The sequence below is a fragment of the Noviherbaspirillum sp. genome, from assembly GCF_035654295.1.
Classification (GTDB): domain Bacteria; phylum Pseudomonadota; class Gammaproteobacteria; order Burkholderiales; family Burkholderiaceae_D; genus Noviherbaspirillum.
Map to the genome: position 1 here is coordinate 1 of NZ_DASRXF010000042.1, position 42,805 is coordinate 42,805.

Consider the following 42,805-nt stretch of genomic DNA (forward strand, 5'->3'; position numbering starts at 1 on the left):
ACCGTGAAATTCGTCCCGTACGAGGTCCCGTTACGGGTCGTCATCATGGGCAGGTTCAGCTGGTTGCAGCGTGCCTCGGTCAGGGTCAGGCAGATCAGCCCCCGCCCGTACTTGGCCATGAAGTTGATTGCTTCCGGAGTGACGAACTCGGCGGCCAGGACGAGGTCGCCCTCGTTTTCGCGGTCTTCCTCGTCGACGAGGATGACCATGCGGCCCGCGCGCAGTTCAGCGATGATTTCTTGAGTTGTCGAAATAGCCATGACTTGAATCCTGTGTAGCTCGCTATTTTAAAGGATTTGAGGGCCTTCGAACTTTCAGGTTTGAAACTTGCGCAGGCGCCCTCGCGTAGTTTCAGGCGCGCGCACCGAGCATGCGTTCGACGTAGCGGGCAATCAGGTCGATCTCGAGGTTGACCTTGACGCCCGGCTTGAGGTGCTTGAGCGTCGTCACCTCGACGGTGTGCGGGATGAGATTGATCGAAAATTCGCATGCGTCCGCGCTGTCTTCCACGCGGTTCACCGTCAACGAGACGCCGTTGACGACAACCGAGCCCTTGTAGGCCAGGTATTTCGCGAGTTCCTTCGGCGCGGCGATCACCAGTTCCATCGACTCACCCACCGGATCGAACTTGCGTACGGTCCCGAGGCCGTCGACATGTCCGGAGACGAGGTGGCCGCCAAGGCGGTCTGCCAGCGTCAGCGCCTTTTCGAGGTTGACTTCGCCCGGCCGGTCGAGCCCGGCGGTACGGCTCAGGCTTTCGCGCGAGACGTCGACCGTGAAGCTGCTTTCGGTCTTGCTGACGACCGTCATGCAGGCGCCGTTCAGCGCAATCGAATCGCCGAGGGCGACATCGGCCATGGGCAGCCCTCCGGCATCGACCGTGAGGCGCACGCCTGCATCCGCCTCGTTGCCGAGCGGAGTGATGGAAGTGATGGTGCCGATTGCGGCGACGATTCCGGTAAACATGGGTCGGGTCCGATCAGATGAAACGCGCAAGGATACGCAAATCCGGGCCGATTTGCTTGATTTCGTGGAAGGACAACTGCTTCCGTCCGTCGAGCGACTCCAGCGCCGGCAGGTCAAACATGCCGCGTGCCTCGCCCAGCAGGCTGGGGGCGAGATACAGCAGCAATTCATCCACGCAGCCTTCGCGGACCAGGGAGCCGTTCAGCTTGAAGCCGGCTTCGACATGCAGCTCGTTGATCTGGCGCGCGCCCAGTTCCTGGAGCAGCGCGGGCAGGTCGACCTTGCCGGTCGCATTGGGCAGCCGGATGATTTCTGCGCCAGCCTCGCGCAGGGGCGCCTCCTTCTCCGGATCGGCAACCGCGGTAACGATCCAGGTGCCGCCCCCTTCGAGGATACGGGCGCCGGGACTGATCTGGAGGCGGCTGTCGACAACGATGCGCTGCGGCTGCCTGGGTGTCTCGACGGCGCGCACATTGAGTTGCGGATCATCTTCCTGCACCGTCCCGATGCCGGTCAGCACCGCGCACGCGCGGGCACGCCACCAATGGCCGTCGTCGCGTGCAGCGGCCGAGGTAATCCACTGGCTGGCACCGTTGTGGAGCGCCGTCCCGCCGTCCAGGCTGGCGGCCGCCTTCATGCGCACCCAGGGTTTGCCGTGCTGCATGCGCTTCATGAAACCGATGTTCATTTCACGCGCCTGTTCTTCGAGCACGCCGGACACGACTTCGATGCCCGCGGCTTCAAGCATCGCGCGTCCCCGGCCGCCAACCAGCGGGTTCGGGTCGCCGACGGCCATCACGACTTTCGCCACGCCGGCGCGGATCAAGGCGTCGGCGCAGGGCGGCGTACGGCCGAAATGGCTGCAGGGTTCGAGCGTCACATAGACCGTCGCACCGCGCACGTCATGTCCGCGTTCGGCCGCATCCTTCATTGCCTGCACTTCGGCATGTGCCTGCCCTGGCGGCTGCGTGTTGCCGGCGCCGATCACGATGCCATTCTTGATGATGACGCAGCCCACGCGTGGATTGGGCGTGGTGATGAACATGGACCTAGCGGCCCACTGCAGGGCCAGTTCCATTGCCTGGATGTCGTTTTCGATTCGCACGGAATGCCTGGTTGTTCGTCCGAGCCGCGCGAGGACGCGCAGGCTAGCAGTTTTGCGGATCGGCTTCGGGATTGCACACGCGCGGACGCCCGACAAAGTTCAGCTTGATTTTCCTGGCCTTGTTTCCCAGCGCAAGCGTGAAGGTGCCGAACTGTGTCCGGTAGGCGTTTGCATGCGTGCGGGTACGCCCCGAGCCGCTGTATGCGAGGTATTGTACTGTCGAATCGGTCAGGTTGGCCGTGATCTTCATGCCGTCCGGCGAGGGGCCGTGCCGGAAGATTACAAGGTCGCCGTGGTCCGGCCGGCGGTTCCGGTTTTCGTCGACGAAGACTGTCCATCCTTTCGCCCAATCGCCGTCGTCGCCGGTCGGCACCATGTCGACGCGCACTCCGCGCTGCACGGCTTCTGCCCGGGCAAGATTGATCGAAGCGAAGAAGTCATTAGTCGCGGTGGAGAGTTGCGCCTCTCGCAGGAGGCCGGCAAAACTCGGGATGCCGATGGCGAAAAGAATTGCCGCGACAGCCATGACCACAAGCAGTTCGATCACTGTGTATCCGCGATCTTCCGAGAGTCGGCAAGCGCTGGCCATTGTTCACCTCCAGCATTCCGGCGCGTTCGCATCTTTTTGTCCGGTGCTCGTCAGCGACAGCACGCCGCACAGCGGATCTTTGAAGCTCGCATCCACGCGCGCAGAGCCTGGCGTTGCCACCAGCCGCACGCAGTTGTCGATGCTGTCGTTCGCACAGGCCTCGCCCCTTATCTCGTAGGCGCTGGTGCCCGGCGAATTGCCGGAGTACCACTTGAACCTCTTCCCGTCTTCGTCGCTTGCGCCGGGGGAAAACGCAATGTAGCGGTTGCGCTGGGAGTAAAAGCGCTCTTGCTGCAGCATCAGTTGGTACAACGCGGCGCGGCCCTCGGCGCGCTTCCCCTTGCGCACCGCCTCCTTGTATGAAGGAAAGGCGATGCCGGCGAGTATCGCAATGACAGCGAGCGCAACGATGACCTGGATGAGCGTGAACCCGCTCGCCGGTTTACAGTCCTTCAAGCACTTCACGCACTTCCTCCCAGTTCAGGATTTCGCGCCACCCCAGGCGCCGGCCTGCCCCCTTGGCGGGCTTGTTGAAATAGGACTGGAGCACGACCTGCGTCCGGCCACTGGTCCCGTAGCCGATGGCGGTGATCCGGTACGCCGGCTCGCCCAAGACCTCGATGAGATAAGCCGGGGGCACGGCGCGATCGCCCTGCGAGAGGACGCGGCCGGTGATATGCCCGTAAGGCACGGAAATCTTCTCCCTGCCCAAGGCGATCTTTTGCCAGACCGGGAACAATTCAGGCGTCGCCGGCCGGCACAACCCGAGCATAGGATTGGCTAGCCCGGCACCGCATTCGCCGGCACGTCTCTGTCCGGCCGCGAAATGGGCGAGGCGGCCGGAGCGCTCGATGTCAATCTCGGCATCCCTCAACGCCGCCTCGGCCGCCTGGAACGCCACCATCCTGTCCCTTTCGAAACGAGACGCCTTTTCTTCCTGAAGTGCGATTTGCGCGCCGGAGGCGCCAAGCAGGAGGATGACCAGCATCATCAGCAGGCACACGACAAGCGCAATGCCCTGCATCCGCACACAGGCAGGTACCGGCCTCACCCTTACTTTCCCCACGGCCGGTTGCGCAGCCAGATGCTGGAGACGAACACCTTCCGCGCGAGGTTCCTGTCGGCCTTCGGCAGTTCCGCCACCCGGATCCGTACGCCCCGGTCGCGGCTCGCATGCGCCAGGGAATAGGGTTCGCCGAACAGGTCGAAATAGCGGCCCTCGATATCGAGCGGCACAGGATTGCCGCCGCGGACCAGCACGGCGACCTTGACTTCAACTACGTTCTTCCACGGCGCCTGCCCATCTTTCGCGTTCTTCGACATCGCCTCGACGGCACTGGCATTGAGAAGCGAATTCGGCAGCCCGTCGCCATCCGTGTCCAGGCCGTACAAGACCTGGAACGACTCCACCCCTCGCGCGATCGCCTGCGAGGCCCAGCCCTCTTCGCCGGGATATTTGCAGTACAACTCCGGCTCGCCGGTGGCGTCCTCGGCGACATAAAAAACGCTCCATCCCCGCGTGTCCTTGCCCTTGTCCTTCGGCGTTCCGCTGCCGACCGGGAAGCCGGCGCAGTTCAACACCGATCCATCCCCGTTGCTCCCCGCGCCCGAGCCGCCGAAGCGCACGGCAAGCACGTCGCTGCCATTGATCGAACGCGCCACCGGGGAAGTGATGCCTTCGGAGCGGCTTTTCAGGCTCTTTGCATCCATGCCGAAGACCGCAGGTTCGTCTATGTCGTCCAGCGTGCCGGCCTCGACGCTATCCCAATGATGATAAGAAGCCTGGCGCACGGTACGGACTAGGATGTCGATGGCATGGCGGCCGGTATCGAGAATCTGTGCACTGTCCGACTGGACGACGTAGCCGGACTTCACCGACACGAGCAGGACAGTCGCAACGCCGACCACCAGCAAGCCGATGGTCATCGATATCATCAGCTCGACCAGCGTCACGCCGTGCTGGCGCACGCAGGATTGCCGGGGGTACAGTCCAGGCCGCATCGAATGCCCGCGCTACGAAACCGACGCCACCGGCACAACGACGCTGGGAGGAAAATCCTTGCCTTGCGCCGCATCGCTGCCGTCCGGGTTCTTGACCTTCCAGCCGAGCTTGACGACCAACGGGACACCCTCGCCTCCGCCGCCGCAATCCCAGGTGTATGCCTGCCCCGCGTCTTCGCCCGCACTGTCGTCCCTGCAGATGCGAAGCCGCGCGGCGGGAAAGGTGCTTGCCATGCGCATCTTCCATTCGTCGATCTCGGCGGCGGCGAAATCGCGCATCCCGCATGCGGCGTAGTGGCACCTGACGTTCGCGACTTGCCGCGTGCCGGGCGTGACTGCGTAGTCGATCTCGAACACGAATCCGGGCAGCAGCGCTTCATCGTGTGCGAGCACGCCGAGCGTGTCGGCGATGTCAGCGGCAAGCTGCAACCCCATGGTCTGGTAGGCCGATTGCTGTGTTGCGCGGATTGCCGCAGCCTGCAATCCGGCGGTGCCGAGAAAGCCAATGGAAAGGAGAAGAATGGAAACCAGGACTTCGATCAGCGAGTAGCCGCGAGGGCAAGGCATTTTCAATTGCCATTTATGCAACATTATAGACGCACGGAGTCGTTCTGGCATTACCGCACCTTGAAAGGGTTCTTACCGGGAGGGAGTCTTGCGTTCGCGGCCGACTTCGGCGATCGCGTCCTGGAATTCGGCGACGTCTTCGAAGCTCTTGTAGACCGAGGCAAAACGGATGTAAGCGATCTTGTCGAGGCGCTTGAGCTCGCGCATCACCAGTTCGCCGATATGGCCGGAAACCACTTCCCTCGCACCCGAGGTGAGCAGGTTCTCTTCGATGCGCTGGATGGCGGCGTCGACGGCATCGGCGGAGACCGGGCGCTTGCGCAGCGCGAGCATGAAGCTGGCGCGCAGCTTGGCGGGATCGTAGTCGGAGCGGCTGCCGTTCTTCTTCACGATCACGGGCATCGACAATTCGATTCGCTCGTAGGTGGTGAAGCGCTTGTCGCAGTGCGCACAGCGGCGGCGGCGGCGGATGGTGTCCCCTTCCTCCGATACGCGTGTATCAATGACCTGGGTGTCTTCGTGGTGACAGAAGGGACATTTCATGGAACGACCGCGGGTCCTATCCTGGACGCGCTCCAGACAGAGCGCAAAGTTATCAATTGCGCAATTCTATTATCTTTTTGCAAACATCACCACCCCTTTCGAGGGGGGTGGTGATCAGTGTAGCCCTATTTGCCGGCCGCGCGCCGGCAAATTTCAGCCGCAGATTTCAACCGTATACCGGGAAGGCGTCGGTGAGTTTCTTCACTTCCGCCTTCACGCGCTCGATGGTTGCGGCATCGTGCGGGTTGTCCAGCACGTCGGCGATCAGATTGCCGACCTTGACGGCCTCTTCTTCCTTGAAGCCGCGCGTGGTCATCGCCGGGCTGCCGAGACGGATGCCGGAGGTGACGAAGGGCTTCTCCGGATCGTTCGGGATGGCGTTCTTGTTGCAGGTCATGTGCGCGGAACCGAGGATGGCTTCGGCTTCCTTGCCGGTGATCTTCTTGGCGCGCAGGTCGACCAGCATCACGTGCGATTCGGTACGGCCGGAGACGATGCGCAGGCCGCGCGAGATCAGGGTCTTGGCGAGTGCATCCGCGTTCTTCACGACCTGCTGCTGGTATGCCTTGAACTCCGGCGACAGCGCTTCCTTGAACGCGACGGCCTTGCCGGCAATCACGTGCATCAGCGGACCACCCTGGATGCCCGGGAAGATCGCGGAGTTGATCGCCTTTTCGTGCTCGGCCTTCATCAGGATCACGCCGCCGCGCGGGCCGCGCAGGGACTTGTGGGTGGTCGAGGTGACGAAGTCGGCGTAAGGCACCGGGTTCGGATAGACGCCTGCGGCGATCAGGCCGGCGTAATGCGCCATGTCCACCATGAAGTAGGCGCCGACGTCCTTGGCGACCTTGGCGAAGCGTTCGAAGTCGATGCGCAGCGCATAGGCGGAAGCGCCGGCGATGATCATCTTCGGCTTCTTCTCGTGCGCGAGGCGTTCCATCGCGTCGTAGTCGATCTCTTCCTTTTCGTTCAGGCCGTAGGACACGACGTTGAACCACTTGCCGGACATGTTGAGCGCCATGCCGTGGGTCAGGTGGCCTCCTTCGGCGAGCGACATGCCCATGATGGTGTCGCCCGGCTTGAGCATTGCGAAAAACACGCCCTGGTTGGCCTGCGAGCCGGAGTTCGGCTGCACGTTGGCGGCTTCGGCACCGAAGAGTTCCTTCAGGCGGTTGATGGCCAGGGTCTCGGCAATGTCGACGTACTCGCAGCCGCCGTAGTAGCGCTTGCCCGGATAGCCTTCGGCATACTTGTTGGTGAGCTGCGAGCCTTGCGCCTCCATGACGGCCGGCGAGGTATAGTTTTCCGATGCGATCAGCTCGATGTGGTCTTGCTGGCGCTGGTTTTCCTGCTGGATGGCGGACCAAAGTTCGGCATCAACTTTGGCGATGGTATGGTCTTTTGCGAACATGAAAAATCTCCAATCGATTGCAAATCGGTTTGCCTGAATCGAATGAGGGCCAAAGGAAGATGACAGGCAGCCTCAGTCGTGCATTCCATTTGGGCTGCCCAGGCGAACGGCTATGGATATCTCACGTTCCCCGGTGGATTTCCACCTTTCCGCCGGACTGCTGCTCCGGCGTCTCGCCAGTTACGTGAGACGAAATGGACCTAGATTGTAAGATAGCTACCTTGATTCGGCAAGAATGCGGATTTCGGCGCGCTGCTGCCGCACGGCATGCCTCGCCCCTGTCCCTTTAGGCTACAATTTTGGCAACTCCACGCCACGCACGAAAGGAATACAACATGATCGTTCTGATTACAGGTGCAACCTCCGGCTTCGGCGCTGAAATGGCGCGCAGATTCGCCCGTGCGGGCCACAACGTGATCGCGGCCGGGCGCCGCAAGGAGCGCCTCGACAGCCTCGCAGCCGAGTTCGGCTCCTTCGTTCTTCCGGTGGCCATGGACGTCAGCGACAAGACGTCGATCAACGCCGCGCTCGACGCGCTGCCGGACGACTGGAAAGAAATCGACGTGCTGATCAACAATGCCGGCCTCGCGCTCGGCATCGAGCCCGCGCACAAGGCCTCGCTGGAAGAATGGGAAACCATGATCGCGACCAATTGCACCGGGCTCGTCACCATGACCCGCGCCATCCTGCCCGGCATGGTCGCGCGCGGCCGCGGCACCGTGATCAACATCGGTTCGGTAGCCGGCGCCTACCCCTACCCGGGCGGCAACGTCTACGGCGCCACCAAGGCCTTCGTCGACCAGTTCACCCTGAACCTGCGCGCCGACCTAGTGGGCACAGGCGTGCGCGCCACCAATATCGCGCCCGGCCTGTGCGGCGGCACGGAATTCTCGAACGTCCGCCTCAAGGATGATGCGGCCGCGGCGAAGGTCTACGAAGGCACCGAACCGCTCACCGCCAAGGACATTGCCGAAGCAGCATTCTGGATCGCCAACCTGCCCCCGCACGTGAACATCAATTACATCGAAATGATGCCCACCTGCCAGGGCTTCGCTCCTTTCAACGTCAAACGAAACCTCTGATGAAGCACCACGAAGCAGCAACTCGCGGAGAACAGGTCCGCGCGCAATGAGCACCGATTTCACCTGGAACGTCCGGGTCTACTATGAAGATACCGATGCCGGCGGCGTTGTCTTTTATGCAAACTACCTGAAGTTCTTCGAACGGGCGCGGACCGAATGGCTCCGCGCGTCCGGCATCGGCCAGCAGCTCTTGTCGGAATCGCATCGGGTGATGTTCGTGGTCAAAAGCACCGCGGTCGATTATCATGCCCCCGCGAAATTAGATGATGAACTGAAACTCTCCGTCGTTGTCGAAAGGCTCGGGCGCGCCTCTGTGCAATTCCTACAAGAAGCCTGGCGCGTCGAGGGAGAGGATCTCCGGCTGCTGGCCAGCGGCCGCATCAAGGTCGGCTGCGTGGGTACAGGCAGCTTCCGGCCCAGTCCGATTCCGGACGAAGTGCTCGACCGGATAAAGAACACCGGATGATTTTCTCCGCTGCACGCTGCCGGCGCGTGCCGCAGGAACACTTTGCAAACATTTAACAGAAACCGATGACCGTCACTCAAGATCTGTCTTTCATTGCCCTGATCAACAATGCATCGCTCCTCGTGCAGCTGGTCATGGCCCTGCTCCTGCTCGTCTCGATCATGAGCTGGACCTACATCTTCCGCAAAATGTTTGCCATCAAGAGCGCGCAGACGCAGACCGAGGATTTCGAGCGCGCCTTCTGGTCGGGCGGCAACCTGAACGCCCTGTATGAAGAGGCAACCTCGAACCGTCGCCGCAGCGGCGGCACGAGCGGCGCCCTGGAGCGCATCTTCGAGTCGGGCATGGGCGAGTTCATCAAGGCAAAGGCCAGCTTCGCCGGCAAGGGCGCGGTCGACCCGGGCAGCATGATCGACGGCGCGCGCCGTGCGATGCGCGCGGCATACCAGCGCGAGATGGATGCGCTCGAATCCCACCTTGCCTTCCTGGCATCGGTCGGCTCGGTGTCGCCCTACGTCGGCCTGTTCGGCACCGTGTGGGGCATCATGAATGCCTTCCGCGGCCTGGCCAATGTGCAGCAGGCGACGCTCGCATCTGTCGCGCCCGGCATCGCGGAAGCACTGATCGCCACGGCGATCGGCCTGTTCGCGGCGATCCCGGCGGTGGTGGCATACAACCGCTACTCGCATGACATCGACCGCCTCGCAATCCGTTTCGAGAGCTTCATCGAAGAGTTTTCGAACATCCTGCAACGACAGGTCCGCTGATGGCGAACAGTTCCATGCGCGGCGGGCGCAGCCGCAAGTTCAAGTCGGAAATCAACGTCGTGCCGTACATCGACGTGATGCTGGTACTGCTCGTGATCTTCATGGTCGCGGCGCCGCTGACCAATCCGGGCGTCATCAACCTGCCGACGGCAGCCAAGTCCGCGCTGCCGCCGACGGAATACATCCAGGTCTCGCTCAAGCCTGACACGACCGCAACCATCGCCCTCACCGGCGGCAAGAACGGCAGCGGCCAGCAGGAAAAGGTCGGCGGGCGCAGCGCACTGGTGCAGAAACTGCGCACCATGCACGCCGCAAATCCGGAACTGCCGGTGATGATCTCCGCCGACAAGGACATCAAGTACGACGAAGTAATCCAGGTGATTTCGGAAGCCAAGAAGATCGGCATCAACCGCGTGGGCCTGGCGACGAAGCAATGACAGAAGCCACACCGTATTACGTTCCAAAGGAGCCCGGCGGCGGACGCGCGCTGTTTCTGGCGGCGCTGGTTCATGCCGCGCTGCTCCTTTTCCTCTGGGTCGGCGTGACCTGGCAGAGCGAAACGCCGGTGACGATCGAAGCCGAGGTCTGGGACCCGCAGCCGCGCGAAGCCGCGCCGGTGCCGGAACCGCCGCAGGTGAAGGAACCCGAACCCGAGCCGAAGCCGGTCGCCCCGGAGCCGCCGAAGCCCAAGGTCGAGGAACCGCCGGTCGTGAAGCCGGACATCGCGCTGGAGAAGGAAAAGAAGCGCAAGGAAGAAGAGAAGAAGCGCAAGGAAGAAGAGGAACGCCTCGCCAAGGAAAAGAAGCGCGAGGAAGAGAAGAAGCGCGAGGAAGAGAAGCTGGCCAAGCTAGAGGAAGCCAAGCGCGCCGAGAAAGAAAAAGCGGAAAAGGCGAAGAAAGAAGCCGCCGAGAAAAAGCGCAAGCAGGACGAGGCCGACCAGAAACTGATGGCCAAGCTGCGTGAGGAAGACATGAAGCGCATCACCGGCGCCGTGGGCACCGGCGGCACCGGCGAGGCGCCGAAGTCGCAGGGCGGCCGCGCCGACGGCGACTACGTGCAGCGTATCGCCGCCAAGATCCGCTCGAACATCGCCTTCATCGTGCCGGAAGGCCTGCAAGGCAACCCCCCGGTAGAATACGAGGTCCGGCTGTTGCCGGACGGTTCCGTGGCGGGCATCCGCAAGCTCAAATCCTCCGGCGTGCCCGGATTCGATGAAGCGGTGTCACGCGCCATCGAACGCTCCCAGCCCTATCCGCGGGACAAGTCGGGCGCCGTGCCCTCCACTTTCATTGGCATCCATAAACCGAAAGACCAGTAAGCAACCATGATGAAAAATTTCTTCTTGCGTGGATTTGCCGTATTCGCATTCAGTCTCGCCAGCCTGGCCCAGGCACAGCTGCGGGTGGAAACCTCGGGCGTGGGCGCGACCCAGATCCCCATTGCCATCGCCGGTTTCGCCGACGAGACGCTGGCCCCGCAACAGGTCACCGCCATCGTGAAGGCCGATCTCGCGCGCAGCGGCTACTTCAAGATCATCGACACCGGCAACACCATGTCGGAAACGACGCCGGTCAACTACGGCGAATGGAAAGCACAGGGCGCCGACGCTCTGGTGGTGGGCAGCGTGCAACGCCTGGCCGACGGCCGGTACGACGTGCGCTACCGCCTGCTGGACACGGTGAAGGCCTCCAACCTTTCCGGCTTCGGCCAGGTCGCCGGCCCGGACCGCCTCCGCGTCGCGGCCCACAAGATCGCCGATGACATCTACGAAAAGCTGATCGGCGTGCGCGGCGCATTCGCCACCCGCATCGCGTACGTCACCAAGGCAGGCAACGAGTACCGCCTCGAAGTCGCGGATTCCGACGGCGAAGGCACGCAGGTCGCCCTGCGCTCCAACGAGCCGATCATCTCCCCGACGTGGTCGCCGGACGGCACAAAGGTCGCTTACGTCTCGTTCGAGAACAAGAAGCCGGTCGTCTACGTGCAAGACCTCACCAACCGCCAGCGCATCGCCGTCGCCAACTACCGCGGCAGCAACTCCGCGCCCTCGTGGTCGCCGGACGGCAGCAGGCTGGCCGTCGCCCTGTCGCGCAACGGTTACACGCAGGTCTACAGCGTCAACGCCGACGGCAGCAACCTGCGCCAGCTCACCAATACCAACGGCATCGAGACCGAGCCGCAATTCTCCGCCGATGGCCAATTCATCTACTTCACCAGCGACCGCAGCGGCGGCCCGCAGATCTACCGCATGAGCGCCAACGGCGGCGACGCACAGCGCGTCACCTTCAACGGCAGCTACAACATCAGCCCGCGCGTCTCGCCAGACGGCAAGAACCTGGCATACATCTCGCGTCGCGAGGGACGTTTCCAGTTGTACATCATGGATCTGCAGAACGGCCAGGAAATGCGCCTCTCCGACACGACCCGGGACGAGTCGCCCAGCTTCTCGCCGAACGGCAAGTACATCATGTATGCCACCGAGGCCGGGCGCCGTGGTGCGCTGGCGGTCGTGTCGGTCGACGGCCGCGTCAAACACCGCCTGACAACCCAAACAGGCGATATTCGGGAGCCCACTTGGGGCCCGTTCATGAAATAATATGGGTTTTCAGAAATTTTTTACTTGGGAGAACAAGGAAATGCGTAACACCACCACTCTTGCCGTCATTCTGGCCGGCGTTTTCAGCCTCACCGCCTGCGGTTCGTCGGTCAAGCTGGATGACAACGTCAAGGTAGAAGACCGTACGGGCGCGGCAAGCACGGCCGACGCGCGCACGATCGCTCCGGTCACCACCGGATCCACCGATCCGCTGAACGACCCGAAGGGCATCCTGGCCAAGCGCAGCGTCTACTTCGACTTCGACAGCTTCATCGTCAAGGACGAGTTCAAGCCGGTGGTCGACGCGCACGCCAAGTACCTGGCCGCCAACAAGGGCCGCAAGATCGTCATCCAGGGCAACACCGACGAGCGTGGCGGCCGCGAGTACAACCTCGCACTGGGCCAGAAGCGCGCAGAAGCAGTACGCAAGTCCCTGTCCCTGCTCGGCGTGTCCGACGCGCAGATGGAAGCCGTGTCGTTCGGCGAAGAGAAGCCGAAGGCACAAGGCAGCGACGAAGCTGCATGGGCTGAAAACCGCCGCGCCGACCTGGCCTATCAGTAATCACGCAGTGATGAGTGGCGGTCTCCAAAGCTCATCCCCCGCCCCTTCCAAGCTCACGGCCTGGAAGGGGAAACCAACAAGGGAACAAACGGTTTTCTATACGTTCAAGAGCGATCATGAACAAGACCATCAAATCATCACTTGCAGCGGCCTTCGTGGCCGCATTTTCTTTGCTGCCCCTGCAATCGCAGGCGGCGCTGTTCGAAGACGAGGAAGCGCGCAAAGCCATCCTCGAAATTCGCGCCCGGCTCAACAACATGCAGTCGGAGATCAACGCCAAGGCAGACAAGACCAACAGCCTCGACCTCAACAACCAGAATGAACAGTTGCGCCAGGAGATCGCGCGCCTGCGCGGCCAGGTCGAGATTTTGACCAACGAACTGGCTAACGCACAGAAGCGCCAGAAAGATTTCTACGTCGACCTCGACGGCCGGCTGCGCAAGATGGAGCCGCAGAAGGTCACCATCGACGGCAAGGAAGTCATGATGGAACAGGGCGAGCAAAAGGCATACGACGCCGCCCTCGCCTACTTCAAGGCCGGCGACTACAAGAATGCCGGCGCCGCCTTCTACGACTTCACTCGCCGCTACCCGCAGTCGGGCCTGACACCGTCCGCGCAATACTGGCTCGGCAACACCTACTACGCGCAGCGCGACTACAAGAACGCCATCGCGGCACAGCAGATCGTCGTGAAGAATTACGCGGACAACCCCAAGGCGCCGGATGCGCTGCTCAACATCGCCAGCTGCCACATGGAACTCAAGGACAAGGCAGCCGCGAGGAAAACGCTGGAGACGTTGATTGCGCAGTATCCGGATGCGCCGGCAGCGCAAACGGCGAAGGAACGCTTGGCCGTGTTGAAGTGAGCTGCGCGTTCAGAAATTTCCATTCGGATGCGCGCACTGCTTCCTGCAAAAAAGTAACGTGAGCGAATTGACAGGCAGTACGAAAGTTCAATATAATCTTGTGCTTTCGGGTCGTTAGCTCAGTCGGTAGAGCAGCGGACTTTTAATCCGTTGGTCGCGTGTTCGAGTCACGCACGACCCACCAGAACTAAAGCGGTTGCTAGCAATAGCGACCGCTTTTTCTTTATCTGGCTTTGGACAGTCTTGATAGACAGCGTCTAAGTTTCGGCGGCCTTCATGGCATTCGAAATCACGGATCTTGCCGGCCTGAGCGCTCCGCTCACCAGACGCTGGCCATTCACGGGCCACCCCAAGACCGATCCGGCTCTCCTTTAAGCGCACTTCCCGTAATCAAACAGGCCTGCATCGATGCCCTGAATGAGTAGAGCGTCGACGGCAAGGAATACGGGGCCGCCTGGAGCGAAACTTCTATCTGCGCATGGGGAATCCGTCCATGATTCGGCGGTGGAGCAGTAGCGCTGGGCGGCGGCGAGGTTTTAGGGAAGCGATATAAACTGACTGACACATAGGAGGAAATGAACATGACTTTTACGCATGAAAAGTGGGAGGAGTTGCTCCGCCACCGCGATGAAGACGCAGTCCCTCCAGACCTGGCGCGAATCATTGACATCCATCGTCCCCGCGTTACAGACGACGTCAACCTCGACGACCCTGAGGACAGCACCTTCAAGGAAGAACTCCGCGATTCTCTCGACAAAGCTGGAAAGGAAATTGGCCTTTGGTGAAATTGCCGGCCACGTGCAACATCCATCAGGGATCAGACCGGCGCCGGCGCAAGCGGCGATCAGTTCAAATCGGGGACTTAATCACCGTCGCGGTCAAGTTGCCGAGAACGACTTACCTTTTCCACAAGGTCTTGAATTCGAAGGAAACGTTTCCTTTGGCCATTCTTGTGCCATTGCCGCAGCCCTTTTTCCCCGCGGGCCAAGAGCATTTCCCGCGCCTTGCTCCTGGATCCGCCTTGACATTGCGTACTTGTCGAGGCATTCATTGAGATCACGCACCGCCTCGTAGCATCTCCGGCAATGCGATGCCCGGCTGAGCTTCTACCATCCGATCTTCCCTGCCTTCATGCAGACGACGATCCATTCCCCAAAACCGTTGACGAACGTGCCGATGCACACGATAAGTACTTCAACCAGCACGAAACGCTCAGCGGAGGCTCCCGCTGCCTTTTGCAGATTCTTCTTCTTTTCGTTCGTCACGCGGCGCCTCACCTGGGCCTTTTCTTCGTCATTCAGCGGGTAGTGTCGCTCGTCCTCCAGGCGATCGATTTCCGAATAGATTTCGAGTTCAAGCCGGATGCCTGACATGCGTTCTGCCTGCTCTCGAAGTACCTGAGGGATATCGCTGAAGGCAAACCATACCCCGACTATGATGATTAGCGAGCCGATCCGGCCCGCCCAAGCAGCGCCGAAATGGTAGCCGACCACGAAGGCCGCAACAAACAACGCAAGCGCCAAGAAAACGGCGCCCGCCTCCCGTAAAGTCATGTTTCCAATTCGATTCATTGCCCCTCCGTCAATAGGAGCGCGGGATTCTACATTAGGAATGAATTCTGGGACCGCCCTTGGCGGTGGGAGCTGTTGTCATTTTCCAAGCCGCCCGGGCCTTGACCTCGTCTTCGTCCACGCTCAACATCAAGTGCCGAGATGGAAGCAGCCTGCGGGCAGTACTCAGAACACGAAGATATAGGCAGCAAGCGCAGCGCAGCCGATCGCGGCATGGATTGCCGGCCAGAGAAATTTGCGCGCAGGCGCTTCCTTCTTCGCATATGTCGACAGCGTAACGACGGCTTCGTCGTCGTCATCCTCTGTTGCAGGCACGCTTGCCTGGGACGGTTCCGGCGGCGGCATGACCGGCCGCTTTTCCGGCGACGGCCGCAGCACAGGCGCAGCGGCCGGCATCTCCGGAACCGGCGGGCGCGTCTCGGTAATGATTTGCTTCTTCTCCGCAGAAACGCGAACGCGCCCCGAGGTCAGCATCTGGTGCAATTCGTCGATGTTCGGTTTGCGCTTGAAGACTTTTTCCCACGCCCCGATGAGGTTGGCGTGCCCCTCCCCCATCAATGCCTCATGCAGCGCATCACCCATTTCACGGCCTTTTTCCTCGGCCAGCTTGAGCTGTTTGTCGTGGTTCAGGATGGCGCCGCGCAGCGAGGCGCGGAATTCGCTCGCCTCGTGGCCGGCGGCGATGACGGCTTCGGTGTCGAAATAGTCGACCTGTCCGTTGATCTGGACCGGCGGCTCGGTGATGATCCGCGCGTCCGCGCGCCGGAGTTCGAGCAGCGCGCGCACCGGGTAATCGATGCTCGCGGCATCCGGGCTCGCTGCGTCATGCACGGCGTGAGCCAGGAACAGGCGCGACTGGCGATACCCTCTGAAGTACGAAAGCCACGGCTCGAGGTCGGCCTTGGCAAGTGAGAACGGTTTGCTCCAGCCCTCCTCGTCATCGAGGGGAACCAGTGCGGAGCGGATATCGGGAATGGCGTTGACCTTGTCGACCCATTCATCGAGCCGGATGGATGCCGCCGCTTCGGATTTCGCCTCCGGTGTCTGCTGCCGTTGCACGGCTTCAAGACGCGTCTGCTTCTTGCGTTGTTCAGCGGCGCTCTGCAGTAGCCGGTTCTGCCGTTCGGTTTCCCATTGCAGCGCGTTGTCGCGCAATTCGAGCGCCTGCATCTTACCGACCTCCCGTCAACGCGCGCACGTACACGCCCGCCTCGCGGGGCGCAACATGCATGGCGAGGTATGGTGACAGGGCCGGCATATTCTCCGCAAGACCTTACAGAACTGCTTCTGGCGCCTGCGACGACATGATGATCGACGCATGCAGCGGCGCGGTCGCAGTGGCATTGCCCGCCTTGTCGCGCAAGAGTGTCGAGAGTATCTCGGTGTCGTTGAAGCGGAAGCGGGAGAGCATGACGTTGCAACCGGCTAGCTTCAGCACCTGCGCGTTGCTCATGCCCGCCAGCAGGTCGGCGATCTCGCCGCTGATGCCGAGGCGGAAAATCGCTTCCGCGCGGTCATCACGGATCATCTGCTGCGCGATCATCAGGTAACTGAGATTGACGTCGCGAATCTCTGCCAAATAGTCGTTAGCCATGTGAGTCGGTCCTTATCTTAGTAAGCGAAAACTTCCTGTAGAACTTCAAGAGCCTTGACCATCGTCGGTTCATCAATGGCGCCCAGCTTTCTTATCAACCGCGACTTCTCCAACGTGCAAATCTGATCCAGGAGGATCAAGCCTTCCTTGCCCATGAACCGCACCGGGATCCGGAACGGCGCCGGTATTTCCCGCGTGCTCATGGGCGCAAGAATGAGCGTGCTGAGGTACTCATCCATTTCCTCGGGCGAGACCACGACGCACGGCCATCGCTGCTGCGTCACGCTGCCGATCGGCTTTTCAAAGTCGACCAGCCATACCTCTGCCCGCATCACCATGAAATATCTGCGTCCGCGCTGTCGGCAATGAGCGGCCAGGCAATCGCCTCGGCCGCCTGCTTCTCCGCCAGGCGTTGGCATGCCTGCGCCCAGCCCTCGCGTGACTTCCGCTTCGGCTTGCGAATCACGATCGATTCGTTCTCGACCTCGATTTCTACCTCGCCGATATCAAGACCGGTCTGTAACAGGAACGGCTTGGGGATCAGGACCCCTTGCGAGTTACCCATCTTGCGGATGGCAGTCTTCATGGAAATTCCTTTAACAGAATGTAACAACATAGTACAACAAGTTTGCCGTCTGGAAAACTTTTTATTTGAACAATGTTGGAACTACGCATCTCTATTGCGCAAATGTACGAACTATGTTTATCCGAACCTGAAGTTTTGCCTGATATATTTCTAATGAAAGACATGAAGCAAGGGCAAGAAAGGGCAGGAATGGGCACCGCCTGAAGCGGGTCAGCCAAGGAACGAGGGGGATGGATACGTGAGGGCTGCACGGCACGGAAAGCACGCCGCACTGTGCCGCCGGGATCAGTAGGTGGACGTTTGTTGCTGATAGGACGGGCAGCCGTTCTTGCCCCAGGAGCCGTTGCAGACTTGCCAGCGGCAAATCTCGCGGCGGATGAAATTGCCGCTCCGCTCGCAGCGGGCCAGCATGGTGCGCGTCGCGGCTACACGGGCGATGGGTGCATTTCGTGCAGATGCGCGATTGCCGGCGCGGTCGTCGTCGCGGGCGCCTTGCTTGGCCCCCTGCCGGGATTCGCCCGGGCCGCGTCCATGCTCAGTCTTTTTTTTTAGTTCGTCCTCAGCCTGTTGGCGGATACGTTCGATTTCACGGTCGGAGCGGGGCGCGCTCTTGCGCTTGGGAACCGCGCTCGCCACGCCGGCGCTGCCCTGCGCGGCCGGCTTTGCGGCTTTCGGTTCGTCGCTCCTGTCCGCGGATTTCACTACAGGGTTGCGGGTTGCAGCGGCAGCTGCCTTCGGAGGCTCGGTTTCGCCATCGCGCTCGGCAGTACGGTCGGCATTGCTCTCGACCGTGCGCACTTCATCGGCCTCAGCCGCGCTGTCGCCGGAAGCGTCCACCCTTGCGGCGGCTTCCCCGCCCTCCGCGGCGATAGCCGGCCGATCGTCGATGGCAGGCTCGGCGATGGAAGGCGGCGGTGCGCCGTCATAGGGCAGCTCGCCCGGACTGATGCCGCGCACGGTGGCGGGACGCTGGACGCCGGCGGCAGGAGACGATGGAATACTGCGCACTTGCGACGCGGGAATCGTGGCAAACGGCGGATCGTGGTACAGCCACCATGCGGCGGCAAGTCCGACGCCCGCGCCGATGATGAACACGCCGGCCATCAGGGTCAACCGCGACAGGCGAGCCAGGCCGCCTCGCTGCGGCGGATGATGCTCTCCGAAGTCCCGCCCGATCCCATGCAATCTTTCATAGGCATCGGAGGGCATGCCGTAATCTTCTATCCGCGGCTCGATACGCTCGCCGCTGCCCGGGTTTGCAGCCGGGTGCGCGCCCTGTCGTGCAGTCCATTCTCCTGCGCGGCTCTCGGGAAAGGTCTTCGTGCCGGCAGGCGTGTGCCGGGCAGGTGATGATCCGGTCAAGTATCTCGTCCTCCTGATCCTGTCTGCCCGAGCGGATTGCAGGTACGAGTACACGCCGGGAATGGCATACCTGGCGTACGCATACCCGCCCGGCCGCCGTGCACGTGCACGCGCGTGATGTAGCGGCGTATGGCATGAGACGCATACCGCGGCGTTGCCCGGATTATCCGTCCCGCAAGCTGGGCATTGCATGTTTGCTGACGCAGGCGATGCAGTTGCCTGCGCAAACGAATGACCCTCGGCAGGACACCTAAGTTCAACAGGAAAGGCAGTACCGCTGAGCTGGCACAGGGGCGCAGCAATGAATCCGAACGTCCATTGATCGGCATCATGCAGGTGAGCGCGCTGCGTCAATGCAACGTTTCCAGGCGTTCGCCGGTTTTTCCCGCCGCAAAGAAAAACGGCTGCCTGCGGGCAGCCGTTCAGCAAAGCGCTGTTCGCGTCACAGGTTCAGTTCGTACACGATCTTCCATTGCGCGCCCTCGCGCGCCCAGTACTGGCGCTTGCGGATCGAGGTCTTGTTCTTGCCGAACTGCGCTTCCTGGGTGAAGGTGCTGACGATCATGTCCTCGCGGCCGGGATAGAAGAAGTGGGTCATGTCGCGCAGCGTCACCGACACGTTCTTCACGCCGCTCATGAACTGCTGGTTCTTGCTCAGCCATACCTCGCGGCTCTCGCCGCGTTCCGACTTGAACTTGCGCGAATAGTTTTCCCCGATGCGCGCCGCACTCAGGCTTTCGACATCGCGCTTCCAGCCGTCGACAAGGCGGGCGGCAAGACTGCGGTCGTTTTCCCATTTCGTCTTGTTGACGAAGTCCACGCTCTCGGCGATCACCACCGGCGTCTTGCCGATCTCGACGGAGCTGGCCAGCTTGTGCAGGTCGGGATTGGTGAGCACGACGCAGCCATCCGACGCCAGGGGCGGACGGCTGAAGCTGTCCGAAGGCGTTCCGTGCAGCCAGATGCCCGAGCCGCTGCGGCCGTTGATCTTGTCCCATTCGTTCGGGTAGTTGATCGGAAGCGCGCCCGAGCCATAGAAGTCGGGCAGGCGCGCGCCGGGCAGATGGCTGGTGATGTAGTAAATGCCGATGGGCGTGCGCTGGTCGCCTTCCTTCAGCTTGTTGACGCCATACTTGCCCTGGCTGACGTAGTAGTCGGTCACGAGCTTGAGCTGGCCGCCGCGGTTCGCGTACACGTACAGGCGGGAACGGCGGGCATCCACCACGAGCACATGCTTCTGGTCCTCGCGCAGCTTGAGGACCAGGCGCGGAATCAGGTCCGGGTCGGGACGCTCGCGCAGCGACTTCAGGCGCACCATCGCCTCTTCGCGCAGGTTCTTGAGCTTGTCCTCCGGCCCGTCCACGGCGCCGAGGGTCTTCACCGGCTGGGTCTGCATCAGCAGCAGGTCGCCGCGGATCAGATGGCCAAGGCGGAAGGTGGGATAGGCTTCCACCAGCTTGTCGGCGCGTGCGAGCGCCTTGCGCAGGTCGTTGGCGCCGAGCGCCTTATAGACCTCGATCAGCAGGACTTCCGGATCTTCGGCCTCGGCTACAGGTGCGGGCGCAGCGGCAGGCGCGCGGGCCGGCTGCTTCTTTGCCGCCACTGCCGGCGCCGCGCTCATGCCGGCTGCCACGATCCACGACGCCATCAGGAGCAGCGCCCGCGGCGAGCGCCGTTCCGCGCCGCTATTTGTCAATTGGAAGCGAAACATCAGCTACCCGTTGTCTCCTGCTTGATCTGCCACTTGCCGCCCTGCTTGGCGAGTACGAGTGTCTTGCGGGTATTGGCCGTCAGGCGGTCCGAAATGTAGACCTGGCGGAATTTCACCGTCGCCGTATTGCCGTTGATCGACACCTGCGGCGCCTCGACCTTGACGCTGATGCTGCCCTTGCCGACGATGCGCGCGCGGCGGTCTTCTTCCCAGGCCTTGCGGGCCACGCCGCTCGGCGTCTGGAAGTCGTTGCCGTAGTAGTTCAGGTAGCTTTTCACGTCCTGCGAGCTCCAGGCGCGCGCCCAGCCGTTGACGGCCTTGAGCACGTCCTCGCGGTCGTCATCGTTGCGTGCCTGCTTCTGTTCGGCCTTGGGCTCAGGCTTCGGCTCGGCCTTGGGTTCAGCCTTGGGTTCGGCCCTGGCCACTTGCGGCGCCGGTGCCGGTGCTGCCGGTGCAGGTGCCGGTGCGGGCTTGGCGGCTGCCGCCGGTGCAGGTGCCGGAGCGGGTACGGGAGCCTTCGCCACGACGGTCGGCGCGGGTTCGGGCGCTTTCGCACTCGCGACAGGATTACCCATGTTGCCGACCAGCGAACGCACCAGCGTCAGCTTGGACTTGGCGGCGGAATTGGCGGAATCGAGCTGCAGCGCCTTGTCGTACGCCTGGCTGGCCAGCTTTGCATGCACATCGCCCAGGTTCTCGTATGCGGTGGCGTAGCTCGGGTTGGTCCGGATCGCGGTATCGAGGGCGATACGCGCCTTCTCGAACTGGCCGGAAGCGGCATACAGGACGGCGAGGTTGTTGTACGGCTCGGGCAGGCCGGGGAAGTCTTCGGTGAGCTTGGTGAAGACCGCGATCGCCTCGGCCGACTTGTTCTGCTCCGTCAGGATCACGCCCTTCAGGAAGCGCATCTGCGCGTCGCGCGGATTGCGCGAGAGGAAGGCATCGGCGCGCGAGAGCGCCTCGGTGTACTGGCCCGCGCGCATGAACTTGGTCACGTCGGAGTAGTCGTCGGCAAATGCAGGAGCGGCGAACAGTGCTGCGAGGAGGCCGGACACGGCGACGGTCCTGGTTACTGCGGAACGCAAACGGAGATTGATCATGCGGCGCGTCGAAAAAGTCATGTGGATGTTCGGCGTTTTGCGGCGAGGCTGCAGGCATCCCAAGTGTGGATGCAAGGCAAACCGCAATTTGAAACCAGTGAATTCTAACCGCACTGGCTTAAATACGCCATTTTGAAGCACCTCGCGTACCAAACGGACAACCGGGGCGGCGCCCCGCGTTTGGCGGGGGCCTCCGGTCATGTCAGGCGGGCATCATTCTGCGTCGGCGGGAGCCTGCTCCGGCACGCTGAGCTGATACGACATTTGCAACTTGGCGGGAACCACGGCGCCGGTAGCGGCATGTACCGGTCCGGCCGAGGTCTGGGTGAAAGCGGGCTGCGCATCTTGCATCGTGAACGTGGCCGCGACCGCGATCCCGGCGACGAAAGCGGCGCCGCCCAGCATCGCGGCGAGCGGACGGCGAACGGTGCGCACCTTCGACGCCGGCACCGGCGAGTCCGCCAGCACGGCCTCGGCGCGGACACGCCAGTCGCCGACTGCACCGTTCTTGTGTTTCATGCGTTCAAGGAGATCCTCGGCAAGCGCCTTGGCTTCTTCCTGTTCGCGCTCGCACTGCTCGCGCAGGGCGTCCGCCTGCTCGGTCGTGGAGGTCGCGTATTCACGCTGGCGGCGGGCCGCTTCCAGCGCGCGGCGCTCCGCCTCCGCCCTCGCCTCCTCGGCGGCCCGGGCTTCGGTTTCGGCTTCCATGCGGCGCGTCGCCAGATCGGCGGCTTCGCGCTCCAGCGCGGCGCGCTTTTCCGCCTCGGCGTGGGCGACCTCTTCCGCACGCACCTTTTCCTGAATCGCCGCCAGCGCTTCCTGCTCTGCCTTGGCGCGCCCGCTTTCCAGGCGTGCCAGTTCGATCGCTTCGCGCGCCTTGGCTTCCGCTGCCTCGGCGGCGATGCGCTGCGATTCCGCCTGCTCGGCGGCCTTTTCAAGGAATTGCTTCTCGGCTGCCTCGCGCGCCTCCGCGGACAGGCGGGCGCTGCGCGCTGCCTCCTCCCGTGCGCGGGTGATGCGGGCCAGGCCGCTCTCGATGCGTTCCAGTGCCTGCGCATCTTCGCAGGCGCTCCGCTCCGCTGCCAGCCGCAGTTCGGTGGCGGCCATTGCCTTCTCGGCAGCGGCAGTGCGTTCGCGCTCGGCACGCAGCTTTTCCTGCAAGGCGGCGTACGCTTTCTGTTCGGCATTGGCGCGCTGGCGCTCGGCCGTTGCCAGCTCGATCGCTTCGCGCGCCTTGGCGATCGCGATCTCGGCGGTCTTGCGCTGCGACTCGGCCTGCTCCGCCGCCTTCTCCAGCAATTGCTTCTCGGCTTCGCATTGCGCTTCGGCAGACTCGCGCGCGCTGCGCTCGGCCTGTTCGCGCGCCTGCAACGCTTCGGCCTGTTCCTGCTCGGCGCGGGCACGGCCTTCCGCCTCGGCGCGCAGCTTCTTCTCGGCTTCCAGCTTGTTCTGGATGGCGGCCAGCGCCTGCTGCTCAGCGGCGACGCGCGCCTGTTCCACCTTGGCCAGTTCGATCGCTTCGCGGACTTTCTTCAGCGCCACGATGGCAGCGGCGCGCTCCAGCTCGGCGCGCTCGGCGGCCTTTTGCATCTGCTGCTTTTCCGCCATCAGCTGCGCCTCGACAGCCTTGCGCGCAATGTGTTCAGCCTGCTCACGGGCGGCGATGGTCTCTGCCTGTTCGCGTTCCGCGCGGGCGCGGGCCTCCGCTTCGGCAATCAGCGCCTGCTCGGCGGCCAGGTGTTTCTGCGCCGCTTCCAGCGCGGCCTGCTCCGCTTCCGCGCGCTGCTGTTCGGCGCGTGCCAGTTCCACGGCGGCGCGTGCATTCGCTTCGGCGGCTTCGGCAGCCTGGCGGGCCAGTTGCGCCTGCTGCTCGGCGGCTTCGCGCTGCTGCTTTTCCGAGGCCTGCTTTGCGGCCACGGCATCAAGCGCAGCCTGCTCGGCTTCTTCACGGGCGCGCACGGTTTCGGCAAGCTCGGATTCGATACGCGCACGCTCGGCGGCATAGTTGCGCGCCGCTTCTTCTGACGCGCGCTTTTTCTGGATCGCTTCCAGCGCCTGTTGTTCGGCGGCTGCGCGCTCCTGCTGGGTACGTGCCAGGGCGACGGCTTCGCGCGCCTGGGCTTCGGCGGCTTCGGCGGCCTGGCGCTCATGTTCGGCGCGCTGCGCAGCCTGTTCCAGCGCGAGCTTCTCGGCGGCGCACTTGGCCTCGACGGCGCGGCGCGCCTCAAGTTCTTCCTGCTGACGGGCGCGCAGCAGATCGGCATGGCTTTCCTCGCCGCGGGCGCGTGCCTCGGCTTCATTGCGCGCAGCCTCTTCGGCCTGGCGGCGGTCCTGCTCGGCCTGTGCCGCGCGTTGTTCGGCTTCGGCGCGCTCGCGCTGGACGCGGGCCACTTCAGTCGCTTCGCGCGCCTTCAGCAATGCGGCCTGCGCAGCCTTGCGTTGCAGCTCGGCGGCGGCGCGGGTCTGTTCCGCGCTGTGTTTCTCGGCAGTAGCTTCAGCCATGCGCGCAGCAGCCAGTGCACGATCGGCTTCCTCGCGTTCGCGCAGCGCGGCGGCCTGTTCCTGCTCGGCGCGCAGGCGGGCTTCGGCCTCGGCGTGCGCCGCCTGTTCGGCGGCCAGCTTTTCCTGTGCGGCCTTGAGCGCCTTCTGCGCAAGCTCCGCGCGCTGGCGTTCGATCTGTACCTTCTTCTGCAGCACGGCCAGCGCCTGCTGCTCATCTTGCGCGCGCTGGCGCTCGATGCGTGCCAGTTCCACCGCTTCGCGGGCCTTCTGCAGCGCAGCCTGCGCGGCTTCGCGCTGGGCATCGGCACGCTCGATCGCCTTGGCCAGCGCGAGCTTTGCCGCTTCACATTCCTGTTCCTTGGCGATACGGCCTGCCTGCTCCGCCTGTTCCTGGTCGCGCAGCAAGCCGGCATGCTGGCGCTCGGCCTGCGCGCGCGCGTTGGCTTCGGCGATCGCAGCTTCTTCGGCGCGGATCTTTTCCTGCAGCGCAGCGACGGCGTTCTGCTCCGCATCGGCGCGTTCGCGTTCCACGCGCGCGGCTTCCATTGCCTCGCGCGCCTTGGCTGCAGCGAGTTCGGCATTCTGGCGCTGCAGTTCCGCATGTTCCGCGGCGCGGCGATACGCCTCCTGTTCGGCAGCGGCCTGGTCGGCAGCCATTTTCGCGGCGGCGCGCTCGATCTCGACACGCTTTTCGACGATGTGGCGCGCGCGCTGCTCTTCGTCAGCACGTGCCTTGGCTGCTTCGGTGATTTTCTGTTCCGCGGCGGCGCGCTCGCGGGCTTCCTCGATGGCGCGCTCTTCCGCCGCGGCGCGGGCGCGCGCCTGCTGGTCGGCATGATGCTCGGCCTCGATGCGCGCCAGCGCCCTTTCCTGCAGCTCGCGCTCGACGCGGATGCGGGCTTCGGTGGCAATGCGGATGCGCTCTTCGGCATCCCGGCGGGCTTCTGCTGCTGCGGCGGCAACCGATTCTGCATGCTGACGGCGGGCCGCGGACTCGCGCATCTCTGATTCTGCCTGCAGGCGCAAGGCAAGCGTCTGCGCGGTCTTGCGCTCCATGTCGATACGCGCCTGCGCAGTCGCTTCCTGCTCCTGCTCGGTAAGAGCGCGGGCGCGGGCTTCCTCGCGTGCGCGCACTTCGGCCGGTGCGCGGCTCAGCGCGGCCTGCAGCGCAAGCTCTTCCGCGCGTTCACGCTCGCGGGCGATTTCCAGTGCCTCGCTGCGTGCCCTCGCGAGCATTTCCGCCGAGACGCGGGCTTCCTTCTCGCGACGCTCCTGTTCGCGTGCCAGTTCGGCGATGCGTGCGTCGGCGCGAGCGCGGGCTTCCGCTTCCTGCTTGGCCGCTTGGGCGGCGGCAACGCGCTGCGCCGCCTGCCAGCGGGCCAGTTCGGTTTCCTGGGCCAGCTCTTCCACGGCTGCGGAAGCGCGGGCGGCAAGTTCGGTTTCGGCGGCGATCTGTTCCGCGGCGCGGCGGCGTGCTTCCGCTTCAGTGCGCGCACGTTCCTCGGCCATGCGCTTGGCCTCGGCCTCGGCTTCGGCGCGGGCGCGCAGTTCTGCGATTTCTTTCTTGACGGCGGCAGCGCGGGCTTCTGCAGCTTCGCGCGCCTGGCGCTCGGCATCCAGCCGCGCGCGGCTCGCCTGGATGGCTTCCTCCGCCGCGCGGGCGCTCTGGTAAGCCTCGGCGGCTGCAGCCGCCTCCAGCCGGGCACGTTCTTCCGCCAGCGAGCGGGCGCGGGCTTCGGCGTGGGCGCGGTTTTCCGCGGCGACGGTGGCCTTGGCTTCCGCCTCGACACGCGCAATCGCCTCGCGGATCGCCTTCAGGTCGACACCGCCGGCGCGCGACTGCAGCGCATCTTTCTGCGTGATCGCGCCGTCCATGTCCTCGTCCTCCAGGGCCCCGCCCTGGAATCCGGGGTTCTTGTGCATCGCCTGTTTGGTGTCCATATCTGCTCCCGCTGGATGAGCGATTCCGGTTTATTCTGGGTGCGCGCTGGGCCGGAATTTCTTAACGTGCATTATCGGCACCGCCGCGGCAAAGCAGCCGCACGAATAGAAGGGGAAATGCGAGCCATTTCACGAAAATGGGCGGAAAATGCGATTTATCCCATGTTTATGGGGTGGCAAGACGATAGGAATTGGCGTTTTAATAATGGCGCCGGACGGGATGTGATTCAGATACGCGACATGCGCGGCCGGGACCACTGGGAGAGTCATGCACTTACATGAAGAAAGCGCAGCCGCACCAGATGCGGCCGGCCAGGACAAGAACGGCATGCTGGCCATGGGCGCGCTGCTCGCAGACATGAACCATGACATCCGTACCACGGTGAACGGCGTGCGTGGCATGCTCGAACTGCTGATCGACACCGGCCTGACGCCTTCCCAGCAAGAGTACGCGCGCACGGCGAGGCACAACGTGGACAGCCTGCTCGACTCCCTGGAGCGGATCGTCGACATGTCGCTCATCGAATCCAACAGTTTCCGTTTCAACCACGCGCCCTTCGACCTGCTGCCGGAAATCCGGGCTGCGCTGGCCGGCAAAGCGCAGAGTGCCCGCGGCAAAGGGATTGAACTCGCAATCGCCTACCCGTCTTCCGTGCGCTTGCAGGGCGATGCGGCGCGCCTGCGCGGCGCCTTCTCCGCCATGGCCGACATTGCCCTGAGATGCGCAGCCGGTGAAACCATGTCGCTGGCCTGCAGCACCGCACTCCTCGGGGAAAGCTGCAGGATCGTGCTGGAAGCGCGCGTGCCGCGGTTATCGGAGGACGGCGCGCGGCTGGCCTCTCTGCTGCCCGCCACTGCGTCGCGCAGCCTGCACGATGCCGCGTTCGACGGCAAGGATCTCCTCGGCATCGCGTTGTGCTCCCGCCTCGTGCAGATGATGCAGGGTACGGTCACGGTCGATTACAGCAAGCCCGCCGCCGCCGTCATCCGCCTCGCCGTCGAGCTGCCGCTGGCCGGCGGGCAGCGGGATTGCCTGCCGCTGTCCGAGACCGCCGCCGCGTCCTCGCACGCCGGCTGCCGCGTCCTCGTTGCCGACGACAACCCGGTCAATCAACAGGTCGCCGCGCGCATGCTGGAAAAGCTCGGATGCAAGGCCGATGTCGCGGCAGACGGCATGCAGGCGGTCGAAATGCACACCTGGAATCGCTTCGATCTGATCCTGATGGATTGCGAAATGCCGGTGCTCGACGGCCTGGAAGCGACACGGCGCATCCGTACCACGGAAGTGCCGGAGCGCAGGACGCCGATCATTGCTCTGACCGCGAGCACCGGGCAGGGCGAACAGGAGCGATGCCTGGCCGCCGGCATGGACGACTTCCTGACCAAGCCGATCCGCCCCCAGATGCTCGCCGACGTGCTCGCCCGCTGGCTGCCCCGGCCGGCTCCGCTCCCCGAGGAGGAATCGCCCGCAGCCTGCGAGGACGAGCTCGACGAAGTGAAGGCCATGTTCGGCAAGGATTTCGGCGAGCTCGCGGCGCTCTATCAGCGCGACGGGCCGCCGCGGCTGGCCGCGCTGCGCGAGGCAGTGACGGAAGCCGATCTTGCGAGGTTCGCGAAAGTGGCGCACGCGCTGGGCGGCAGCAGCGCCTCCATCGGCGCCACCGGGCTGTCGGCCCTGTGCAAGGCCGCGGAAACCGCCGCCAAGGCCGGCTCGTCCGAAGACATCGAGCGCCGGCTTGCCGCAATCGAGACCGAATACCGCCGCGTCTGCGGCAAGCTGCAATCCCTGCTCACATCATGAGGAGACAAGATGCCGGCCGCACAAAAAGAACTGCAGGTCCTGATTGCCGATGACGACAGCACGACACGCCACGTCCTGCGCCTGCTGCTGCGCGAGCAGGGGCACCGGGTCGTGGCCGAAGCGCAGGATGGCGAACGCGCCGTCGAGCTGTGCGCAGCGCACAGGCCGGACATCGCCTTCCTTGACATCAACATGCCGCGCCTGGACGGCCACACGGCAGCCGAGCGCATCCGGGTAGCCAGCCCGCGCGTGAGCATGATCATGGTGACCAACCTGCCGACACTGGACAACGTGCAGAAGGCGATGCAGATCGGTGTCGGCGGCTTCGTGGTCAAGCCTTTCAATGCCACCAAGGTGGTGGAGGCCATCGACAGCTGCCTGAAGCAAAGGCGCTGAAGCCGGCGTTCAGCCTTCCTCGACCACCATCAGCCCGGCGCGCAGCCCCGCCCGCACCTCGGGATTCGGGAAGACCACGTACTCCGTCTCCGCGCCGACCCGGTACACCGTGTCGCCATCCTCGGCGATCACGCTGCCCGGCGCCAGCGCGGTGAAGTTCTGCGTCTCCTGTCCGAATGCCATGCGAAACGCGTCGGTGTGCTTGATCAATTCCTGCGCGACACGGAATACCTTCGGCCGCACATCGTGCGGCTCCAGCCTCGCGGTGCGCATGTAGCGGTCGAGGGTATTCGCAGTTGCTTCGGCAATTCCGAGATCGTTACTGCCCAGCACGCCGATCCGCCCCAGCTCCACCGTCGCGCTCGCCGCGCCGAAGCCGGCGGTGTAGGCGCTGTAGGTCCCGGCCGGCTTGCCGTTCAGGATGGCCGCCTCGATCCCTGCCCGCCCAAGCATGCCGAGCAAGGCATCGATACGGGTGTTCAAGGCCACGGCCGGCACGACCGCAAAGGTCGGGTACAAGGACGGGCGGATCGCGGTATGCAGGTCCAGGTGCCATTTATCGGCATCCGGCCCGGCAAAGAAGTTCGCGGTGGCGCGCATGATCGCGTCCGCGCGCGCCGCCTCCGCCGCCGACGCCAGGCTGCCGCGCTCGCTGCGGAACAGGCGGTTCAGGTCGGCATCGATGAAGCGCTTTCCTTCCGCGATGGCGGCAATGTTCCCGACCACGACCATCAGGTCGACGGCCAGCGCACGCGGTTCACGTTCGAGGGCCGCGAGCAGGTGGGCCAGCATCTCGATCGGCACCGTCTCGTCGCCGTGGATGCCCACCGACAGCAGCAGCCGGGGCCGGCGCAGCATATGGCTGGCACTTACCACCTGCAGGATGCCGCGCGCGGGCAGGCGCACCTGGAACCCGGCGTTGGCAAAACTGTCGGCGATGTGCGAGAAGTCTGCACCCGCCAATGCTCGCACCTCATCGTCGAGCCGCTTGTCCATCGCTGCCTGCATCACACCGGCTCCGTCGTTGAAGAAGCAGCCTCGGACAGAGCCCATACATCGAGCACCGCCAGTTCAAGGTTCTGCTGTTCGCCGGTCGCGGCCATGCGGGCATCGACCTTGAGCTTGTTGATGAGCGCCGCCACGATCCCTGCCGGGTCCTGCGCGGCCTTGATGGCTGCGGGTGCCTGCTGCAGCACGCGCATCAACAAGCGCTGCTGCGCACGCCGCAAGGCCTGGAGCGCATGGTCGCGCAAGGGTTCCTGCGTCGCGCTGGCCGGCGCATGCGTCAGCACGCGCTCCAGTCCGTCGATGCCCGCCTGGCGGCGCAACGCCATGCCGAGTTTCAGGAACTGCGTCAGGCTCATGCTGTCCGGACGCGGCACCGAGAGGCCGGCAAAGAGGAAGTCGGCGATGCCCTCGATCGCCTCGACGGTCTCGCAGGCCTGGACGAAGGATTCCGGCATGCCGGCGACCGGCAAGGACGCGGAAGCAAGCGGCGCCAAATCCTGCACCGCCTGCGGCTGGCCGAAGAGCGCGGTCAGCTCCGCCAGCGCGCCGGACTCGCGCAGCTCCTGCTCAGGCACCGACAGCACGCCCTGGATCACCGCCTTCTGCAGCGTACGCGCGTGCTGGTCGACGGCCAGCGAAACCTCGCGCGGCACCTGCAGCGCATGCTCGTCGAGCACACTGAACACCGGCGCGAGGTTCAGCGCCGCCCACGCCTGCGCCCACGCGCAGATGACGTCGGTTTCCTTCACACCGCGCGTTTCCGCGATTTCCGCCATCATCACCGGGCCGCAGCGGTTGACCGATTCATTGGCCAGCACGGTGGCCAGGATCGCATTGGCCAGCGGATGCTCCAGCGGGTTGCGGGTTGCGACCAGCGCATGCGGGAAATACGGCGTCAGCATGCTCCTGGCCCAGGCGAACTGGACCAGGTTCAGTTCCGACAACATGCGCTTGTAACGGTTCTTCACGTTCGCCACGACCACCGCCAGTTCCGGCGTCGTCAGGCCGCGGCCTTCGTTCTTGCGGGCTACCAGTTCCGCCGCCGTCGGCAACTGCTCCAGCTTGCGCGAGACGACACCTTCCGCTTCCAGCCGCGCGATCAGCGCCGCGTAACTATCATGCACCGCGGGGTCGAACTGCGCCTGCGCTTCCCGCACCAGCAGGTGCGTCTGCAGCGCATTGTCACGCAGCACCAGGCGCACGATGTCGGGCGTGATGTCGTTGAGCAGGCGGTTGCGTTCCTCCGCGGCCAGCTTGCCGGCATTGACTTCGGCATCGAGCCAGATCTTGACGTTGACTTCGTGGTCGGAGCAATCCACTCCGGCGGAATTGTCAATCGCATCCGTGAAGATACGCCCGCCCTTCATCGCGAATTCGATGCGCCCCGCCTGCGTCGCGCCAAGGTTGCCGCCTTCAGCCACTACCCTGCAGCGCAGTTCCCGTCCATCCACACGGATCGCATCGTTCGCCCTGTCCTTGACCTGCTCATGCGACTCGGTCGACGCCTTGATATAGGTGCCGATGCCGCCGTTATAGAACAGGTCCACCGGTGCGAGCAGGATGGCGTGCAGCAATTCCTCCGGCGCCAAGCTGCTTGCTTCGATGCCCAGCGCGGCGCGTGCCTGCGGCGACAATTCGATGCTGCGCGCGGAACGCAGCCAGACGCCGCCGCCTTCGGAGATCAATGCCTTGTCATAGTCATCCCAGGAGGAACGCGGCAGTGCGAACATGCGCTGGCGTTCGTAGAAGGATTTTTCCACGTCCGGATTGGGATCGATGAAGATGTGGCGGTGGTCGAACGCCGCCACCAGTTTCAGCTGGCGCGACAGCAGCATGCCGTTGCCGAACACATCGCCGGACATGTCGCCCACGCCGACGGCCGTGATCGGCGTGGTGTTCAGGTCGTGGCCCATCTCATGGAAGTGGCGTTTCACCGCTTCCCACGCGCCCTTCGCCGTGATGCCGAGCTTCTTGTGGTCGTAGCCGTTGGAGCCGCCGGAGGCAAACGCATCGCCCAGCCAGAAGCCGCGCTTGACGGCGATGCTGTTGGCGATGTCCGAGAAGGTAGCCGTGCCCTTGTCGGCCGCGACCACGAGGTAAGGATCGGCATCGTCGTAGCACACCGTCTGCGGCGGCGGCAGCACTTCGCCGCGCACGCGGTTGTCGGTGACGTCCAGCAGGCCGGCGATGAACAGGCGGTACACGGCCTCGCCTTCCGCCGCCGCCACTTCGCGCGTCGCATCCTTGGGCATCATCTTGCAGACGAATCCGCCCTTGGCGCCCGCCGGCACGATCACGGCGTTCTTGACCATCTGGGCCTTGACCAGGCCGAGCACTTCGGTGCGGTAGTCTTCCATGCGGTCGGACCAGCGCAGGCCGCCGCGCGCCACCGGGCCGCCTCGCAGGTGCACGCCTTCGAAGCGGCGCGAGAACACGAAGATCTCGCGGTACGGCCGCGGCTGCGGCAACAGCGCGAGCTGGCTGCTGTCGAACTTGAAGATGATGGTGTCGCCCGCCTGCCCGGCCTGGAAGTAGGAGGTGCGCAATGTGGCCAGCATCAGGTCGGCGATCGCGCGCAGGATGTTTTCCGTGTCCGCGTGATTGACGTCGGTCACGCGCTGCTTGAAGGTCGACAAGGTGGTGGTGCCGAACGCGCGCTGCTCCGCCGACAAGGACGGATTGAAGCGCACCAGGAAAGCTTCCACCAGCGTGCGCACATGGTCCGGCTGGGTCTTGAGCCGCTCGGCCATGTAGCGCAGGCTGAAGCGGCAGCCGGCCTGGCGCCAGTAACTGGCGTAGGCCCGCACGAGCTGCACTTCCCGCATCCGCAAGCCCGCCTCGACCACCAGCGCATTCATGCGGCCGTCTTCGGCTTCGTCATTGAATAGCGACTCGAACAACTCCTGCGCCGCCTGCGCGACATGCGGCTTGGCCAGCTTGACGGCACTTTGCGCATCGACCGACAGGCTCGACACGAAGAAGCGCGAACCGTCCGGCGCGGGAATGGCATGGGTGCGCTCGCGCAGGATGGACACGCCGGCATTCTGCAGCGCCGGCAGGATGGACGACAGGGGCGGCACCGTATTGACCGAATGCAGGCGGATGGTGACAACGTCGCTCGCGCCGATCTCGATGCGCACCTTCACGCGCGAAGGCTGCGGGTTGCCAAGCAGCGTGCACAGGTCGCGGTAGCCGACTTGCGGTGACACACCATTGATGTAATCCGTTGGCAGGCTTGCACGCAGCTTGCGCAACGTTCGCCGCAATTCGATGTCGTCGGTGGTATCGACCAGGCTGTCGAAGGCGTTGTGCCAGCCTTCCAGCACCCCGAGCAGCGGCTGCTGGATATCGCCGTCGAGATCGAGCGCCATGTTGGCGCCGTTGGCGATCAGGTAGACGCGGGCCAGCGGGCCGTCCGCCAGCAGGGTCTGCACGCGCACGTCGCGTGCGCCGGAGATCGTGCGCAGGGTCTGGGCCAGCATTTCCTGCGAATGCGTGCCGTAGCGCTCGCGCGGCATGTAGACCAGCGCGTTCAGGTGGCGGCCATAAACGTCGCGCCGCGCGAACACCTTCGCGCGCGGCTGCTTGTAAAGAGCGACCACCGCGCCGCACACGCCGGCCAGCCAGGCCGGATCCGCTTCCATCACCTCGGTGCGCGGCAGCGACTCCAGGATTTCCAGAAACTTCTCGGCGCGGAAGCCCTCGGTGCGCACGCCCGCCAGGGTCAGCACCTGCTTGATGCGGACGCGGGCAAACGGCTGCTGCGGCAGCGTGCTTGCGGTCGCCGAGCGCGAGAACAGGCCGACGAAGCAATGCTCGCCGAGCACACTGCCCTGGCTGTCCGCATCGCGTACGCCGATGAAGTCCAGTTGCTGGTCGCGATGCAGCGTGGACTGCACGTCGGCCTTCACCACCGACAGCGTCTCCTTGCGCGCCGCCAGCGTATCGAAATCGCCGGGAATGCCCGCCAGGCAGTTGCCGTAGACGGGATGGCTCTTGTCCTTGAGCACGCCGATCGCACTGCCCGGCTCGCGCACCAGCTCGCGCTGGCCGCTTACCACGTGATAGCGCGCGTAGCCGAAGACTTCGAAGCCTTCGTTCCTGGCCCATTCGAGGAAGGCCGCGACTTCCGGCCCATTGGCATCGCGCGCCGCGGCGGCGGCGCCGACCTCGGACATCTTCGCCTTCAATGCCTCGGCGTCCTGCCGTACCACTGCGGCGTCGCCGGCCGCCATGCGGATATTCGATTGCAACGCCTGCAGGTCTTGTGCGGCGAGCTCTTCCGCCATCAGGCACAACACGTAGGATTCGGGCGCGCCGGCGCCGTTACCCACCTTGCCGGCGCGGACGATGCTGCCGTCGCCATTTCGCTCGACGGAAAGCACGGCGTTGAGCACCGCGCGCGAAGGCAGGCGCATGCGGCGCATCGCCATCACCATGGAATCCACGAGGAAAGGCATGTCCGGGTTCAGGATCAGCAACGCGGTCGCCCTGACGCCCCGGTCGTCGGCATAGGTTAGGGTCTCGATGCGGCAGCCCTCCTGCGGCGTCCACTGCGCCAAGCGGGAGAAACCCTCCCACAGCGAGGACGCCAGGCAATCGAAGGTAATGCCAGCGAGGTCTTCTTCTTCGAGGGAATTGAGCCAGGCGCGGATCAGGGATTCGGTGGCGGGTGCGGGTTGATCGATTCCGGCAAGGACGCGTTCCAGGGTTTGGTCACGCAGGTCTTGGACTTGTTGGGTCATACGCTTCTCCAGAAATGTGGTTGCAAGTTTGCGCCGCCTCGCCCGCGCTGTCTTGCAGCGCCGCGACACCGATTTACATCGGCACGGCACACGTGCTGCCCTTGTGGGGCCCGTAGGTGAATACTAACGATGGATGCACCGTCTGAAATTCTTAATTTCCGCCGATTGCTGAAGCTTATTCATGATGCCGCGGGGAAGCTGTTGGAGAACGGAAATCCTTCTTTCATCATAGACCGCGGAACGGAGTTTGCCTCCCATTGCAGAACAAGAAGTTGATACGGATGAAGGGGAACCGAAAAATCTCCGCGGGATGCGGCAATGCGATTCGCTTAAGGGGGCAAGGTAAAGGGATCATCCCGGTGAAGGCCGGGATCCAGCGGCGTTGAGGGATTGAAGAAGGACGGCCTGCCCCGGAACGGGGTTCCAGGCTAGCGAACACGATGGCACGTGTCTAATGAAAGGGTGTAGGGTGGGTAGAGCGAAGCGAAACCCACCGAGATGCCTCCTGCTGGTCGCAAGGTGGGTTTCGCTGCGCTCTACCCACCCTACGATCCTCTATCCTAGGGGTACAGACGTATGGAATTCACGTCATTGTTCTGGTTGTCGACGTTTGAAATGCCATTGGCCGGGGGTTGGTTTGCCCCGGCGGATACTGAATCCGCGGTATCCACGCTTTCCCCTCGGGACCGGTTGCTCTCCCCTACCGTCAGTGCGTCATCGAGCGCGATGATTTCCTTGAGCAGGGCACGTGATTTTTCGGTCTGCAGCGCCGGCATTCTCTCCGCAAGGGCCAGGACTTTTTCCCTCAGGTGTCTTCTCATCTCCGCATCGAACCAGTCGATATGCTTTTTGTAGTACGGGAGATTGATCAATAACTTGTAGGGTTCGTCAGGACAGGTTTGATACCAGTCGACCACGTTCTTCCACAAAGTTCTGCACCTGGAATGGCGCTTGAATTCTTGTTCGTAGGACTGGAGCTTCGGGACCATTCTTGGCAGGCGCTCCAGAGCCAAGAGATTGACGTTCTCGAGCTTGCATCCGATAAGGTCGGAAAAACCCTCGCACCGCTCAAGTTCAATTGGCCCTTTGAAGCTGCAGCTGTGGAACGGGGATTTGTTAAACTTAGCATGGCTGAAATCTCCCCCGTCAAACTCGACCTCCTCGCAGCGCAAGTTAACCTTTGCGAAGCGCCATGAAGCGTTCCTGATGGTGATTTTATTTATCTGCGCCGGAGCCTCTGAACCTGCTTCGCCAAAGTTGATGTCCTCAAACTCGCCCCCTTCGATACAAGCATTGGACAAGTCCGCGCGTTGAAAACTGCTGCTGCGGACGTTGCACTCGCTTATTTTCGCGTCACCGAGCTTGGCATCGGCAAGAATCCAACAAGTCAGGTCACAAGCTTCGAACTTAGCGCGTTCCAGCTTTGTTCCAATCATTGTCACTCCTGTTGCTGTGCTGAAATGCATTCCAACATCACTCAAGTCCGCATCGGAAAAGTTGACGTTATTAAGGACCGCATCGATGATCCTTGCATCTTGCATTATTGCTTCGCTGAAATCGCAGTTCTCCATTCGGACGTTTTTGAAAAGCAGCCGGCTCAGATTCATTCCGCTAAGGTTCAGATCTTCGCGATCCGTACCCTTGAAGTCCACGTTCTTAAACTCCGTACGATGCCCATTCACGATCTCGTTTATAAATTGCTCTCTCGTAGTGATCTGCTCCCGATCTTGCACCCGGACATGCATGTCGCCGGGTTGATTGACGATGTTCTTCCCAATGTCGAACCTGAGCACTTCTCACTCCTTACGCATAATTGATGACGTTGAAACCATTGTCGGACCCCGCCGGCAGACCTTGCCGACTTGTCGTACTCCATGTCCCCATCCGCGCAAACATAAGCGCACGGCGACGACGGGCAAATTCCCTTTCAAAATTCTGGCTGTTGTTCGTCAGATCGAACCATTCTCTGTAGCACTCGTTAAGCAACATCCTTATGTCGCGATCTGGTTCGGTCTTCAGTTTTTCAGATATCCGCTCCAGCATCCAACACGCGAGCGGGCCGCAAGCGTTCGTCGTTCTAAGCTGCATCGGATACCCGCAATACACCGTATTGGTTCTTTTGATCTGCCCGCCCGAGAATTGCTCAAGCTTATCGAGATAGCCACTGACTTCTACCTCATCCCGATCATTCAGTTTGGGAGCATTCGTATCGCAAATGTAGTAGACAGGGGTATCACCGCGCGTATCGGCAATGGCACCCATCCAATGATTACCCGTATTCAGTATCGCCAGCGTCGGCTTGGGCGCCTTCGCCGCTCTCGCGATAAAGTCGCTGAACGCGCGTTGCAGGTCGAGATCTCCGGCTCTTACTGCATTTGCATCCAGACTATCCGAATGCAAATGTTTGAACGCCAGAACACCTTTAGCGAGGCACACTTGAAGTCCGATTGTGTGCATCCAAAAGGAAACCGTCCCCATGATTTCATCTTGACTAGTGAAACGGTGAGGATTGACCAGAAAATAGTCTGCTCTATGTTCAGGCGGGATGTTGCTTAACTCTTCGTTCTGCAGTAGCTCTGCGAGAAAGGGATCGACAAACCAAGCGAGCAGCTCGTTGTTCAAATTCTCCCAGGCGCCCCGCGAGGATACCTCTGCCTTCCTGATCAATCGCGCCATCTCATTTGTTCTCATCTCCACTTCATGCTCGACCATTTCCCGAGTGACCGGGTCCGCTTCGAGCTTTTCCTCATCACCCGGCGCCTGGGACTGCATGCCTTCGATGCCGGCGGTAACCACGTCCTCGTGACTGATCTCCGGTGGGGTTGCGTGGACGTGCACCGAGAGACAGTCTGTCGGCGTCGTCGCGGGGTCGAAAGGGCTGGCCTTGATCGGGATGGACGGGATTTCGCGGCGCTCATAGCCTTCTTCCGCGACCTCATCCTCCGTGGAGTCGTCGTGTGTGGGCCTCTCTACGGGTTTGTTGGAGTTGCTGGTCTTGATCTCGCGGCGGAATGCCGAATTCGGCTTTTCAGGTTTGATGCCGGGTGTGCCGGTTCTCGGCGGGGCCACGTTGCGTTTAGCGTCGCGCTCGGCATTGGCAAGCGTACTTGCTGTGTTCCAGCACGAGTTGAATGGATTGCACACGTTTGTGATGAAGCCCGGCATGTCACGTCCTTTAGGGAGAGGTGCTTCGAGGGGAACTGCTTGGGAGAGCAGCCCGGCCGCGCCGTGGCATGCTTGGTCGGGGATGCTAGAAGGGGTGGGCTCGGACGCCAAGAATTGTTATCCGAGGGGCGGAGTTAGTAATACTTGGCGGGATGCGCAGGTGCTTGGATGCCGCTGTTCAGGTCATCCCGGCGAAAGCCGGGATCCGGTGCCTTGCATGCGTCTGCTGACGCCACTGGATTCCTGCATTCGCAGGAATGACGTCCGCTATGTGCGGACTCAGGTGAACGGAAATCCCACAAGCCGGTGGGGCTTGTGGGATTTCCGGATGAAACACGATCAGTTGAAGTTGTACTTCGCCGACAGGTTGATGCGGCTCATGTCGCCATCCTCGCCAGCCAGTGTGGTGCGGCGGCCGAAGATGTATTCGGTGCCGATGTCCACGCCCTTGACCGGGTTCCAGATGAAGCCGAGGTGTGCCTGCCACAGCTTGCGGTTGATGCCGAAGCGGCCGCTGTCGAGGCCGTTGGCGCGCGCAAAGCGGGTGTACTCGTTCTCGTAGTTCTTCTGTGCCCCGAGGGCGGCGTTGAAGCGCAGCGAGTCGGAAGCCTTGTGCTGGTAGCCGAGCACCACGCCGAGCGACTTCTCCATCAGGATACGGTCGGCGGCGGCGTCGTAGAAGGCGCCTTCGATGTAGTTGAAGTAGCGGCCGATGCCGTTGCCGCCGGTAATGCCCCAGGTCATGAAGTCGTCGCCGAAGGTCTTGACCAGGCCGCTTGCCGCCAGACCCCAGCCGCGGCGCGACTGGTTGATGCCGGCGCCGTCCTTCACGCGGTGCTCATGGCTGAGCGCACGCACGCTGGCTGCGCCCCAGTCGAAGCCCTTGTCCCATCGCGCGACGAGGTCAGGCACGCGCGAGAAGCCGGCGGTGGTGACGGTTCCGGTGTTGTCGAGCACATAGCTGGCCGAGTTTTCGATCGCGCCGGTGAACGCGCCCATGCTCGCGGTCTTGTAGGTGTAACGGACTTGCGGCTGGCGGATGAAGGTGGAGCCGATGGGGCCGTTGAAGTCCACGGTTTCCGGCGAGTTGTCGAGGTCCATGAAGGTGGACCAGGTCTGGCCGGCGAGGAAACCGCCAACCTGGCCGTAGGCATGGCGCAGGCGGAAGTTGTAGCTGTTGGTCCCCTGCTGTGTGTAGATGTTGCCGATGGTGCCGTAGACGGCGGAGTTGCCGGTGCGCGGGTCGTTGTTGAAGTCGCCTTCGATCTTGATGCCGATCGGACCGTAGGGCGACGGGGTGCTGGCTTCGATGCCGAAGCGCGAGGTGCGCGCATGGACGAAGTTGCGGCCGCTGCGGTTGGCCTGCGCCGATCCCTTCAGCGGAACGTAGGGCAGGAAGCTGGCGTAGTCGATGTCGGTGTTGTCGCCCTTGAACTCGTGCACCATGTTCAGCTCGGCAAAGCCGTACACGCGCAGCGAGGTGTCGGAATTGGGCAGGCGGAAGGAGTTCGGGATGTCGCCCAGGACGACGGCGTCCTTGGCGCGCATTTCCACCTGCTCGACGCGGTCGGCGAGCGCGGCGGTGGAGGTTTCCTGCTTCTGCGACTTCAGCGCCTCCAGCTCGGCGCGCAGCTTGCGCATTTCGTTGCGCAGTTCTTCGAATTCCTTCGCGGTTTGCGCCTGCGCCGGAATGGCGGCGGCGAACATGAGTGCGATGGATGCGGTCAAGGTTGTGAGTTTGAATTGCATTCTTGTTTTCTCCCCTAAAAGGATTGTTTGATTCGTCTTATCTTGCTTAGCGTGCCGTATAGGCGATCTGGCCAAGGAAGGCGCGGATACGCTCGTTGCGGGCGTTGCTGAAGAATTCCGCCGGCGGCGCTTCCTCCAGGATCTGGCCCTTCTCGAAGAAGATCACGCGGTCGGCGACTTCGCGGGCGAAGCCCATTTCATGCGTGACGATGATCATGGTCATGCCGGAACGCGCGAGGTCTTTCATGACGTCGAGCACTTCCTTGATCATCTCCGGATCGAGCGCGGAGGTCGGCTCGTCGAACAGCATCACCTTCGGCTGCATCGCGAGCGAACGCGCGATGGCCACCCGCTGCTGCTGGCCGCCCGAGAGCTGGTGCGGATACTTGTGCGCATGCGCCGACATGCCCACTTTCGCCAGCAGTGCCTTGGCCGCCTCTTCCGCCTGGGCGCGGGTCACGCCGCGCAGGCGCCGGGGCGCAAGCGTGACGTTGTCCATCACCGTCAGGTGCGGAAAGAGGTTGAAGCTCTGGAACACCATCCCGACTTCGCGCCGCACGGCATCGATGTGCTTCAAGTCATCGTCGAGGACGATGCCGTCGATGACGATGCGGCCGGAATCGTGCGTCTCCAGCCGGTTCAGCATGCGCAGGAAGGTCGATTTGCCGGAGCCGGAAGCGCCGATGATGACGGTCACTTCGCCCTGGTAGAACTTCGTCGACACATCCTTGATCACGTGGAACTGACCAAAGTGCTTGTTGATGTTTTCCGCGATGATGAGCGGTTCCTTCTCTGCCATGTTCATCCTTCTGCTCCGCTCAATGGTGGCGTTCCACATCCAGTTGCCGTTCGATCGCACCGGAGATCTGGGTCAGCACGGTGGTCAGGATCAGGTAGATGGTTGCGGTCGTAATGAATACCGGGATCGGCTGGAAGGTGGCCGACTGAATGCGGTTGCCGATGTTCGACAACTCGACCACGCCGATCACATAGGCCAGGCTCGAATCCTTGAGCAGCGACACGATGTTGTTCACCAGAGGCGGCAGCGCAATGCGGAACGCCTGCGGGAAAACCACGTCGCGGAAGGTCATGAAAGGCGTCAGCCCGAGCGAGCGTGCGGCTTCGGTCTGGCCCTTGTGCACGGCCAGGATGCCGGCGCGGATCGCCTCGGCGTTGTAGGCGCCGACATTGAATGCCAGTGCCACGACGGCCGAATTGAAGTCCGACAGTTGCAGGCCGGGCACCAGCGCGGGCAGCGCCAGGAACACGAACAGCACCTGCACCAGCAGCGGCGTGCCGCGGATCACCCAGATGTAGAAGTCGGCAAGCAGCCGCAGCGGAAGGAACCTCGACAGTTTGCCCAGTGCGGCGAGTACGCCGAGCGCGATGCCGATGATGCCCGACACCACGGTCAGCATGACGGTGGTCTTGGCCCCCTCGGCGAACTGTTCTGCGTTGGAACCGATCGGTTCCGGCAGCCAGCTCATCGGGATGGCCATCAACCACAGGAAGGCGAACAGGCCCGCCACGGAAATGGCGATGGACACTGCGCTGCGCTTCTCGCGCGACCACTCGGCCGGCAACAAACTGATTGCTGATTTCACCGCTGTCTCCTTGCTCGATACCGATGCCTGCGCTTACTGCTGGCAGCGGATATCTTCCTTCATGTATTTTTCGGACAGCGTCTTGTAGGTGCCGTCGGCCATGACTTCGGCCAGCGCCTTGTCGACTGCGGCGGCGAGCGAGGTATTACCCTTCTTGACCGCGGTCGCGACCTTTTCCACGAACAGATAGCCGCCGGTCTTGAGCGGTGCGTTCGGATTGTTCTCGATCACGTTCTTGACGACGAAACGGTCGCTCACCCAGGCGTCGACACGGCCGTTCATCAGCGCGGCACGGGCATCGGTGTCTTGCGGGAAGTTCTTCACTTCCTTCACGTTGGGCAGCTTCCTGACGTTTTCCATGTAGGTCGAACCGGTCTGCACGGCGACGGTTTTACCGGCCAGCATCTCGGGCGTGCGGATCGAGCCGTCGCGCGAGACGATCACGCCGCCGCTGCAGTAGTGCGGATTGGTGAAGGTGACGGCCTTGGCGCGCTCTTCGGTGATGCCGAAGGAAGCGATCACCATGTCCCAGCGGTCCTGGCGCAGGCCGGCCAGCAGTGCGTCGAAGGACAGCGCCTTCCACTCGACCGCCAGGCCCATCTTCTTGACCATGGCTTCGGCCAGTTCGACTTCGAAGCCGGTGAGCTTGGAGCCCTGGAAGTAGTTGAACGGGGGGTAGGCGCCTTCGGTGGCGACAATGATCTTGCCGCTCGCCTTGATTTCTTCGAACGTGCGGGCCTGTGCCGTCATGCCGACGACCAGCCCCGCCACAACGACCAGCAGGTGCTTGATGCTCTTCATGGATGTGTTCCTCCGGGTTGGATGGGTTGTTTGCTTTTTCTTTTCAAGTCGGGTTGCCGCCGAGCGGGCCGCGTGGGTATTGGACCAGTTACGGCAAGGTGGTCAAACCACCATCGCGACGGGTTCTTGAAAAATTGCGACATCGAAAGCGGTGACTTTCCGATATCGAAAAGGCGCGCGATCTTAACCTGCGGCGGCTTGAAGAAAGATCGGAAGTGAGGTGGCGGGAAAAAACAAAATTCGGTCGGACGACCTAATTTTGCCCGCATTTTCGGCGAACGCTGCCAGCTGATCGGCTGCAAAGCCAGTATCCACGCGGGTTTGCGCCCGGTTCGCCTGCCTTGCGGCAAAACGATTCCGGAACGCAATTAAAGATGCAGAAAAAATACAGTTTTCTCAGTTCTGGAAATCGTAGAGGCGGGGCAAGCCCAGAATCGTTGTCAGTTCGTCCAGTGCAGTCTGCACTTCCAGGGCCAATGCGGGGTCGCCGAGATCGGCCGGCGCGAGGCGGTCACGGTAATGCTTGCCGACCCAGGCCACCAGCTTCTGGTACAGCGCGTCGGTCATGATCACGCCCTGGTGCATGGCTGCCGCCTCGCCGTGCGTCAGTGCCACGCGCAGCCGCAGGCAGGCCGGGCCGCCGCCGTTGCGCATGCTCTGGCGCAGGTCGAAGCTGATCAGTTCGTCGATCGGACCGCCGCTGGCGACGAGTCCGTCCAGGTAACGTGCCACTGCCGGGTTCTCCTGGCACTCCTGCGGCACCACCAGCGCCATCCTGCCATCCGGCTTGCTCAGCAACTGACTGTTGAACAGGTAGCTGTTCACCGCGTCCTCCACCGAGACATCGGCCGCGGACACGCGCACCGGGCATAGTTCGGCCTCGACGCCGGCCATTGCCTGACGCAATGCGGCCATCGTCACCCTCTCGTCGACGAAGGCTTGCTCGTGATAGAACAGGACGTTGCCGTTGCCGACCGCGATCACGTCGTTGTGAAACACGCCCTGGTCGATCGTTTCCGGATGTTGCTGGATGAAGACGGTACGCTGTGCGTCGAGGCCGTGCAGGCGTGCCACCGCCTGGCTCGCTTCCAGCGTCTGCCGTGCCGGGAAACGCCTGGGCGCCGGCGCTTCCGGATCGAATTCCACGCGGCCGTACACGAACATCTCGACGCCGGGTGCGCCGTGATCCGCGCACAGGCGGGTGTGATTGGCTGCGCCTTCGTCGCCGAAGGCGGGCGTCGCGGGCAGCGCGTCGTGCACCGCGAAGTGCTTTTCATCGCCGAACAGGGCGCGCAGGGTGCGCGCGGTCTGCGCATGCTCGAAGGAGCGATGCAGCTTGTTGTTCAGGTTGGCCACGGTGAAATGCGCGCGGCCGTCGGCGGTATCGGCAGATGGGCTGACCGTCGCCGCGTTGGCCGTCCACATCGGCGAGGCGGAATAGGCGCCGGCCAGGATCACCGGTGCTTCCCTGGCGGCACGGGCGATCACATCGGCATCGCTGCCCGTGAAGCCGATGCTGCGCAGCAGGTGAAAATTGGGGCGCGCTTGCGGCGGCAGCAGCGCCTGCGCAAATCCGCGCGCAGCCAGTGCGCGCATCTTGGCCAGCCCTTGCAGCGCGGCTTCCTTCGGGTTGGACACGCTGTTGACG

At 63.1% G+C, this 42,805-nt stretch carries 39 protein-coding genes, 1 tRNA gene and 1 riboswitch; of the genes, 12 read left to right on the plus strand and 28 right to left on the minus strand.

Annotated elements, in window-relative coordinates; all coding sequences use genetic code 11:
* The 10 genes from VFF99_RS04840 to glyA all read right to left on the minus strand — a co-directional run.
* A partial coding sequence (locus VFF99_RS04840; RefSeq protein ID WP_325015500.1) for a 3,4-dihydroxy-2-butanone-4-phosphate synthase occupies window positions 1-260 on the minus strand: 260 nt, incomplete at its 3' end.
* A 91-nt stretch (window positions 261-351) separates the two neighbouring features.
* Entirely contained in the window at window positions 352-966 is a 615-nt protein-coding gene (locus tag VFF99_RS04845) for a riboflavin synthase (protein ID WP_325015502.1), read from the minus strand.
* Window positions 967-979: 13 nt separating this feature from the next.
* On the minus strand, window positions 980-2,071 hold the full coding sequence (ribD, locus tag VFF99_RS04850) for a bifunctional diaminohydroxyphosphoribosylaminopyrimidine deaminase/5-amino-6-(5-phosphoribosylamino)uracil reductase RibD (protein ID WP_325015504.1): 1,092 nt from the start codon (window positions 2,069-2,071) through the stop codon (window positions 980-982).
* Window positions 2,072-2,114: 43 nt separating this feature from the next.
* A complete protein-coding gene (locus tag VFF99_RS04855; protein ID WP_349256564.1) occupies window positions 2,115-2,660 on the minus strand; it encodes a GspH/FimT family pseudopilin in 546 nt (181 codons plus the stop codon).
* Between the two features lie 3 nt (window positions 2,661-2,663).
* A complete protein-coding gene (locus tag VFF99_RS04860) occupies window positions 2,664-3,116 on the minus strand; it encodes a type IV pilin protein (RefSeq protein ID WP_325015508.1) in 453 nt (150 codons plus the stop codon).
* Entirely contained in the window at window positions 3,103-3,684 is a 582-nt protein-coding gene (locus VFF99_RS04865) for a pilus assembly PilX family protein (RefSeq protein ID WP_325015510.1), read from the minus strand. Before VFF99_RS04865 ends, VFF99_RS04860 begins: the two co-directional genes overlap by 14 nt.
* A 29-nt stretch (window positions 3,685-3,713) precedes the next feature.
* Entirely contained in the window at window positions 3,714-4,661 is a 948-nt protein-coding gene (locus VFF99_RS04870) for a PilW family protein (protein WP_325015511.1), read from the minus strand.
* Window positions 4,662-4,673: 12 nt separating this feature from the next.
* Window positions 4,674-5,228 (minus strand): type IV pilus modification protein PilV, encoded by a 555-nt coding sequence (gene pilV / locus VFF99_RS04875; protein ID WP_325015513.1) that lies wholly within the window; start codon window positions 5,226-5,228, stop codon window positions 4,674-4,676.
* A 72-nt stretch (window positions 5,229-5,300) separates the two neighbouring features.
* Window positions 5,301-5,771: a transcriptional regulator NrdR gene (nrdR, locus tag VFF99_RS04880; RefSeq protein ID WP_325015515.1), complete on the minus strand. Its 471-nt coding sequence runs from the start codon at window positions 5,769-5,771 to the stop codon at window positions 5,301-5,303.
* A gap of 166 nt (window positions 5,772-5,937) precedes the next feature.
* A complete protein-coding gene (glyA, locus tag VFF99_RS04885; RefSeq protein ID WP_325015517.1) occupies window positions 5,938-7,182 on the minus strand; it encodes a serine hydroxymethyltransferase in 1,245 nt (414 codons plus the stop codon).
* A gap of 89 nt (window positions 7,183-7,271) precedes the next feature.
* Window positions 7,272-7,376: riboswitch (ZMP/ZTP riboswitch) on the minus strand.
* A 141-nt stretch (window positions 7,377-7,517) separates the two neighbouring features.
* Between glyA and VFF99_RS04890 the strand changes: the two genes are divergently transcribed.
* The 10 genes from VFF99_RS04890 to VFF99_RS04935 all read left to right on the plus strand — a co-directional run bounded on the left by VFF99_RS04890 (window position 7,518) and on the right by VFF99_RS04935 (window position 14,306).
* Entirely contained in the window at window positions 7,518-8,264 is a 747-nt protein-coding gene (locus VFF99_RS04890; RefSeq protein WP_325015519.1) for an SDR family oxidoreductase, read from the plus strand.
* 46 nt (window positions 8,265-8,310) lie between these two features.
* Entirely contained in the window at window positions 8,311-8,730 is a 420-nt protein-coding gene (gene ybgC / locus VFF99_RS04895) for a tol-pal system-associated acyl-CoA thioesterase (RefSeq protein ID WP_325015521.1), read from the plus strand.
* Between the two features lie 65 nt (window positions 8,731-8,795).
* Complete coding sequence (gene tolQ / locus VFF99_RS04900) at window positions 8,796-9,497, plus strand: protein TolQ (RefSeq protein ID WP_325015523.1); 702 nt, start codon at window positions 8,796-8,798, stop codon at window positions 9,495-9,497.
* Complete coding sequence (locus tag VFF99_RS04905) at window positions 9,497-9,934, plus strand: ExbD/TolR family protein (RefSeq protein WP_325015525.1); 438 nt, start codon at window positions 9,497-9,499, stop codon at window positions 9,932-9,934. The genes tolQ and VFF99_RS04905 overlap by 1 nt, the downstream gene beginning before the upstream one ends.
* Window positions 9,931-10,815: a cell envelope integrity protein TolA gene (tolA, locus tag VFF99_RS04910; protein ID WP_325015527.1), complete on the plus strand. Its 885-nt coding sequence runs from the start codon at window positions 9,931-9,933 to the stop codon at window positions 10,813-10,815. Before VFF99_RS04905 ends, tolA begins: the two co-directional genes overlap by 4 nt.
* A gap of 6 nt (window positions 10,816-10,821) precedes the next feature.
* Window positions 10,822-12,093 (plus strand): Tol-Pal system beta propeller repeat protein TolB, encoded by a 1,272-nt coding sequence (gene tolB, locus VFF99_RS04915; RefSeq protein WP_325015529.1) that lies wholly within the window; start codon window positions 10,822-10,824, stop codon window positions 12,091-12,093.
* A 40-nt stretch (window positions 12,094-12,133) separates the two neighbouring features.
* Window positions 12,134-12,655, plus strand: a complete 522-nt coding sequence (pal, locus tag VFF99_RS04920; protein ID WP_325015531.1) for a peptidoglycan-associated lipoprotein Pal — start codon at window positions 12,134-12,136, stop codon at window positions 12,653-12,655.
* Between the two features lie 116 nt (window positions 12,656-12,771).
* Window positions 12,772-13,521: a tol-pal system protein YbgF gene (gene ybgF / locus VFF99_RS04925; RefSeq protein WP_325015533.1), complete on the plus strand. Its 750-nt coding sequence runs from the start codon at window positions 12,772-12,774 to the stop codon at window positions 13,519-13,521.
* A gap of 108 nt (window positions 13,522-13,629) precedes the next feature.
* A tRNA-Lys gene (locus tag VFF99_RS04930) sits at window positions 13,630-13,705 on the plus strand.
* Between the two features lie 397 nt (window positions 13,706-14,102).
* Entirely contained in the window at window positions 14,103-14,306 is a 204-nt protein-coding gene (locus VFF99_RS04935; protein WP_325015535.1) for a hypothetical protein, read from the plus strand.
* 321 nt (window positions 14,307-14,627) lie between these two features.
* On the opposite strand, the gene VFF99_RS04940 is transcribed toward VFF99_RS04935, so the two are convergent.
* The 9 genes from VFF99_RS04940 to VFF99_RS04980 all read right to left on the minus strand — a co-directional run bounded on the left by VFF99_RS04940 (window position 14,628) and on the right by VFF99_RS04980 (window position 25,888).
* On the minus strand, window positions 14,628-15,092 hold the full coding sequence (locus VFF99_RS04940; protein WP_325015537.1) for a hypothetical protein: 465 nt from the start codon (window positions 15,090-15,092) through the stop codon (window positions 14,628-14,630).
* A 165-nt stretch (window positions 15,093-15,257) separates the two neighbouring features.
* Entirely contained in the window at window positions 15,258-16,262 is a 1,005-nt protein-coding gene (locus VFF99_RS04945) for a hypothetical protein (protein ID WP_325015539.1), read from the minus strand.
* A 103-nt stretch (window positions 16,263-16,365) separates the two neighbouring features.
* Entirely contained in the window at window positions 16,366-16,686 is a 321-nt protein-coding gene (flhD, locus tag VFF99_RS04950; RefSeq protein WP_325015541.1) for a flagellar transcriptional regulator FlhD, read from the minus strand.
* A gap of 17 nt (window positions 16,687-16,703) precedes the next feature.
* Complete coding sequence (locus tag VFF99_RS04955) at window positions 16,704-17,024, minus strand: type II toxin-antitoxin system PemK/MazF family toxin (RefSeq protein WP_325015543.1); 321 nt, start codon at window positions 17,022-17,024, stop codon at window positions 16,704-16,706.
* Entirely contained in the window at window positions 17,018-17,272 is a 255-nt protein-coding gene (locus VFF99_RS04960; protein ID WP_325015545.1) for an AbrB/MazE/SpoVT family DNA-binding domain-containing protein, read from the minus strand. Before VFF99_RS04960 ends, VFF99_RS04955 begins: the two co-directional genes overlap by 7 nt.
* 285 nt (window positions 17,273-17,557) lie before the next feature.
* A complete protein-coding gene (locus VFF99_RS04965) occupies window positions 17,558-18,634 on the minus strand; it encodes a hypothetical protein (RefSeq protein WP_325015548.1) in 1,077 nt (358 codons plus the stop codon).
* Window positions 18,635-19,076: 442 nt separating this feature from the next.
* Window positions 19,077-20,282: a L,D-transpeptidase family protein gene (locus VFF99_RS04970; RefSeq protein ID WP_414691502.1), complete on the minus strand. Its 1,206-nt coding sequence runs from the start codon at window positions 20,280-20,282 to the stop codon at window positions 19,077-19,079.
* A gap of 62 nt (window positions 20,283-20,344) precedes the next feature.
* Entirely contained in the window at window positions 20,345-21,466 is a 1,122-nt protein-coding gene (locus tag VFF99_RS04975; protein ID WP_325015552.1) for a tetratricopeptide repeat protein, read from the minus strand.
* A 192-nt stretch (window positions 21,467-21,658) separates the two neighbouring features.
* Window positions 21,659-25,888, minus strand: a complete 4,230-nt coding sequence (locus VFF99_RS04980; protein WP_325015554.1) for a hypothetical protein — start codon at window positions 25,886-25,888, stop codon at window positions 21,659-21,661.
* Between the two features lie 268 nt (window positions 25,889-26,156).
* Here VFF99_RS04980 and VFF99_RS04985 point away from each other — a divergent pair, with 268 nt between their 5' ends.
* Complete coding sequence (locus VFF99_RS04985) at window positions 26,157-27,689, plus strand: response regulator (protein WP_325015556.1); 1,533 nt, start codon at window positions 26,157-26,159, stop codon at window positions 27,687-27,689.
* A 9-nt stretch (window positions 27,690-27,698) separates the two neighbouring features.
* Window positions 27,699-28,085 (plus strand): response regulator, encoded by a 387-nt coding sequence (locus VFF99_RS04990; RefSeq protein WP_325015558.1) that lies wholly within the window; start codon window positions 27,699-27,701, stop codon window positions 28,083-28,085.
* A 9-nt stretch (window positions 28,086-28,094) separates the two neighbouring features.
* Here VFF99_RS04990 and VFF99_RS04995 read toward each other — a convergent pair whose 3' ends face one another.
* The 9 genes from VFF99_RS04995 to astB form a co-directional block, all read right to left on the minus strand.
* Window positions 28,095-29,138: a succinylglutamate desuccinylase gene (locus VFF99_RS04995; protein WP_325015559.1), complete on the minus strand. Its 1,044-nt coding sequence runs from the start codon at window positions 29,136-29,138 to the stop codon at window positions 28,095-28,097.
* Window positions 29,093-33,838, minus strand: a complete 4,746-nt coding sequence (locus tag VFF99_RS05000) for an NAD-glutamate dehydrogenase domain-containing protein (RefSeq protein ID WP_325015561.1) — start codon at window positions 33,836-33,838, stop codon at window positions 29,093-29,095. Before VFF99_RS05000 ends, VFF99_RS04995 begins: the two co-directional genes overlap by 46 nt.
* Window positions 33,839-34,398: 560 nt before the next feature.
* Complete coding sequence (locus tag VFF99_RS05005; protein ID WP_325015563.1) at window positions 34,399-35,631, minus strand: pentapeptide repeat-containing protein; 1,233 nt, start codon at window positions 35,629-35,631, stop codon at window positions 34,399-34,401.
* 10 nt (window positions 35,632-35,641) lie between these two features.
* Window positions 35,642-37,003, minus strand: coding sequence for a hypothetical protein (locus VFF99_RS05010; RefSeq protein ID WP_325015565.1), 1,362 nt, complete (start codon window positions 37,001-37,003; stop codon window positions 35,642-35,644).
* Between the two features lie 339 nt (window positions 37,004-37,342).
* Window positions 37,343-38,752, minus strand: coding sequence for a DcaP family trimeric outer membrane transporter (locus VFF99_RS05015; RefSeq protein WP_325015567.1), 1,410 nt, complete (start codon window positions 38,750-38,752; stop codon window positions 37,343-37,345).
* 46 nt (window positions 38,753-38,798) lie between these two features.
* Window positions 38,799-39,557 (minus strand): amino acid ABC transporter ATP-binding protein, encoded by a 759-nt coding sequence (locus VFF99_RS05020; RefSeq protein ID WP_414691501.1) that lies wholly within the window; start codon window positions 39,555-39,557, stop codon window positions 38,799-38,801.
* 13 nt (window positions 39,558-39,570) lie between these two features.
* A complete protein-coding gene (locus VFF99_RS05025) occupies window positions 39,571-40,356 on the minus strand; it encodes an amino acid ABC transporter permease (RefSeq protein ID WP_325015572.1) in 786 nt (261 codons plus the stop codon).
* A gap of 33 nt (window positions 40,357-40,389) precedes the next feature.
* Window positions 40,390-41,157: an ABC transporter substrate-binding protein gene (locus VFF99_RS05030; protein ID WP_325015574.1), complete on the minus strand. Its 768-nt coding sequence runs from the start codon at window positions 41,155-41,157 to the stop codon at window positions 40,390-40,392.
* A 396-nt stretch (window positions 41,158-41,553) separates the two neighbouring features.
* A partial coding sequence (gene astB, locus VFF99_RS05035) for an N-succinylarginine dihydrolase (protein WP_325015576.1) occupies window positions 41,554-42,805 on the minus strand: 1,252 nt, incomplete at its 5' end.

Bases quoted from the DNA above. Each gene is read 5' to 3' on its own strand.
- ybgF (WP_325015533.1), top strand. From the start codon at position 12,772: ATGAACAAGACCATCAAATCATCACTTGCAGCGGCCTTCGTGGCCGCA.
- VFF99_RS04980 (WP_325015554.1), bottom strand. From the start codon at position 25,888: ATGGACACCAAACAGGCGATGCACAAGAACCCCGGATTCCAGGGCGGG.
- VFF99_RS05000 (WP_325015561.1), bottom strand. From the start codon at position 33,838: ATGACCCAACAAGTCCAAGACCTGCGTGACCAAACCCTGGAACGCGTC.
- VFF99_RS04865 (WP_325015510.1), bottom strand. From the start codon at position 3,684: ATGCAGGGCATTGCGCTTGTCGTGTGCCTGCTGATGATGCTGGTCATC.
- VFF99_RS04990 (WP_325015558.1), top strand. From the start codon at position 27,699: ATGCCGGCCGCACAAAAAGAACTGCAGGTCCTGATTGCCGATGACGAC.
- VFF99_RS04970 (WP_414691502.1), bottom strand. From the start codon at position 20,282: ATGGCGTCGTGGATCGTGGCAGCCGGCATGAGCGCGGCGCCGGCAGTG.
- tolQ (WP_325015523.1), top strand. From the start codon at position 8,796: ATGACCGTCACTCAAGATCTGTCTTTCATTGCCCTGATCAACAATGCA.
- pal (WP_325015531.1), top strand. From the start codon at position 12,134: ATGCGTAACACCACCACTCTTGCCGTCATTCTGGCCGGCGTTTTCAGC.
- VFF99_RS04935 (WP_325015535.1), top strand. From the start codon at position 14,103: ATGACTTTTACGCATGAAAAGTGGGAGGAGTTGCTCCGCCACCGCGAT.
- pilV (WP_325015513.1), bottom strand. From the start codon at position 5,228: ATGCCTTGCCCTCGCGGCTACTCGCTGATCGAAGTCCTGGTTTCCATT.
- VFF99_RS04845 (WP_325015502.1), bottom strand. From the start codon at position 966: ATGTTTACCGGAATCGTCGCCGCAATCGGCACCATCACTTCCATCACT.
- nrdR (WP_325015515.1), bottom strand. From the start codon at position 5,771: ATGAAATGTCCCTTCTGTCACCACGAAGACACCCAGGTCATTGATACA.
- VFF99_RS05015 (WP_325015567.1), bottom strand. From the start codon at position 38,752: ATGCAATTCAAACTCACAACCTTGACCGCATCCATCGCACTCATGTTC.
- VFF99_RS05030 (WP_325015574.1), bottom strand. From the start codon at position 41,157: ATGAAGAGCATCAAGCACCTGCTGGTCGTTGTGGCGGGGCTGGTCGTC.
- VFF99_RS04960 (WP_325015545.1), bottom strand. From the start codon at position 17,272: ATGAAGACTGCCATCCGCAAGATGGGTAACTCGCAAGGGGTCCTGATC.
- VFF99_RS04975 (WP_325015552.1), bottom strand. From the start codon at position 21,466: ATGACTTTTTCGACGCGCCGCATGATCAATCTCCGTTTGCGTTCCGCA.
- VFF99_RS04940 (WP_325015537.1), bottom strand. From the start codon at position 15,092: ATGAATCGAATTGGAAACATGACTTTACGGGAGGCGGGCGCCGTTTTC.
- VFF99_RS04995 (WP_325015559.1), bottom strand. From the start codon at position 29,138: ATGGGCTCTGTCCGAGGCTGCTTCTTCAACGACGGAGCCGGTGTGATG.
- VFF99_RS04905 (WP_325015525.1), top strand. From the start codon at position 9,497: ATGGCGAACAGTTCCATGCGCGGCGGGCGCAGCCGCAAGTTCAAGTCG.
- tolA (WP_325015527.1), top strand. From the start codon at position 9,931: ATGACAGAAGCCACACCGTATTACGTTCCAAAGGAGCCCGGCGGCGGA.
- tolB (WP_325015529.1), top strand. From the start codon at position 10,822: ATGATGAAAAATTTCTTCTTGCGTGGATTTGCCGTATTCGCATTCAGT.
- VFF99_RS05020 (WP_414691501.1), bottom strand. From the start codon at position 39,557: ATGAACATGGCAGAGAAGGAACCGCTCATCATCGCGGAAAACATCAAC.
- VFF99_RS05010 (WP_325015565.1), bottom strand. From the start codon at position 37,003: ATGCCGGGCTTCATCACAAACGTGTGCAATCCATTCAACTCGTGCTGG.
- glyA (WP_325015517.1), bottom strand. From the start codon at position 7,182: ATGTTCGCAAAAGACCATACCATCGCCAAAGTTGATGCCGAACTTTGG.
- VFF99_RS04985 (WP_325015556.1), top strand. From the start codon at position 26,157: ATGCACTTACATGAAGAAAGCGCAGCCGCACCAGATGCGGCCGGCCAG.
- VFF99_RS04855 (WP_349256564.1), bottom strand. From the start codon at position 2,660: ATGGCCAGCGCTTGCCGACTCTCGGAAGATCGCGGATACACAGTGATC.
- VFF99_RS04890 (WP_325015519.1), top strand. From the start codon at position 7,518: ATGATCGTTCTGATTACAGGTGCAACCTCCGGCTTCGGCGCTGAAATG.
- ybgC (WP_325015521.1), top strand. From the start codon at position 8,311: ATGAGCACCGATTTCACCTGGAACGTCCGGGTCTACTATGAAGATACC.
- VFF99_RS04955 (WP_325015543.1), bottom strand. From the start codon at position 17,024: ATGGTGATGCGGGCAGAGGTATGGCTGGTCGACTTTGAAAAGCCGATC.
- flhD (WP_325015541.1), bottom strand. From the start codon at position 16,686: ATGGCTAACGACTATTTGGCAGAGATTCGCGACGTCAATCTCAGTTAC.
- VFF99_RS04945 (WP_325015539.1), bottom strand. From the start codon at position 16,262: ATGCAGGCGCTCGAATTGCGCGACAACGCGCTGCAATGGGAAACCGAA.
- VFF99_RS04870 (WP_325015511.1), bottom strand. From the start codon at position 4,661: ATGCGGCCTGGACTGTACCCCCGGCAATCCTGCGTGCGCCAGCACGGC.